Annotated in this window: 40 protein-coding genes and 1 riboswitch (1 of these 41 only partly in view); of the genes, 18 read left to right on the forward strand and 22 right to left on the reverse strand. The window is 71.3% G+C overall.

Annotated features, from left to right (window positions below; genetic code table 11):
• The 4 genes in view from G4D85_RS04520 to G4D85_RS04535 are tightly spaced (at most 17 nt apart) and all read right to left on the reverse strand, a layout consistent with a single transcriptional unit that may run on beyond the window.
• On the reverse strand, window positions 1-452 hold the 5' end (the start) of the coding sequence (locus G4D85_RS04520; RefSeq protein WP_164008192.1) for a hypothetical protein. Its footprint begins 1,081 nt before the window's first position; only the first 452 of its 1,533 coding nucleotides appear in the window; the start codon lies at window positions 450-452; its stop codon lies off the left edge, out of view.
• Between the two features lie 13 nt (window positions 453-465).
• A complete protein-coding gene (locus G4D85_RS04525; RefSeq protein WP_164008194.1) occupies window positions 466-1,866 on the reverse strand; it encodes a DUF1501 domain-containing protein in 1,401 nt (466 codons plus the stop codon).
• A 17-nt stretch (window positions 1,867-1,883) separates the two neighbouring features.
• Window positions 1,884-2,573 (reverse strand): hypothetical protein, encoded by a 690-nt coding sequence (locus tag G4D85_RS04530; protein WP_164008196.1) that lies wholly within the window; start codon window positions 2,571-2,573, stop codon window positions 1,884-1,886.
• Window positions 2,573-4,594: a DUF1585 domain-containing protein gene (locus tag G4D85_RS04535; RefSeq protein ID WP_164008198.1), complete on the reverse strand. Its 2,022-nt coding sequence runs from the start codon at window positions 4,592-4,594 to the stop codon at window positions 2,573-2,575. Before G4D85_RS04535 ends, G4D85_RS04530 begins: the two co-directional genes overlap by 1 nt.
• Before the next feature lie 170 nt (window positions 4,595-4,764).
• Here G4D85_RS04535 and G4D85_RS04540 point away from each other — a divergent pair, with 170 nt between their 5' ends.
• The gene (locus G4D85_RS04540; RefSeq protein WP_164008200.1) at window positions 4,765-5,328 is read left to right on the forward strand and encodes a DUF420 domain-containing protein; all 564 of its coding nucleotides are present in this window, start codon (window positions 4,765-4,767) and stop codon (window positions 5,326-5,328) included.
• Window positions 5,329-5,355: 27 nt separating this feature from the next.
• Here the strand turns inward: G4D85_RS04540 and G4D85_RS04545 are convergent, their stop codons facing one another.
• Genes G4D85_RS04545 through G4D85_RS04560 form a run of 4 tightly spaced genes read right to left on the reverse strand, consistent with a single transcriptional unit; the run spans window position 5,356 to window position 9,896 of the window.
• Window positions 5,356-6,582, reverse strand: a complete 1,227-nt coding sequence (locus tag G4D85_RS04545; RefSeq protein ID WP_164008202.1) for a hybrid sensor histidine kinase/response regulator — start codon at window positions 6,580-6,582, stop codon at window positions 5,356-5,358.
• Window positions 6,579-7,025, reverse strand: coding sequence for a response regulator (locus tag G4D85_RS04550; protein WP_164008204.1), 447 nt, complete (start codon window positions 7,023-7,025; stop codon window positions 6,579-6,581). Before G4D85_RS04550 ends, G4D85_RS04545 begins: the two co-directional genes overlap by 4 nt.
• Window positions 7,022-9,307, reverse strand: coding sequence for an ATP-binding protein (locus G4D85_RS04555; RefSeq protein ID WP_164008206.1), 2,286 nt, complete (start codon window positions 9,305-9,307; stop codon window positions 7,022-7,024). The genes G4D85_RS04550 and G4D85_RS04555 overlap by 4 nt, the downstream gene beginning before the upstream one ends.
• A complete protein-coding gene (locus G4D85_RS04560; RefSeq protein ID WP_240359064.1) occupies window positions 9,288-9,896 on the reverse strand; it encodes a biliverdin-producing heme oxygenase in 609 nt (202 codons plus the stop codon). Before G4D85_RS04560 ends, G4D85_RS04555 begins: the two co-directional genes overlap by 20 nt.
• A gap of 205 nt (window positions 9,897-10,101) precedes the next feature.
• On the opposite strand from G4D85_RS04560, the gene G4D85_RS04565 reads away from it, so the two are divergent.
• Genes G4D85_RS04565 through sitI6 form a run of 3 tightly spaced genes read left to right on the forward strand, consistent with a single transcriptional unit; the run spans window position 10,102 to window position 12,416 of the window.
• Window positions 10,102-10,914: a metallophosphoesterase family protein gene (locus tag G4D85_RS04565; protein ID WP_164008208.1), complete on the forward strand. Its 813-nt coding sequence runs from the start codon at window positions 10,102-10,104 to the stop codon at window positions 10,912-10,914.
• Between the two features lie 37 nt (window positions 10,915-10,951).
• Complete coding sequence (gene sitA6 / locus G4D85_RS04570) at window positions 10,952-11,665, forward strand: SitA6 family polymorphic toxin lipoprotein (protein ID WP_164008210.1); 714 nt, start codon at window positions 10,952-10,954, stop codon at window positions 11,663-11,665.
• Between the two features lie 28 nt (window positions 11,666-11,693).
• The gene (sitI6, locus tag G4D85_RS04575; RefSeq protein WP_205525414.1) at window positions 11,694-12,416 is read left to right on the forward strand and encodes a SitI6 family double-CXXCG motif immunity protein; all 723 of its coding nucleotides are present in this window, start codon (window positions 11,694-11,696) and stop codon (window positions 12,414-12,416) included.
• 47 nt (window positions 12,417-12,463) lie between these two features.
• Here sitI6 and G4D85_RS04580 read toward each other — a convergent pair whose 3' ends face one another.
• Window positions 12,464-15,052 carry a S8 family peptidase gene (locus G4D85_RS04580; protein WP_205525415.1) on the reverse strand — a complete coding sequence of 863 codons (2,589 nt, stop codon included), beginning with the start codon at window positions 15,050-15,052 and terminating at the stop codon, window positions 12,464-12,466.
• A 70-nt stretch (window positions 15,053-15,122) separates the two neighbouring features.
• Window positions 15,123-19,466: a DEAD/DEAH box helicase gene (locus tag G4D85_RS04585; RefSeq protein WP_164008215.1), complete on the reverse strand. Its 4,344-nt coding sequence runs from the start codon at window positions 19,464-19,466 to the stop codon at window positions 15,123-15,125.
• Between the two features lie 220 nt (window positions 19,467-19,686).
• Here G4D85_RS04585 and G4D85_RS04590 point away from each other — a divergent pair, with 220 nt between their 5' ends.
• Window positions 19,687-21,207, forward strand: a complete 1,521-nt coding sequence (locus G4D85_RS04590) for a PAS domain-containing protein (protein WP_205525416.1) — start codon at window positions 19,687-19,689, stop codon at window positions 21,205-21,207.
• A 70-nt stretch (window positions 21,208-21,277) separates the two neighbouring features.
• Here G4D85_RS04590 and G4D85_RS04595 read toward each other — a convergent pair whose 3' ends face one another.
• On the reverse strand, window positions 21,278-21,871 hold the full coding sequence (locus tag G4D85_RS04595; protein ID WP_164008219.1) for a DUF2378 family protein: 594 nt from the start codon (window positions 21,869-21,871) through the stop codon (window positions 21,278-21,280).
• A gap of 66 nt (window positions 21,872-21,937) precedes the next feature.
• Window positions 21,938-23,398 (reverse strand): hybrid sensor histidine kinase/response regulator, encoded by a 1,461-nt coding sequence (locus G4D85_RS04600; RefSeq protein WP_164008221.1) that lies wholly within the window; start codon window positions 23,396-23,398, stop codon window positions 21,938-21,940.
• A gap of 139 nt (window positions 23,399-23,537) precedes the next feature.
• Between G4D85_RS04600 and G4D85_RS04605 the strand changes: the two genes are divergently transcribed.
• The 7 genes from G4D85_RS04605 (at window position 23,538) to G4D85_RS04635 (ending at window position 33,213) form a co-directional block, all read left to right on the forward strand.
• On the forward strand, window positions 23,538-24,500 hold the full coding sequence (locus tag G4D85_RS04605) for a PLP-dependent cysteine synthase family protein (RefSeq protein ID WP_164008223.1): 963 nt from the start codon (window positions 23,538-23,540) through the stop codon (window positions 24,498-24,500).
• Window positions 24,501-24,618: 118 nt separating this feature from the next.
• Complete coding sequence (locus tag G4D85_RS04610; protein ID WP_164008225.1) at window positions 24,619-25,470, forward strand: peptidoglycan recognition protein family protein; 852 nt, start codon at window positions 24,619-24,621, stop codon at window positions 25,468-25,470.
• A gap of 349 nt (window positions 25,471-25,819) precedes the next feature.
• Entirely contained in the window at window positions 25,820-27,154 is a 1,335-nt protein-coding gene (locus G4D85_RS04615) for a metal-dependent hydrolase family protein (protein WP_164008228.1), read from the forward strand.
• A gap of 99 nt (window positions 27,155-27,253) precedes the next feature.
• Window positions 27,254-27,568: a hypothetical protein gene (locus tag G4D85_RS04620; protein ID WP_164008230.1), complete on the forward strand. Its 315-nt coding sequence runs from the start codon at window positions 27,254-27,256 to the stop codon at window positions 27,566-27,568.
• 101 nt (window positions 27,569-27,669) lie between these two features.
• Window positions 27,670-28,905: a TolC family protein gene (locus tag G4D85_RS04625; RefSeq protein ID WP_164008232.1), complete on the forward strand. Its 1,236-nt coding sequence runs from the start codon at window positions 27,670-27,672 to the stop codon at window positions 28,903-28,905.
• A complete protein-coding gene (locus G4D85_RS04630) occupies window positions 28,902-30,095 on the forward strand; it encodes an efflux RND transporter periplasmic adaptor subunit (RefSeq protein WP_164008234.1) in 1,194 nt (397 codons plus the stop codon). The genes G4D85_RS04625 and G4D85_RS04630 overlap by 4 nt, the downstream gene beginning before the upstream one ends.
• Window positions 30,085-33,213, forward strand: coding sequence for an efflux RND transporter permease subunit (locus G4D85_RS04635; RefSeq protein ID WP_164008236.1), 3,129 nt, complete (start codon window positions 30,085-30,087; stop codon window positions 33,211-33,213). Before G4D85_RS04630 ends, G4D85_RS04635 begins: the two co-directional genes overlap by 11 nt.
• A 64-nt stretch (window positions 33,214-33,277) precedes the next feature.
• Here G4D85_RS04635 and G4D85_RS04640 read toward each other — a convergent pair whose 3' ends face one another.
• Complete coding sequence (locus G4D85_RS04640; protein ID WP_240359065.1) at window positions 33,278-34,168, reverse strand: hypothetical protein; 891 nt, start codon at window positions 34,166-34,168, stop codon at window positions 33,278-33,280.
• Window positions 34,169-34,837: 669 nt separating this feature from the next.
• Here G4D85_RS04640 and G4D85_RS04645 point away from each other — a divergent pair.
• The 3 genes from G4D85_RS04645 to G4D85_RS04655 all read left to right on the forward strand — a co-directional run bounded on the left by G4D85_RS04645 (window position 34,838) and on the right by G4D85_RS04655 (window position 38,752).
• Window positions 34,838-36,280 carry a TolC family protein gene (locus tag G4D85_RS04645; protein WP_240359066.1) on the forward strand — a complete coding sequence of 481 codons (1,443 nt, stop codon included), beginning with the start codon at window positions 34,838-34,840 and terminating at the stop codon, window positions 36,278-36,280.
• Between the two features lie 79 nt (window positions 36,281-36,359).
• A complete protein-coding gene (locus G4D85_RS04650; RefSeq protein ID WP_164009129.1) occupies window positions 36,360-37,745 on the forward strand; it encodes a multicopper oxidase family protein in 1,386 nt (461 codons plus the stop codon).
• A gap of 209 nt (window positions 37,746-37,954) precedes the next feature.
• Window positions 37,955-38,752 carry an acetolactate decarboxylase gene (locus G4D85_RS04655; protein ID WP_164008238.1) on the forward strand — a complete coding sequence of 266 codons (798 nt, stop codon included), beginning with the start codon at window positions 37,955-37,957 and terminating at the stop codon, window positions 38,750-38,752.
• A gap of 65 nt (window positions 38,753-38,817) precedes the next feature.
• Here G4D85_RS04655 and G4D85_RS04660 read toward each other — a convergent pair whose 3' ends face one another.
• From G4D85_RS04660 to G4D85_RS04700, 9 genes are all read right to left on the reverse strand, one after another.
• A complete protein-coding gene (locus G4D85_RS04660) occupies window positions 38,818-39,909 on the reverse strand; it encodes an aromatic ring-hydroxylating oxygenase subunit alpha (protein WP_164008240.1) in 1,092 nt (363 codons plus the stop codon).
• A 90-nt stretch (window positions 39,910-39,999) separates the two neighbouring features.
• Entirely contained in the window at window positions 40,000-42,570 is a 2,571-nt protein-coding gene (locus tag G4D85_RS04665) for a heavy metal translocating P-type ATPase (RefSeq protein ID WP_164008242.1), read from the reverse strand.
• A gap of 192 nt (window positions 42,571-42,762) precedes the next feature.
• Window positions 42,763-43,782 (reverse strand): GIY-YIG nuclease family protein, encoded by a 1,020-nt coding sequence (locus G4D85_RS04670; RefSeq protein ID WP_164008245.1) that lies wholly within the window; start codon window positions 43,780-43,782, stop codon window positions 42,763-42,765.
• A gap of 180 nt (window positions 43,783-43,962) precedes the next feature.
• Entirely contained in the window at window positions 43,963-44,535 is a 573-nt protein-coding gene (locus G4D85_RS04675) for an RNA polymerase sigma factor (protein ID WP_164008247.1), read from the reverse strand.
• Window positions 44,532-45,686, reverse strand: a complete 1,155-nt coding sequence (locus G4D85_RS04680; RefSeq protein ID WP_164008249.1) for a cupredoxin domain-containing protein — start codon at window positions 45,684-45,686, stop codon at window positions 44,532-44,534. Before G4D85_RS04680 ends, G4D85_RS04675 begins: the two co-directional genes overlap by 4 nt.
• Before the next feature lie 35 nt (window positions 45,687-45,721).
• On the reverse strand, window positions 45,722-48,898 hold the full coding sequence (locus G4D85_RS04685) for an efflux RND transporter permease subunit (protein ID WP_164008251.1): 3,177 nt from the start codon (window positions 48,896-48,898) through the stop codon (window positions 45,722-45,724).
• Complete coding sequence (locus tag G4D85_RS04690) at window positions 48,895-49,947, reverse strand: efflux RND transporter periplasmic adaptor subunit (RefSeq protein ID WP_205525417.1); 1,053 nt, start codon at window positions 49,945-49,947, stop codon at window positions 48,895-48,897. Before G4D85_RS04690 ends, G4D85_RS04685 begins: the two co-directional genes overlap by 4 nt.
• A gap of 230 nt (window positions 49,948-50,177) precedes the next feature.
• Window positions 50,178-50,732, reverse strand: a complete 555-nt coding sequence (locus tag G4D85_RS04695) for a hypothetical protein (protein ID WP_164008255.1) — start codon at window positions 50,730-50,732, stop codon at window positions 50,178-50,180.
• On the reverse strand, window positions 50,729-51,964 hold the full coding sequence (locus tag G4D85_RS04700) for a TolC family protein (protein ID WP_205525418.1): 1,236 nt from the start codon (window positions 51,962-51,964) through the stop codon (window positions 50,729-50,731). The genes G4D85_RS04695 and G4D85_RS04700 overlap by 4 nt, the downstream gene beginning before the upstream one ends.
• A gap of 249 nt (window positions 51,965-52,213) precedes the next feature.
• Window positions 52,214-52,337: riboswitch (SAM-I-IV-variant riboswitch) on the forward strand.
• Window positions 52,338-52,644: 307 nt separating this feature from the next.
• Here G4D85_RS04700 and thrA point away from each other — a divergent pair.
• From thrA to G4D85_RS04715, 3 genes are read left to right on the forward strand one after another with little or no spacing between them, the layout of a single operon-like run.
• Window positions 52,645-55,146 carry a bifunctional aspartate kinase/homoserine dehydrogenase I gene (gene thrA / locus G4D85_RS04705; protein WP_164008259.1) on the forward strand — a complete coding sequence of 834 codons (2,502 nt, stop codon included), beginning with the start codon at window positions 52,645-52,647 and terminating at the stop codon, window positions 55,144-55,146.
• A 39-nt stretch (window positions 55,147-55,185) separates the two neighbouring features.
• Window positions 55,186-56,313, forward strand: coding sequence for an aminotransferase class I/II-fold pyridoxal phosphate-dependent enzyme (locus tag G4D85_RS04710; protein ID WP_164008261.1), 1,128 nt, complete (start codon window positions 55,186-55,188; stop codon window positions 56,311-56,313).
• Window positions 56,225-57,382, forward strand: a complete 1,158-nt coding sequence (locus G4D85_RS04715; protein ID WP_164008262.1) for a trans-sulfuration enzyme family protein — start codon at window positions 56,225-56,227, stop codon at window positions 57,380-57,382. Before G4D85_RS04710 ends, G4D85_RS04715 begins: the two co-directional genes overlap by 89 nt.
• Window positions 57,383-57,671: the final 289 nt, after the last annotated feature.

The following is a 57,671-nucleotide window of genomic DNA, read 5'->3' on the forward strand; positions in this document are numbered from 1 at the left end:
ACCGCGCCGTCCGCCGACTGCGCGGTGGCGATGACGCCGGCCCCCAGCGCGTCGCGCCACGGCGGGGCGATGAGCCAGCCGGACTCCGCCAGGAAGAGGCCGTTCTGCGCCTCCACCAGCGCGCTGTGCGGCCCCAGGCGGAAGACGGCGCTCACGGTGCCGGAGTCCACCGTGTTGCCCGGGTGGGGCTCCAGCGCGCCGCGCGAGCCGTCCAGCCGCAGCCGGACGAGCCCACCCGAGGCGCTGGCGAAGACGCCGCCTCCGGACTGGTCCGCGAAGCCCGACGCGGACGCCAGCTCCACCTTCGCCGGAACCTCGGCCGGGCGGAACGGCGTGGGCCTCGGCCGTTCCGGCCCGAAGTAGCCCTCGCCGCACGCAGCGGACAGCACGGCGGCGAAGACCAGGAACGACAGGGAGACGACGGAGGAGGACGTCCTCGGATGGGTGCTCATGAAGGTCGACGGCTCAGGCGAGGATGGTGCGAAGGGGCTCCACGCGGGTGATGCTGTAGTCCAGCTTCGCCGAGGCAAGCACCGTGGCGATGACGTGCTCGGGGAAGATGTTCTCACCGTTCGGGTCCGCCGCGCCGGTGCGCAAGTCGAACGTGCCCGGCGACATGCCGATGTCGCCGCTCTTGCCGAAGACGGTGTTGTGCTTGAAGCCCGCGCCCATCAGCAGCGCGGAGCTGCACAGGTGGTGGTCTCTGCCACCGGACGCGTTGATGAGCGGCGTGCGGGAGAACTCGGAGAACACCATGATGGTGGTGTGGTCCATGAAGTTGCCGCCGGCCGGGTGCGGGCTGGTGCGCAGGTCCGTCACCAGGCTGTTCAGCGCGTCGAAGCCGCGGCGCTGGTTGTTGGCGTGGGTGAGCTGGCTGCCGAAGTGCGTGTCCAGGCCGCCCGTGAGGTTGATGGTGACGCACTGGGCGATGCCCTTCTTCAGCGCGGTGGCCACCGTGGCCGCACGGCCCCGCTCGCTGTCCACGTCCGCCTGGCTGACCAGGTTGTAGCGGCTGCGGACGTCGGCCATCTCCGGGAGCGTGGTGTCGAGGAACTGGAAGGACTTCTCCAGCCCCTGGGACTGCACCAGCCGCATCTGGTCCTGGCTGTTGGAGTAGGTGGTGCCCACGCCGCGCGTGCCGTACGCGGCCTGCTCGCAGGTGATGGGCTGGCCGCGGAAGTCGAGCAGCTGCTTCTCGAGCTCGCTGTCCAGCTTGTCCGCGCTGGGGCGCAGCGTCAGCAGCAGGTCGTCCCGGCGGCTGACGCGCAGCGCGTTGGCGAAGCCGGGGTACCTGTCGTTGTACGACTCCACGTTGTAGGAGATGGAGGCGATGGGCACGCGGGGCTTCATCTGCCCCACGATTTCCGTGGCCGTGGAGGAGCCGCGCGCGGCGCTGCCGATGGGAATCTTCCCGGTGAGGAAGTACCGGTAGCCGACCTCGTGGCCCAGCGTGTTCATGTTGATGCCGCGAATCACGGTCATCAAGTCGTAGTGGTCCGCCAGGGCGCCCACCGCCGGCCCGAAGTCGATGTTCGACCGGCCCTTGCCCGCGATGTCCGGGATGACGGGGCGCGCCTGGAAGCGCGAGTCGTTGATGAGGTTGTAGCCGGGCAGAATCTTCGTCTCGGCCGCGCGGTCCGCGGTGAACTCGTCCGGGTCTCTCGGGTCGAAGGCGAGGAGCTGGTCCCAGCCGCCGGAGAAGTAGACGAAGACGAAGCAGCGGTCCGCGGGCGCCAGCTCCGCGGCCTGGGCGAAGGCGCGGAAGGGCACGCCGCCCAGCAGCGTGGAGCCCATGAAGCCGGCGGCGGCCTTGAGGAAGGTGCGGCGCTCGGGACGGTGGTTCTCGTCGTGGCGGTTCTTCTTCATCGCAGTCACTCCGAGGCTCAGTAGGTGATGAAGCGCGAGTCCGTCAGCATGGCGATGCACACCACCGCCAGCGCCTGGTCCCGCCGCTTGGGGTTCATGGCCTCCACCCGCGTCGCTGCCTGGGTGAAGAGCGCCACCCACTTCGTCAGCTCGTCACCGGCCAGCGGAGAGCCCCAGAAGCGCGTGGAGTTGTAGACGAGGAACTCGCGCACCTGCGCGTCGGTCAGCTTGCGCAAATCGTCCCACCGGCCGGGCAGCGTGCGGCTGAGCACGCGCAGCTCGGGGTCGGCCTGCAGCAGCTCGTCCTTCGCCTGGAGCGTGCACACCAGGCGGGCGCCGTCCTCGAGGAACTTGGCGAAGACGAGGTTGGGCTCGGTGTTCTCGCTGACGACGAGCGCGAAGTCGGCGCGGCCGAGGGACGTGGCGCGGGCGTCGATGCCGTCGCGGCCGTCGGGGGTAATCCAGCGGCGGCCCACCGCGTGGAAGATGGCGGCGTCCAGCTGGGACACGGTGAGCCGGCGCGGGGCGCGGCCCACGCTGCCGCCCTGGGCCTCGGGGTCCGGCAGCGGCTCGAAGTCACCGGGCTGGTGGGGGTTGGGGACGGGCTCCAGCTGCCCGTCCAGCGGCGGAGGCGTGGACTGCTCTCCGGACTTGGTGCAGCCGGCGGCCAGCGCGAGCAGGGCGGCGGTCAGGACAAGGCGGCGCATCAGTCAATCCTCCGGTAGGCGTCCGTCGTCACGACGCGCTCGATGAGCGACTTGAGCTTGTGGCCGCTCTTCGCGAAGTCCTGGGACAGCGGCGTCAGGTACATCCGCTGCTCCTCCGCCGACATCGGCCGGCCGAGGAACTCGTTCCAGATGCGCTTGACGGTGCAGCGCTCCAGGTCGCCCGTCTGCAGCATGCGCTCGACGAGCAGCTGGGGACCGGCCTCGATGTTCTGCTCCTCGTCCGCCGTGCGGTAGAGGTACGTCTTGAGCATGCCCAGGCTGCTGGCGCCGTCGCCGTCATAGGCCTGCATGACGTACTGGCTGCACTCGCCGCCGCAGTTGGTGTCGCCGTTGAGGGCGCAGTCGCGGCACTTGGGGTCGAAGCGGGGGAACTGGTCCGCGGGCAGGAACTGCGCGCCGCGCTCGGCGTAGCGGCCCCAGTGGGCGCCGGTGGGCTCAATCGTGGCGTGGCAGTAGTTGCAGCCGCAGCGCACCGCGAGGTTGTTCTCCCGGTTGCAGGAGTCCTCGGGCGGAGGCAGCGAGCCCTCGGACGGCGGGGAGAACGTCTTGCAGAGGAAGGCCTCGTAGAAGTGGTTCACCCGCGCGCGCTGGGTGGGGAAGCGGTAGAGGAAGGCGGGGGTGGTGAGCACGCCCGCGTGCGTGGCGTTGCGCGTGTACTCCGCCCAGGCGCCGTTCTCCTGGTAGGGGATGGCGGGCACCGCCTCCTCCGCCGTGGGAGCGGACACGTTGAAGACGCCCACGCCCTGCTTCTGCCGGTAGTACTCCGACAGGGTGCCGTTCACGAAGGAGCGGCGCGTGGTGAGGATGTTGAAGTAGGGCTCGTCACGCGACACCACCGACTCGGCGATGCGCAGCGGCTCCTCGTTGAAGGCGGCCACGCGCAAGTCGTGCACGTTGCGGACGTTCTGCGGGGCGCCGATGGCGGGCACCTCGCAGCGGCGCATCTTGTCACCGCAGCCGCAGCTGCGGTCGCCGTTGAAGCGCGCCGACTCGCAGGAGGCCATGGTCCACGGATTCGCGCTGTTGTTCTGCGCTTCGATGGCGCACACCTTCACGGTGGCGGGCGTGGTGGCGGTGGCCCAGTAGGGCTGGGGCATCGTCTCGTAGCCCTCGCGCAGGACGCAGCCGCGCCGGGGCATGTAGTTGCCCTTCACGTTGTCGCGCCAGTCCGGGTCCAGCGTGCAGCGCTTCAGCTCCACGAGGGACGGGCGGGAGGCGGGGTTGGGGTGCTCGAAGGCGACGACGCGGGTGCCCTCCAGCTTCTCCACCGTCAGCGCCGCCGTGGCCGTGCGGGCCGGGTCCGGCAGGCACATGAACGAGTCCTGGTTCGCGCCACGCACGTCACAGAAGTAGACGTACTTGCCCCACACGGCGTGGTCTCGGACCTGCGCGCAGGTGGTCACCTGGTTGGCGCCGGCCGTGTACGTGGCCAGCGGCGTGCAGCTATAGAGGTTGGTGTCGTAGTCGAAGGTGACGGGCATGGGCACGCCCCGCTCGTCGCGGCACGTCGTCACCCGCTCCCGCAGGGGCGCCGCGTGGGCGTCCGGCTGGGGCGCGGTGAGGCAGGAGTCCTGCTCGATGCTGCCGTCACACCCGGCGCCGTTGATGCCGCGCAGGGCGGAGGCGCTGTTGCCACCCAGGAAGAGGGCGCTGGTGTCGGCGCCCGAGCCGCTCAGGCGCGAGTTGCCGTTGTCGAAGACGCTGGCCGACAGGTTCGAGCGCAGCAGCGAGCGGTGATACGCCCGGATGCGCGCGCGAAACTCCTCCTTCTCCATCAGGGCGCGGATGTCTTCCGAGCCGATGGAGCCCTTGGCCTGGATGGCCTTGAACTCCTCATAGGTGGGAGGGCGGCCGAGCAGGTCCAGCGACAGCTGACGGAGGTGCCGCTCCAGGGGCACCTTGGCGACTGGCGCACAGACGGCCGCTTCCTGGGCGGAAGCTGGCACGGCCAGAAGCAAGGCGGCGCCGGCCAGGGCGGCAAGGCAACGCACACGGTCCAAGAGGGACCTCCGAGAGGGGGGGTCGGGGGTGACCGAGTCGGAGTATGCAGGGTTTTCTGTTTGAAGATCAAACGTTGCTGAAACAATGGCTCATGCGACATGTATGAACAGGTCGTTTCAGCAAGGCAGTGGCGGTTGCAACGGTGTGCCTGTCGAGAGAGATAGAGGCCATGTCGAACGCCGCCCCCGCTGCCCTGCCCCCCCGAGTGAGTGACCGGGCCTTCTTCATCTTCACGGCCGTGGTGTCCGTGGCCGCGCTGTCGTTCCTCGCGTGGATTCTGCTGGTGCGGCGCGGCGGCGCGGTGAGCGGGGTGGATCTGCGCTTCCTGCCGGCCGTCAATGCGGGGCTCAACGCGACGGCGGCGGCGCTGCTCATCGCCGGGTGGGTGGCGGTGAAGCGCGGGGCGAAGCGGCTGCACCAGTATCTGATGGTGTCCGCCTTCGCGGCGTCCGCGCTCTTCCTGGTCTGCTACCTGTCCTACCACTACGTGCACGGCAACACGCGCTACGCGGGTGAGTGGCGCGCGCTGTACCTGGTCATCCTGGCCAGCCACGTGCTGCTGTCCATGCCGGTGGTGCCCATGGCGCTGGTGGCCTTCTACTTCGCGTGGCGCAAGGAGTTCGCCCGGCACCGCAAGGTGACGCGGTGGCTGGCGCCCATCTGGGTGTACGTGTCGGTGACGGGCGTCGTCGTCTTCTTCATGCTCCGCGGCAGCATGCCGGCGGTGCCGTAGGACGTCCGCAGCGCGCGCGGCGCTGGCTCAGGGCAGCAGCGCGGGAGTGGAGCCGGAGGGGGAGCCCCCGCCCTTCCCGGAGCCAGGGTCCTGCCTCGATGGGAGCTCTCCGCCGTCGGGCGTGCCCCGGGGCAGGCGCACGGTGAAGGTTGAGCCCCGGCCCACCTGGCTCTCCACGTGGATGGTGCCCCCGTGCAGCTCCACCATGCGGCGGGCGCTGGCCAGCCCCACGCCGCTGCCGGACACGTCCCGGGACACGTTGCGCCCGCGATGGAAGCGCTCGAAGACATGGGGCAGGTCCTCGGCGGGGATGCCGATGCCCTCGTCGGACACCTCCAGCCGCACCCCGTCCGGCGGGTCGCCGCGCTCCCGGGCCAGCATGACGGTGACGGTGGTGCCGGGGGCGCTGTACTTCACCGCGTTGCCCAGCAGGTTCTCCAGCACGCGCTCCAGGGCCTGGACGTCCCAGTGGCCGCTGAGGTCCTCACCATCCGTGTGCAGGACGAAGCGGTGGCGGGCGGACGCCTCCAGCGCGTGCACCTTGGAGCCCACCAGGGCGCGCAGGTCGAGGCGCTCGCGCCGCAGCGCCTGCTCCTGGCCGCGCGTGTCCTCGAGGAAGTGGTCGATGAGCTCGCCCATGCGCTGCGCGGCACGGACGATGTGCTCCAGCCGCGACTCCTGCGTGGGCTTGAGGGCCCCTTGAGGGAACTGGCGGCGCAGCACCTCAGCGTTGAGGGCGATGATTTGCAGCGGCCCCTTGAGGTCATGGGTGGCCAGGGCGAACAGCTCGTCGCGCACGGCCAGCGCCTCCTGGGCGGCCCGCTCCGCGCGCTCGGCGCGCACGCGGCGGTCCTCCAGTTCGCGTTTCATGCGCACGGTGTCCACCGCGCTCCGCAGGCTCCGGCGCAGGCGGTCCGGGCTGTAGTTGTCCTTGATGAGGTAGTCCTGGGCGCCCGCCTTCATCGCATCCACCGCGACGCGCTCGCTGCCGCTGCCGGTGAGCATCACCACGGCGGGAGCGCCGCCCGGGTGGCGCGCGTGCAGCTCGCGCAGCAGGCCAACGCCCGTCATCCCCGGCAGGTGGTAGTCCACCAGCACGACGTCCGGCGGCGCGGCGGAGATTCGCGCCAGGGCTTCCTCGGCGGAGGTGACGGTCTCCAGCGCCCAGTCCGACTCCATGTCGCGCTCCAGGGCCCGGCGCACGGCGAGCCGGTCCGAGGGGCTGTCATCCACCAGCAACACGCGCAGGCTCATGCCGTCGAGTCCTCCGCGCCGGGCAGCCGCGCCGCGTGGAGCCAGAACGCCTGGAGGGCACGCGCGGCGACCTCGAGCTGCTCGCCGGGCTCCGGCTTGAAGAGGTAGCTGTTGGCGCCGTCCGCGTAGGCGCCCTCCACGTCCAGCGGCTCCTTCGAGCTGGAGAAGATGATGATGGGGAGGCAGCGCAGCCGCGGGTCCGCCTTGAGGCGCGACAGCACCTCGCGGCCGCCCATGCCCGGCATGTGCAAATCCAACAGCACCAGCGCCGGCCGTGGCGCGCTCGCGTAGGTGCCGCGCTGGTAGAGGTAGTCCAGCGCGCTCTCCCCGTCGCGCACGCGAACCAGGGGCAGGGGCGAGGGGAGCCGCCGGGCGATGCGCTCCAGTGCCACCGCGTCCGCGTCGCTGTCCTCCACGAGCAGCAGGGGTCGTGTCCCTGTCATGCCGGCCCCCGGCCCAGGGTGAAGTAGAAGGTGGAGCCCTGCCCCGGCGCGGAGTCCACCCAGAGGTCACCGCCGTGCAGCCGCACCAGCCTGCGGGCGATGGCGAGCCCCGCGCCGGAGCCCCCGCCATAGGCCTGCGCAGGGTGCAGGCGCCGGAACATCTCGAAGATGCTCTCGTGGAACTGCGGCGGAATGCCGATGCCCGGGTCTCTCACGAAGAAAACGTAGGGCGCGTCCGAGCGGTGCGCCGCCGCCGGACGGGGCTCGCCCGGCCCGAGGAAGCCAAGCTCCACCCAGCGCGGCTCGGCTGGCTGGTACTTGACCGCGTTGGTGAGGAGGTTGGCCCACACCTGGCGGATGCGCACGGCGTCGCAGGCGACGCGGGGCAGGCGGCGGGGCAGGCGCACCTCGGTCCGCCCCTCTTCCAGCCGCGCGGAGAGCGTGCCGAGCACCTCGTCCACCAGCTCCTGCATCTCCGTCTCGCCCCAGGCCAGCTCCAGGCGCCCGAGGCGGCTGTACTCGAAGAGGTCGTCCAGCATCGCCTGGGTGCGGCGGGCGAGCCAGCCAACGGCCTGGAGGTGCTCGCGGCCCTCCGGGTCCAGCGAGTCGGCGTGGTCCTCCAGGAAGAAGGTCGTGTACTGCTGGATGCCGCGCAGCGGCTCCTTGAGGTCATGCCCCACCGTGCCGCTGAAGGACTCCAGCTCCGCGTTGGAGCGGGCCAGCGCGCGCGACAGGCGCGACAGCTCCGCCGCGTGACGCAGCACCATGCCGGCCAGCGCTCCCCGGAAGGACTCGGCGGCTGCCACGTCCTCGCGTGTCCAGGGAGCGCTCGCGCCGCGCACCTCCTCGCGCCACGCGGCGAAGGAGCCGCGCGGGTGCAGCCGCGTCTGTCCCGGCTCCGGTCGCGCCGGCTTGTGGGGGTCGCCCGCCCAGATGACGGTGTGAGACACCTCGGGGCGGAACCAGAGGGCGAAGCGGGGCGCCTCGGGGTCCAGCCGCACCGCCAGCAGGCCCGCCGCCACGTCCGTGCGCGCGGCCAGGGGTGGGTAGAGCGCGCCCAGGCGCTCCGTCTGGAAGGTGGCGCCCCGGCCAGCCTCCGCCGCGAGCCACGCGGCCAGGGCCCGCACCTCGGCCTCTCCGGGCGTCTTCCCGAAGAGGAGCGGCGTGTCGCCCGTGGCCCCCTGCGCGTCCGCGTCGAGGACGTCACCGAGCAGCAGCGCCGCGCCGGTGGCGCCGGTGAGCTCCAGCAGCAGCTCGCCATGCGAGTCCAGCGCGACGGGCAGCGAGGGGCCCTCGCCAAGGCGCGTGACGAGCTGGCCCTGGAGGTCCGCGCGGCGGGCGCGGGAGGCGGCCTCGGCACCGCGCTCCTCGGCGGAGAGCTGGAGGGACAGGAGTCGCGCGAGCACCTCGCAGGCCTGGCGCCTTGCGGCGGACACGTGGCGCGGCGAGAGGTGGTGACAGGCGATGAGGCCCCACAGCGCGCCGTCCTTCAGCAGCGACACGGAGAAGGACGCGCCCACGCCCATGTTGCGCAGGTACTCCAGGTGCACCTCGGACACGCTGCGCAGCGCGGCGCCGGACAGGTCCAGTGGATGGCCGGTGTCCGGCAGCGTGGGCGGCACCAGCGCCACCGGGCGCGCATTCACGTCCGCGATGAGGCGCAGCGGGTTGCGCGTGTAGAGGGCCCGGGCCTGGACTGGGATGTCGGTGGCGGGGAAGTGCAGGCCCAGGAAGCCATCCACGTCCGCGCTCCGGCTCTCGGCCAGCACCTCGCCGTGCCAGTCCGCGTGGAAGCGGTACACCATGACGCGGTCGAAGCCGATGAGCCCGCGCACCCCGTCCGCGGCGGCCTGGAGGAGCGCGGTCGTCCCACGGGCCAGCGCCAGCGGAGACACCAGCTGGTGCACGGCGGACAGTGCGTCCTCCTCTGCCGTCGCGTCTTCGTCCTCGAGGAGCTCCAGCTCCAGCACCGTCAGGCTGTCGAGGGTGTGCAGCAGCGCGGAGCAGGCGCGGCCTCCCGCCGTCACCCACACCGGGCCGATGGCGGGGCCGGCGCGCACGCGCCGCAGGGAGTCCGCGTCCAGCACGCGGGTGACGGACTGGCCTCGCAGCGACTCGGGCGGCAGGCCGAGCAACCCTTCGGCGTTGGCGCTCACCACCACCACGGTGAGGTCCGGCTCACGGAAGGCCAGCAGCACGCCGTGCGGCTGGACACCGCCGAGCAGGTGGATGGGCTCCCTGTCACATTGCGAGAGGTCCAGCTCAGGCGCGGAGGGACGCATGGCCTGTCTCCCGCAGCAACCACGTCCCGAAGGCGTCGAAGGTGTCCTGTGCTCCCTTCACCGTGCGCGCATCGAAGTCGGCGGAGGCCGCCTGGGCCGCCGCGTCGGTGAGGGCCTGGCCGAAGGCGCGCCACCGGGGGCCCACCTCCTCGCCATAGGCACGGAAGAAGGCGAAGTCCCCCACCGATGCGTCGGCGAAGTGGCGCTTCAGGTGACGGAGGATGAGCTGACCTCCGAGGGTGGAGCCCTCCAGCACGTAGAAGCAACCGAGCGCCTCGGGCACTCCGGACAGCGGCGGCAGGTGCGGGCAGCGGGGCAGTTGGGCCAGCGAGGCGGCGTCATGGCCGAGCGCGCGCAGGTCCTCCTCCAGCAGGGGCACCTTCCAGCGCTCGTGCGTACGCAGGGCGGGCACGGCTTCCGTCAGCCGGGCGGAGAGCTCCCCTTCCAGCGGGACATAGAAGCCATACAGGGCTTCCAGGTGGCGTCGGTAGTCGCCAGGCGTGAGGCCCGGCTCCATCAGCCGAACCGCGGCCTCGGTGCGCTCGTGGTGGGGGCGCGTCTCCGTCTTCAATCGCTGCAGCAGGGACAAGGTGTTTGGAAGATGGCCTCAACCCTGCACGGGGGGAACCGATTTGCTTGGTCAACTGTCCACCCGGTTACCTCCGCATCACCCTGACGCACGGTTGGAGGGGCCCACAGGGGCGGAGTGTTCACCGGGCGCGTGGGGGCTTGGGACTCCGCGCGGGCCCTGTGCGCCCGTCAGGAACCCGGGCCGCCATCCGACCCTCGGGGCCATGCGAATCCTGACACTCGACACGGTGCCGGCACAGACCTGGCCCTACCTGTCCGCGGCACCGCGCGGCGGAGCGGAGATACGACACTTTCCATTGCTGCGCGGCACGGTGGACGCGCTGCCGGAGGACCTGGAGGCGCTGCTGGTGCTGTCGGACCTGCAGGGCGTGGCGACGCATGCGCTGCATGACGGCGCCGTGGCGCTGCTGGGCGAGGTGCTGGCGGACACGTTCGCGTCGCTGGGGGAGCTGGGGGAACTGCCCCTGCCGGCGCATACGGGCGTGGTGCTCGCGGGGGACCTGTACTCGGATGCGAGCGCGAATGTACGCGGGGCCTCGGGGGATGTGCGGTCCGTGTGGAAGGCCTTCGCGGCGCACTACCGCTGGGTGGTGGGCGTGGCGGGGAATCACGACACGTTCGGCAGCGCGCGCGAGCAGGAGCGCTTCAAGCAGCAGCCTGGGGTGTACCTGCTGGATGGCGAGGCGGTGGACGTGGATGGGCTGCGAGTGGGGGGCGTGGGCGGCATCATCGGTCGGCCGGACAAGCTGGGGCGGCGCGAGGAGGAGGAGCACCTGGGGTTGATGCGCGAGGTGCTGCGCGACGAGCCTGAGGTGCTCGTGCTGCACGCGGGTCCGGATGTTCCTGGCACGGATGTTCGTGGCAGTGCGGTCATCCGCGAGGTGCTGGAGCAACGGGAGGGCTTGCTGGTCGTGTGCGGGCACGCGCACTGGGAGGAGCCGCTGGCCGTGCTGCATGGGGGGACGCAGGTGTTGAACGTGGACAGCCGGGCCGTGCTGCTCCAGCGGGGCGGGTGAGTCGCTGCATTTCCGTGGAGCGGTATCGTCCGGGGATATGACTGTGCGCTCCCGGGTTTGTCTGTCGCTGTCCTTGCTGCCCGCTGTGCTTCTGCTGGCGTGCGCCGCGTCCTCGACTGGGAGGCACGCGTGGGAGGACGCGGAGCGTTTGGAGCGCTGCGGGCAATCGGACGCGGAGCAGTGTGTCGCCCTTGCCTGTGAAGGTGGCGACTGCGGCCTCTTCGACTGCGAGGACGTGGAGTCGCAAGCCCTGGCTGCCGTGCCGCATGAGGTGGAGCTGGCTCAGGGCTATTACCGGCCGCCCTACCGCCCTCCGGCCTTTCGCAACTGGAGGAACACCGGCGTCCGACCCCACGCACGGCCGCGGATGACGTTCCACCTCCGCTACCGCCAGGGCTTCCTCCCGGCGCTACCGCGTGAGCCGGGCAAGCTCGTGCACCATCACCTGTTCCCGCAGCAGAGAGAGCTGGCACTGTGGTTCGCCCAGAATGGCGTGGACATCCACAAGTTCACCATGCTCATTCCGGAGCACATCCACCGGCAGATTCACAGCGGCACCGGCCGCGGAGGGATGTGGAATCGAGCCTGGCAGGACTACAAAAGGGCCCTGGGAGACAGGCCCGTGCAGCCCGCGGAACTTCACCGCAAAGCAGTTGAGTTCATCTTCCGCTTCGAGTTGACCGGCCCTGTCGTGCCCTACAACACCCGAATAGGACCCTTTCCGCCTGGCCCCCAGCTACATGGGCCCTGATGAGCGGGCTACAGCAGAGAGAGGAATCGTGAAGTTCTACGAAGCCGAAACAGATGCATCGACAGGCTACACGGGCTACCTCGACGCCGTGCATCGCTGGGGGCTACCCGGCGTGCAGCCCTGCCCGACGTGCCGCACGGGTGGAGGCTCGCCATCGCTCGCATATCCCTGCGTGGATCTGTCCAGTCTCCCCGAGCACGAGCTCAAGAAGCTCTCCAACCCCTGGCCCGTTCCACGCGAGGAAATCTCCAGGCTCGCCGAGCTGGTACAGCCGTTTGCACCCCCATGGGCATTGTTGAAGCCAGGAGCGCAGTTCGGCCCGCTGACCGGTTCAGGTTCGGGCCGGTTCGGCATGCTCTTCATGCAGAGCTCCTGGTCGCTCTATCTCCGGCGTGAAGCCCTGGAGCAGCTGCGGGCCGCCGGAGTTCGCGGTCTTCACGGTTGCCTCATCCAGGTGGGCTTTCGTGGCAAGAACGCGCCTGAGCTACTGGAACTACAGCTGGAGCTGCACGGCCGAATTCACCCGTCGTGCCTGCCTGAAGGCCGCAAGCCCCCCTGCCCCACGTGTGGCAATGACCGGCTCAAGGTTCCCAGTCCCATCGTCCTCGACGCCGCGTCGCTCCCAGCCGACGTGGACGTCTTCCGCATGGCGGAGGCCTGGACCGTCATCCTCGTCACCGAGCGCTTCGTGGACGCCGTGGCTGGGCTCGGACTGGACGGAGTGAAGTTCCAGGAGTTGGAGACCCGCTGAGGCAGGCCCCCGGCACCGAATGGCCGGGAGCCCCTCTCACCCACGCCTCAGCGGCAGAAGCCGTCCGCGGCGCAAGTCCTGCCCGTGGCGCAGGTCAGCCCTGTCCCGATGCAGCTCGGCTGGCACGCGCCCACGCCCGTACCGTCGCTGTAGCAGCGGTAGTCGGCGCGGCAGTCACCCTGCCCCGTGCCCACCTGCTGCGTGCACGTCTCGCGACACGCCCGCGTGCCCGTGCCCACCGTGTAGCACTTGGAGCCCGCCGCGCAGGCCGCGCTGGAGCAGTCCTGCGAGCAGTAGCCTCCCGGGTAGTTCGTCAGGCAGTAACCCCCGGGGCACTGCGCATCACCCGTGCACGCACCGCCCACCTCCAGCTCCGGGTCGTCGTCCACGGGCGCCAGCGGCAACAGGTCGTAGCTGATGTTCTCGAGCGTCCGATTGTCCGCCAGCACCAGCGGCTCGAACGAGTCCAGGTTGCGCCAGAAGCCGGTGCGCTCGCTCTCCTCGAAGATGTCCCCGTCCTGGTCGTCGTCGATGGTCGCCAGCGAGTAGTACGTGCGCGGCACCAGGTTGATGGAATACGCGTAGTTGGCCGAAGCACGCGCGAAGGTGATGGCCTCCTCCGCCACCTGCCACTCGCCCCTCGCGTCCTGCCATACGAAGGCGATGATGGCGTCCAGGTCCTGCGTGGACCCCACGCTGAGCTTCACCTCCACCGTCGCCGAGCCCACCGCGCCCGCCGCGTTGGAGCCCGCCAGGTTCAGCGTCATCACGTAGTCCCCGTCCGGCAGCCCCGCCGCGTCCACCGCCACGTTCACCGCGGCCGAGCCGAACGCCGGCACCGACACAGAGGCTCCACCCGGGAACGTCACCCTGCCCGCCTCGGGCCCCGAGGCGCTGGCCGTCACCGTCAGGTCTCCGCCCTGACGGCCGCCCACGTTGCTCAGTGAGACCTGCTGAACCCCACTGCCCCGGAAGAAGAGCGAGGCCGTGGCGACGTTCAGCTGCGGAGGCAGCGTGTCCGGATTGAGGTTGGCCACCCGGGCCAGCGCGGACCGCGCGTTGATGAGGCCCGAGCCACATCCACCCGAGCACTGCGCGGCCGGAATGGCGGTGGCCGTGGCCTTCAGCGTGGTCTCCGCCATCACCGCCGTGAGGCTCGTCCCCGCCCGCTGAGAGGCCGCCGCCATCAGCGCCACCACGCCCGCCACGTGCGGCGCCGCCATGCTCGTCCCCTGCAGGAAGAGGTAGGCCGGCTGGTTGTTCTCGTCACGCGCGGTGGACAACACCCCGTCCGGGTAGGTGTCGCCGTTGAGGTCCTCGCGCATCTCGCCGCCCGAGGCCATGACGTCCACCCTCGCCCCGAAGTTGGAGAAGCTGCTGCGACGGCCCGAGAAGCCCGTGGAGCCCACGCAGATGATGCTGTCCTGGTTGCAGGGCGTGCTGTTGCTGGCGTCCACGTTCTCGTTGCCCGCGGCGATGACGAAGATGGAGCCGCGCCCGATGCCCGCGTTGATGACCTCCTGGTAGATCTGCTGCGGCGGCGCCGAGCCGCCCAGACTCAGGTTCACCACCTTCGCGGGGTTGGCGTTGGGCGGCACGCCCGTCACGGCGCCGCCGGTGGCCCAGTTCATGGCCGCCGCGATGTCGAAGCTGGTGCCTCCCCCCTTGCCCAGCACGCGCACCGGGAGGATGCGCGCATTCCACGCCACGCCTGCCACGCCGCTGGTGTTGTTCGTCTGCGCGGCCACCGTGCCCGCCACGTGCGCGCCGTGCCACGAGGAGCCACCGCTGGGCTCGTCACGGCCCTCGTCCAGCGGGTCGGCGTCACGGCCGTTGAAGTCCCCAGCGATGCTCGGGTCCTGAATCATGTCGTAGCCCGGCACCCGGCGGCCATCCAGGTCCGGGTGCGGGATGATGCCGGTGTCGATGACCGCCACCACGACACCCGTCGCGTCCGACTCGATGTCCCACGCGGCCGGCAGGTTGATGGTGGGGTAGTGCCACTGGACGCTGTAGCCGTTGTCGTTGGGGACCTTCAGCTTGTACATCCGGATATTGCGGTCCGTGTAGCGCACGCCCGGGAGCGCCGCGAGCTGCGCCACCAGCGTGCGCGTCTCCTCCGCCGTCACCGCGTGGCCGTCCAGCGCCTCGAAGCCCACCAGGTGCAGGTGCTCACTGGCGTAGCCCTTGTGCACCGCGCGGTAGCCGGGGAGCTTCGCCGCCGTCAGCACGTGCTCCGGCGACAGGCCCGAGTCCTCGAAGCGCAGGATGACGTCGCCCGGAATCGTGGGGTCCGTCGTCGGGATGCGCGCCAGCGGCGGCGCCCCCAGCGGCGGCGGGACGATGGGCAGCCCCGGGTCCGTCACCACCGGGCCGGGCTTGCGCAGCCGCATGCCCCGCACCTGTTCCTTCAGCTTCGTCAGGTCCGCCTGGCTCAGCGGCGAGTGGACGACGCGGGAGGCGCCGCCCTCGGCGGACTCGTCACTGCTGCGGAACGGCGTCAGCTGCCCCCGGATGACACCCGTGGCTTCCGGGTTGCCCGCGTCGGGACGATTGGGACGGTCATCGTCATCGTCCTCGTCCGGGCAGCCAGTGGCGGTGAGCAGCAGAAGACCCAGCAGCAACAGACGGCGCATACGGACAGACCCCCTCGAGACACAGTCGTGGGGGCACCCTACCATCGCGCCTGCGATTGAGAGCCGAATCTCAGCTCGCCAGCACCTCGCCGCTTCCGCCCTCCGTGTCATCCCCGGCGTTGCCGTCGGCCTCGTCCTCCAGCTCATCGACGCCGCGAGGAACGCCGTCCACATAGGTGACGACGTTGCCCGGCATTGCCGGCACGCGCGGGCCCGGTGTCACCACGCCCGTGAGGTTGAGCGGGTCCACTCCGGAGAGCTGCACCCGCACACCCGACGGGGCCTGGCGACGCACCGCGCGCGCCATGTCCACCGCCTCCGGCAGCGCGAACTGCTCGCCCACGAAGCCCGCCACGAAGCGCCCACCGCGCACCTCGCCTCGTGCCTCCATGCGCCGGTACACGAAGAGCAGCTCGCGCCACGTGGGCGCCAGCGCCTCGCGCATGACCAAATCCCTCCAGACGATGCCGTAGCGCTGGAGGAACAGTCGCGCCAGCGACTCCATCACCTCGTCCGCGGGCTTCGGCTCGGCCGGGGCCAGCAGGCTCCAGCGCCCGGGGCCGCCGCGCTGCAACAGCTTCTGCCGCTTGCGGTGCGCAGGGCTCTGGAGGATGCGCAGGTTCTGCACCGCGTCCGCCGTCACCAGCCCGCGCGCCACCAACTCCCACAGCGCGTCCTCCACCTCGGCGGGCAGCCGCCGCGCACGCGACACCAGGTCCTGGAAGAAGCACGCGCCCCGCCGCTCCAGCACCGTCACCACGTCCTTCGCCGGCACGCTCAAGTCCGGCGGCGTCCACACGTCCCCGTCCGCCAGGACGGCATGGGGCCGCGCCGCGGTGAGCATCCACTCCAGGTCCTCGCGCAGCGTGAAGGTCAGCGGCGCGTTGCGCGTGGGCGAGGCTCGCGAGCGCGGCGGCGGAGCGGGCTCCACCTCCACCGGCGCCCCACGGCGCGGGCCCGGCGGCGGCTTCGCGTCCTTCATCGTCAGCCGGCCCCAGGCCACCTCGCCCGCGTAGCAGGCCCGCTCCAGCATGTCCGGCGTGTACCCGCGCATGCGCACCGGCAGCAGGAAGCGCTCCCATGCGGAAGCCGGCGCCTCGTAGCCCTGCAGCAGCTTCACCGCCTTGAGCAGGCCCGTGGAGCCCCGCAGCGCGTCCACGTCCTCCAGGTGGTGCCACCGGAAGAGGAAGCGCATGAAGTCCTGCGCGCTCAGCGGCTCGATTTCCCGGCGCAGCCGCCCCACCGTCATCCGGTGGATGCGCTGGAGCAGGCGCCTGTCACACCACTCCAGCGGCGGCATCTCTCCGGGGGCGAGCGGCGCCTCCAGCGGACGGAAGCGGCCGCGCAGCACGGAGCCCTGGGACTCCAGCGCGTGCAGCGCCACATTCACCTCGTCCTCGGTCAGCACGGTGAGCCGCGCCAGTTCCGTCACGGTGGTGGGGCCCAGCATCTCCATGCGCCCGCGCACCACCTGGAAGATGGCGGCGTCGCGCTCCACCGGTCTGTCGTACTCCAGCACCGGCAGCGGCGGCTGCGTCACCGCATCCGGGAAGAGCGCCCGCACCGCGTTGCCCCGCTCGGCGGAGACGAGGAAGCGGCCCGCGGGCAGCTCCAGCCACGCCACCCGCCCCTGCTTGAACAGCGGCACCTCCAGCCCTCGCGGCACCTCGTGCGCGTGCACCAGGATGAGCTGCAGGAGCGCGTCGTGCAGCTCGTCCTCGTCGCGCATCGGCGGCGCGGCGTCCTCCACCACCGTGGCAATCGCCGCGGCATCCAGCGCGCCGAAGGCCGCCGCGTCCTCGGCGGGCATGGCGCGGCGCAGGGCCACGTTGCGCACGCGGCGCTCCTCGGCCGGCGCGTCGTCCAGGAAGGTGTACGGCTGGCTGTGAATCATCGCGTGCGCGAAGACGCTCGGCTCCGGCACGTCGCGCGCCTCCAGGCGGATGCGGCCGTCGCGCATGCGCCGCAGCACCTCGCGCAGGCCGTCGACGTCCATGGCCTCGCGCAGGCAGTCGTCCATCGTCTGCTTCACCAGCGGGTGGTCCGGCAGTTCAATATCACCGCCCCCGTGGTTGTCCTGGCAGCCCACCTGCGCGGGGAAGACGGCGGCGAGCAAATCCTCGCTGCGCGCGCGCTGGAGGTTGGGCGCCACGCGCTTGCCCGACATGAACCGGTGCAGCGCCAGCGCCCGCGTGGCCACCCAGCGGAAGCGCGTGCCGAAAATCGGCGCCTGCAACACCGCCTGCACCAGCACCTCCTCCACGTGGTCCGGGTGGAGGAAGTCGAAGATGTCCGCCAGCGGGAAGGAGTGCTGCTCGCCCAGCGACAGGAGGATGCCGTCCTCGGTGGCCGCCGCCTGCAGCTCGAAGTCGAACGAGCGGCAGAAGCGCTTGCGCAGCGCCAGCCCCCACGCGCGGTTGATGCGGCTGCCGAAGGGCGCGTGGATGATGAGCTGCATCCCGCCCGCCTCGTCGAAGAAGCGCTCGGCCACCACCGTGGTGTGGCTGGGCACCGCGTCCAGCATCTTCTTGCCCAGCCGCAGGTAGCCCATCAGCGCGTCTACCGCGGGCGGCGGCATGCGCAGCTCCTTCTCCAGGAAGGCCTGCGCGTCCTCGCGCTTCAACAGCTCCTCGCGCAGCCGGCCCACCTGGGCGGACAGCTCGTCCGTGCGCCCCGGCGCCTCGCCGCGCCAGAAGGGCACGTTGGGCGGCGCGCCGCGTGCGTCCTCCACCACCACCGTGCTGCCCATCACCCGCTGAATCCGCCACGCCGTGCTGCCCAGCAGGAAGATGTCCCCGGGCGACGACTCCACCGCGAAGTCCTCGTCCAGCGTCCCCACCACCTTGCCCTCGGGCTCGGCGGTGACGCTGAAGGTGAAGGTGTCCGGAATGGCGCCGCCGTTGGTGAGCGCGGTGATGCGCACGCCACGCCGGCCCTTGAGGCGCTGATTGACGCGGTCTCTGTGCAGGTGGATGCCCGCCCGGCCCCGCGCGGCGGCGATGCCCTCCGACAGCACCTCCAGCACGCCCTGGTACTCCTCCCACGTCAGGTCGCGGTACGGGTACGCGCGCTGGTAGAGGCTGAAGAGGGCGCGCTCGTCCCACTCCTCGCAGGCGCACGCGGCGACAATCTGCTGCGCCAGCACGTCCAGCGGCTTCTGCGGAATCCGCACCGCGTCCAGGTCACCTTCGTGCACGGCGTTGAGGAGCGCGGCGCACTCCATCAACTCGTCGCGCGTCATCGCGAAGACGATGCCCTTGGAGATGGCGGCCTTGTGGTGGCCCGCGCGGCCCACGCGCTGGAGCAGCACGGCGATGGCGCGCGTGCTGCCGAGCTGCACCACCAGGTCCACGTTGCCCACGTCGATGCCCAGCTCGAGCGACGCGGTGGCCACCATGGCGCGGAGCTGCCCGGCCTTCAGCTTCTCCTCCGCCGCCAGGCGAATCTCGCGCGACATGCTGCCGTGGTGGGCCGCCACCGTGCCCTCGCCCAGCCGCTCACCCAAATCGTGCGCCACGCGCTCCGCCATCTTCCGCGTGTTGACGAAGATGAGCGTGGTGCGGTGCTGCCCCGTCAGCTCCACCAGCCTGTCGTAGACCTGGCCCCACATCTCGTGGGTGGCGAGCGAGGACAGCTCCGCGTCCGGAATCTCCAGCGTCAAGTCCCAGGGGCGCAGGTGGCCCACCTCCACGCGCTTGCACTCACGGTGGGAGGCGCCGGTGAGAAAGCCGGCGATGGCGTCCAGCGGCTTCTGCGTGGCGGACAGGCCGATGAGCTGCGGGCGGACCTCGGTGAGCGCCTTGAGCCGCTCCAGCGACAGCGCGAAGTGGCTGCCCCGCTTGTCGCGCGCCAGGGCGTGGATTTCGTCCACGATGACGGTGCGCACCTTGCGCAGCGTGGCGCGGGCGCGCTCGGCGGTGAGGTAGAGGTAGAAGGACTCCGGCGTGGTGATGAGGATGTGCGGCGGCCGGCGCACCATCTGCGCGCGCTCGGAGGCGGACGTGTCCCCGCTGCGCACCTGCACCCGCAAGTCCTGAGGCGTGTAGCCCTCCGCGCGGGCGCGGGCGAGCAGCTCCTCCAGCGGCTGGAGCAGGTTCTTCTGCACGTCGTTGCCCAGCGCCTTGAGGGGCGACACGTAGAGCACCTGCGTGCAGTCCGGCAGCGTGCCCTCCACCGCGAGGCGGAAGAGGGAGTCCAGCGCCGCGAGGAACGCGGTGAGCGTCTTGCCGCTGCCCGTGGGCGCGGCGATGAGCACGTCCTGGCCGGCCTGGATGAGCGGCCAGCCCTCCACTTGAGGGCGGGTGGGCTCGCCCAGACGCTCGGCGAACCAGCGCCGCACCACGGGGTGGAACGGGGCCAGCGCGGGATGCGCCGCGCACTCGGCGGCGAAGTCGAGGCTGATCTGCGGGGGCATGCGCACTCTCCAGGAACAGCCTGAACACAGGTGCAGCCCGTCGTCAACGCGGCGCCACTGCACCCGGGGGCTACGTGCTACCCGCACGCCTGGAGGGCACAGCTCCCGACATGCATGGGGCAAACCCTGAACACGCGTCACCTCGCGGACGGGCGCGCGGCGGCGGGTGTCACCTACTCTCCATGTGCGGCGACGCGGCGCGGCGGGACGAGAGAGTCGAATGCACCTTGCGTGCTACCTCCTTTCCCAACCCCCAATGGTCTCCTCCAGCCGCTACGCGCTCGAAGCGCTCAATCCCGATGGCTTCCTCGCCCTGCGTCCCGACGGAGGCAGCGCCGAGGCGCCCACGGACTTCCTCTGTGACTACGCCAACCCCGCCGCCGAAGCGCTGCTGGGCCCGGGGCTGAGCGGACCACCGCTGCTCGCGAGCCGGCCCGCGCTGGCCGGAATGCTCGCGCCGTGGACGGCCACCCTCGTCACCGGCGCGCGCACCGAGCACTCCTTCGGCTGGGGCGAGGGCGAGACGGCACGCCAGGTGCGCGCGCGCACGGCGCGCATGGAGGACGGCCGCCTCGCGGTATGGCTGGCGGACATCACCGAGGAGGCGCGCTTCGTCGTGGAGGCGGAGGCCTTCGAGGAGCGGATGAGCGCCTACGTCGAGTGCATGCCGGACGCCTTCCTCGCGCTGGACGCGGGCTTCAGGGTGCGCCACGCCAACCGCGCGGCGGAGAAGCTGCTGGGCTCCAGCCGGGACGAATTGCTGGGCCGCATGCTGTGGGACGCCTACGCGGAGGAGCCCGAGTCCACCCTGCGCCGCCAGCTCCAGCGCGCGCTGAGCGGCGGACGCACCGTGGAGTTCGAGGAGTGCCTTGCCCCCACGCGGGTCCACTGCCGGGTGACGGCGGTGCCCACGTCGGGCGGATTGCTGGTGTACCTGGCCGACATCACCGCGCGCCGGCGCACCGAGGACACCCTGCGGCGCACCAGCGCCCTCTTCAACGCCGTGCTCCAGGGCTGCACGGACGCCATCTACACGAAGGACCTGGCGGGCCGGTACACGCGCATCAACGCGGCCGGCGCGAAGCTGATGGGCAAGCCGGTGGAGGAGGTGCTCGGCCACACGGACGCCGAGCTGTGGCCGGAGGAGGCGCGCACCACGGCCTCGCATGACCGCGAGGTGCTCGCCTTCCGCCACACCTTCACCTACGAGGAGGCGCAGCGCGGCCCCAAGCCTCGCGTGTGGCTGTCCACCAAGGGCGTGCTCAAGGACGACACCGGCGCGGTGTTCGGCCTGTTCGGCATCAGCCGCGACATCACCGACCGCAAGGCCATGGAGGAGGCGCTGCGCCGCAACGAGGCGCGGATGCTCCAGGCGCTGTCCGCCGCGTCGCTGACGCTCTTCGACTTGCGGCTGCCCGAGGGCACGCTGCACTGGGAGCGCAACGCGGCCTCGCTCTTCGGACAGGCGGAGCTGCCGGTGGAGGAGCCGCTGGGCACGTTCCTGTCCCGCCTCCACCCTGAAGACAGGCTGGGCGTGGCGGAGCGGCTGGCCCGCTGCGCCGAGTCCCCCGGCGAGGTGGTGCTGGACTACCGCGTGGTGCTGGCGGACGGACAGGTGCGGCGGCAGGCACTGCGGGCCCGCTCACGCGCGGAGGACGGCCGCATCGGCCGCGTGCTCGGCGTGCTGGCGGACATCACCCACCGGCAGCCTGGTGCCAGCGGCGTCATCCAGGCGGCCTGAGTCACGCGAGCGCGCCCGGGTGGCGCGGCACGTTCCTGGCTGGCCCTGGTTCCGGCGGAGTGAGTGAAGCTCAGGCGTGCGGGCTGACCACGGCGACGGGGCCGCGGGCCACGCCCTTTGCCCAGGTGAGACGGAAGGTGGCGGCGGTGCCGTCGAAGGCAATCGGCTCCACCTGCACCTGCCCCGCGCCCGCGCACTTCAGCGTCTCCGCGAGGAAGCCGGCGGCGAAGTACGGGTTGTCCGCCGTCACGTCCTTCATCCACAGCGTGGCCGAGTCCTGCGTGGACTCCTCCACGCGCACCTCGTTGAAGTTGTTGCCGGCCCGGACGTTGTAGGGCACCCGCTCCAGCGTGCGCCGGGGGCCCAGGTGGGTGACGAGCGACATGCTGGAGCGGCCCGCCGACGTCTGCCGGAAGCCCTGCAGGTAGCGCGCGCCCAGCTCGAAGCACGCCTCGTGCGGGAGCAGGCCGGGGTAGATGTCCTGCGCGGCCACCCTCAGGAAGGAGCGCCACTGGTCCACCGTGTAGTGCGGGCGGAGCGGCTCGGACAAATCCAGGCCCACCGCCTTCAGGCGCTGCCGGCCTTCACGGGTGAGGTGCGGCCCCAGCGCGCGCACGAAGAGGGCTTCCACGGACTGAGCGAAGATGAGCTTCTCGGACGCCATGACCAGAACGTGGCAACAACCCTGTCCAAGGGCGAGGCTCGACGCACCGCATCCGTCAGGTGGTCATCATCGGGGCAGACGCACCGTGAAGGTGGTGCCACCCGGCGCACTGGAGGCAACCTCCACGTCCCCGCCGTGGCCACGGACAATCTGGGAGGCAATGTAGAGCCCCAGCCCCAGGCCCGCCGCCGAGCCCCCTTCGGACCGGGGCTTGCGGCCCCGGCGCCACGCGCTGAAGACGTGCGGCAGCTCCTCGGCGGGAATGGGCGCTCCCAGGTTGTGGACGCGCAGCACCGCGCCCTCCGGGCCTCCCTCCGCATGGACTGTCACGGGGCTCTCCGCCGGGCTGTACTTCAGCGCGTTGGCCAGCAGGTTGCCCAGGGCCTGCTCCAGCCGGTCCCCATCCCAGTCGCCCCGGCCGTCCCCCAGCACCTCCAGCTGCACCTGGCGCCCGGGGTGGCTGGCGCGCAGCTCGTCCACGGTGCGGCGCGCCACGTCGAACAAGTCACACGGCGCGCGCAGCACGGGGATGCCGCCGCCCAGCCGCGCGCGGGCGAAGTCCAGCAGCTGACGAATCATCCGGTCCATCCGGTCCGCGCTGGTGAGGATGCGGTGGGTGAGCTGCGACTGGCGCTCGTCCAGCCCGCCCCGGCGCTGGAGCTGCTGCGCGGACATGGACAGGGCGTTGAGCGGGTTGCGCAGGTCGTGCCCGAGCATGCCGATGAACTGCTCGCGGAACTCCTCCGCGCTGCGCTCCTCGGTGACGTCGCGCGCGGAGGACATCACCGCCGCCACCTGACCGTCGGGGCCCACCGCGGGTGACACCACGAAGGCGTAGTGCCGGGGCCCCCGGTCCGAGGACACGGTGATGGAGCCCCGCTGCACCTGCCCCGTGCGCAGCGCGTCCTCCAGCAGGCGGATGTAGGACGCCAGCGAGGGGTCCTTCGCGAGCATCTCCGCGGGCGTCAGCCCCGGGCCGTGCGCGGAGTGGCTGCCCCGCGCCGCGTACAGGGCCTGATTGGCGAACACCACGCGCCCGGCGCCGTCATAGAGGACGATGGGGTCCGCGGCGCTGGAGATGGCCAGCTCCAGCAGCCGGCGCTGGTGCTCCACCTCCTGCGAGAGCGCCCGCACCTCGCGCTCGGCCTTGCGCAGCCGCAGCAGGGCGTGCACCTGGGCGACCAGCTCCTCCGGGTCCACCGGCGCCACGAGGTAGCCGTCCGCGCCATGCTCCAGGCCCTGCGCCCGGTCGCCCGGCCCCACGGCCTGCGCCGACAGGTGCAACACGAGCACATTGTGGGTGCGTGGCGCCGCCTTCAGCCTTCGGCACACCTCCAGCCCGCTGATGTCCGGCAGGCGCACGTCGAGGATGACCAGGTCCGTGTGCTCGTCCGCGAGCGCCAGCGCCTCATGGCCGGTGCTGGCCTCCACCACGTGGAAGCCGGCCAGCCCCAGCACGCGCGAAGTCACGTACCGGCTGGCGGCGTCGTCGTTGACGTTGAGGATGACCGCGGGCTTGGAAGTCATTCGCGCGCCCTATCTAACGCAAGTCCTCGCCCGACACGGAATGTCTGCTTCCCCGGCAGGCGAGCCGCCGTCGGCACGGGGCCTGCAAATAGTTCCGAGACGCTCCCACGAAGCGCGGTTTCGGAGTAGTGAGAGCCGCATGCGTCCTCCCTGTCGCCCCCTTCCCGCGGATGGTCGCTTCCTCCAGGCCGTGGGCCCCACCCCGCTCGTTCCCGTCCGCCTGGACGCGGAAGGTCCCACCATCTGGTGCAAGCTGGAGTTCCTCAACCCCAGCGGCTCCACGAAGGACCGCATCGCGCGGTACATGCTGGAGAAGGCGTGGCGGCTGGGGGAGCTGTGCCCGGGCGGCGAGGTCATCGAGGCGTCCAGCGGCTCGACGAGCATCGCCCTGGCGCTGGCCTGCGCGCAGATGGGCCTGCGCTTCACCGCGGTGATGCCGGAGGGCGTCACCGGAGAGCGCCTCATCACCATCCGCGCCTACGGCGGTGACGTGGTGCTGGTGCCACGCGAGTCGGGCGTGCGCGGCGCGATTGCGCGGGCCGAGGAGCTGGCGCTCGAGCGCAAGGCCTTCGCCCCGCGCCAGTTCGAGAACCCGGACAACGCCGAGGCGCACCGGGTGTGGACGGGGCAGGAAATCCTGTCGCAGGTGCCGGGCGGGCTGGTGCACGGCGTGGTGAGCGGCGTGGGCACGGGCGGCACGGTGGTGGGCCTGTACCAGGCCTTCGCGGAGGCGGGCTGCGCGGTGACGGCCTTCGTGGCGAGGCCCATCGCCGGGCTGGGCTGCGACATCGAGTGCTGCAGCTTCAGCCCCCGCGTGCCGGGCGTGGTGGACGGCATCTCCAAGCTGTACCGCGACGCGGACATGCCGGGGCGCGTGGAGCTGGACGTGTCGGACGAGCTGGCCATGGGCACCGCGCGCGCGCTCATCCGCCGTGGCTTCCCGGTGGGCCCCTCCTCCGGCCTCAACTACGCGGCCGCCGTGGAGGCGGCGAAGCGGCTGGGCCCGGGCGCGCAGGTGGTGACGGTGTTCCCGGACCGCATGGAGCGCTACTTCTCCACCGAGCTCATCCAGCAGACGCCCCTCACGCGCGGTGCGGCCTGACTCACGGGTGGTGAGGGCTCCGGGGGCCGAAAGGCCCCGAGCCCGCCTGGGCGAGCAACTTCCTGGGACTGGGAGCGATAATCCCCGGAAGGTCTTCCCACTTTCCGAGAGCGCCCCCATGAGCGTCCGCCTCCCCCCTGTCTCCACCGCGAAGACTTCCCGCACCGCGCCGGCCGCGCAGGCCAGCAAGGCCGCTGCCGCCACTGTCACCGCGCCTCCCGCCGGCCTTCGCAAGGGGGCCGAGGGCCCCAAGGTGAAGCAGCTCCAGGACGCGCTGGTGAAGCTGGGCTACATGACGAAGGCGCAGGCGGCCACCGGCCCCGGCATCTTCGGACTGAAGACCGAGGCGGCCGTGAAGAAGTTCCAGGCCGACAAGAAGCTGCCCACCACCGGCTACTACGGTGAGCTGACCCACGCGGCGATGAAGAAGGCGCTCGCCAACGTGGACGGGCCGGTGAAGCCGCCGCCCACCCAGCCGGGCAAGTTCCCCAAGCCGCCCGTCATCAGCGCGCCCTCGCCCAACCAGAACGAGCGCGGTGGGAAGGACATCGACACCATCGTCATGCACCACACCGCCTCCAACAACGGCGCGGCGGACCTGGCGTGGATGCGCAACCCGAAGAGCGAAGTGTCCGCGCACTACATGATCGACCGCGACGGGAAGATCTACCAGCTCGTCGGCGACGAGAAGCGCGCGTGGCACGCGGGCAAGGGCGAGCTGCATGGCGTGCCCAGCGACATCAACAGCCGCTCCATTGGCATCGAGCTCGTCAACGACGGCAGCGGCAAGACGGCCTTCCCCGACGCCCAGTACAAGGCGCTCATCCAGCTCACCGGCCACCTGAAGCAGAAGTACAACGTGCCGATGAAGAACATCGTCGGCCACGCCGATGTCGCGGTGCCCAAGGGCCGCAAGAACGACCCGGCGCCCAACTTCGACTGGAACCGGCTGCGCAACGGCGTCTCCTGAGCCGCGCTTCGCCGCACTGAGCGGAATCGAATCAACTTGGCCGGGCCGGGGACCTCCCCGTGCCCGGCCTTGCTGTCTTCAGCTCCCTGGAAGGGTCGGCGGCTCGCGCGCCCGAGGGGTGCCCCCGAGGGCAGGCCGGTGTCGAAAGCCGGGATGCTGCGCCCTTCGGAGTGACGTGAACCCGACCCGGGGCCCCACCGGACGATGCGCCCGCTCCCGTGCCAGCGCCATGTGCTTGGCCAGGATGGCGGCAGCGCTCATCCGAGCGCCACCTGAGAAGGAGTTGGCCCGTGGGCTTCATGAGAGTGCATCAGCTCGGTCTGGCCGGAGCCCGGCGGGCGGCGGCGCGATGAGCCCTTCCGCACCGGGTTCCGCGGGAGCGCCCCAGGCCCGGCCGTCAGGGCCCGCCATCCTGCTCCAGAACGCCCGCATCTTCGACAGCAGGAGCGGGACGCTCTCGGCGCCAGCTCACGTCCTCGTGCGAGGGAACACCGTCGAGAGAGTCTCGACCGCGCCCATTCCCGTGGAGCGCGGAACCCAGACCACGGTCCTCGACTGCGGAGGCCACGTGTTGCTGCCGGGGCTCATCGATGCACACTGGCATGCGATGTTCGCCACGGTTCCGATGGCCGTCGCGATGACCGCGGACATCGGCTACATGAACCTGGTGGCCGGGTGGAATGCCGAGCGGACCCTGCTGCGCGGCTTCACGAGCGTGCGTGACGTAGGCGGCCCGGTGTTCGGCCTCAAGCGGGCCATCGACGAGGGCGTCGTCGCGGGGCCGCGCATCTACCCGTCGGGTGCGTTCATCTCCCAGACGGGGGGACACGGTGACTTCCGCATGATGTCCGAGCTGCCCCGGGACGCCTCCGGGCACCTGAGCTACACGGAGCAGCTGGGGGCCGCCGCCATCGCTGACACGCCGGACGAGGTGCGCCTGCGCGCCCGCGAGCAGCTGATGCGCGGTGCCAGCCAGCTCAAGCTGATGGCGGGCGGTGGCGTCTCCTCGCACCACGACCCGCTCGACGTCACCCAGTACACCGAGCCGGAGCTCCGTGCCGCCGTGGAGGCCGCCGAGAACTGGGGCACCTACGTCACCGTCCACGCCTACACGCCGAAGGCCATCCAGCAGGCCATCGCGGCCGGCGTGAAGTGCATCGACCACGGGCATCTGGCCGACGAGCCCACGGCGAAGCTGATGAAGGAGCGGGGTATCTGGTGGAGCCTCCAGCCGTTCCTCGACGACGACGACGCCATCCCGCAGACGACCGAGGCCCAGCGGGTGATGCAACGGCAGGTCACCTCCGGAACGGACAACGCGTACCAGCTGGCGAAGAAACATGGCGTCCGGCTGGCCTGGGGCACCGATGTGCTCTTCGACCCGAAGCTGGCCGAGCGTCACGGCGCGCTGCTGGCGAAGATGACCCGCTGGTTCACACCCGCGCAGGTGCTGACGATGGCCACGGCGGACAACGCCGCGCTGCTGGCGCTCTCGGGGCCGCGCAACCCCTACCCCGGCAAGCTCGGCGTGGTCGAGGAGGGCGCGCTCGCCGACCTCCTGGTGCTGGGTGGAGACCCGCTGAAGGACCTCAAGCTGTTCGAGGACCCGGAGCGGAACCTGCTGGTCATCATGAAGGACGGCAAGCTCTTCAAGAACCGCCTCTCCTCCGCCCAGGAGAGGTAGCGCGTGGCCTGGGGCCGGGCCTGGTGCGCCTCCGCGAGTCGCACCCCTCGTGAAGCCTCACCGCGCGTTCCGTCCGGAAGCGTGGTAGGAACGGCCCCGGTGCTACGAATCTGGCTCTGCCTCAGCCTGCTGCTGTTCGCCCCGAGCGTGGGGGGCCTGCTGCCCACCCTGGCGGGCGTGGCGGGTGAGGTGTGCACGCAGTCCTGCGAGGATGACGACGCGCAGGGACAGTGCGCGCCCGACTGCGTCGACTGCACCTGCTGCGCCCATGTGCGCTCCGTGGCCGCGCCCATTCCCATGCCCTCGCTCGCGCCGCGAGTGGACCGGCCGTCGCGCTTCGCGCACGAAGAGGCCGCGCCGTCCTCCGCCGACGTGGGCGACATCCTGCACGTCCCCATAGCCGTCCTCGCGTAGGCCGCGTCCGCAGCCTTCCGTTCGCATGCGTCCGCCAGGACGGGTGTGCCTTCGCGGCATGCCCGTGCCTGACGCTCGCCGACTTCCGCGAGGTCTTCCCCGTGTCCCATCGTCTCGCGACGGCCGCCCTCGGGCTTGCCGTCGTCCTGCTGCTGCCACGCTCCGGCGTGGCGCAGCCCTCCTCCGAGCTGTCCCTTGAAGAAGCCCTCGCCCTGGCCCGCCAGCGCGCCCCCGCGCTGCTGGAGGCCCGGGGCCGCGTTGCCGAGGCCCAGGGCCCCGTGGCCGGCGCCGCGCCCCTGCTGGCCGACAACCCCACCGTTCAGGTGGAAGCCGGGCCACGCACCCTCGCGGATGGAGCGCGGGGGCTGGAGCTGGCCGTGGGGCTCGTGCAGCCCTTCGAGCTGGGCGGCAAGCAGGGCGCCCGCCGCGAGTCCGCGCGCGCCGGACTGGCCCGGGAGACGGCGAACCAGCGCGACACCGAGCGCCGCGTGCTGGGCGAGGTGGCCTCCACCTTCCTGCGCGCCCTGCACGCGCGCGAGCGGCTGAGGCTGGCGCGTGAGGCCGAAGCGGCCGCCACGCGCACGGCGCAGTCCACGCAGCGGCGCTTCGAGGCGGGGGACGTGCCCGTGGTGGACGTCAACGTGGCGCGCGTGGCGCTGGCGAGAGCCCGTGCGGACGTGGCGGGCACGGAGGGAGACGCGGCGTCCCTCCTTTATATGTTGCGCGCGCTGCTGGGAGTCGGGCTCGCGCAGCCCCTCGGCGTGCGGGGTGAGCTGCGCGCCCTGGCCGTGCAGCCGGTGACTCCGCCGGAGCGTCCGGCGGAAGAGCGTCCGGACCTCGTCGCGCTGGAAGCAGAGCTGGCGCAGGCCGAGGCCGAGCTGCGCCTGGGCCGGCGCGGCGCCTGGCCCGACGTGCAGGTGGGCGTGCGCTACCAGAACGAGGTGGACGAGTCTTCCGTCCTCGGCACCCTCGGCGTGCCGCTGCCCCTCTTCTCGCGAGGCCAGGAGGCGAGCGTGACGGGCGAGGCCCGCGTGCGCCGCCTGCGCGGTGTCTTGGAGGCGGCCCGCTCCGCGCGCGACGTCCAGGTGGAGGCGGCGCGCGTACGGCACCAGAAGCGACAGGAGGCGCTGGAGTTGCTGGAGCGCGAGGCGCTGCCCCTGCTCGCCGACAACGAGTCCCTCGCCGCCAAATCCTACGAGGCCGGGGAGATGGGGCTCGCCGAGTTCCTCCTCGTCCGCCGCGACACGCTCGAAGCCCGCACCGCCCATGTCGACAGTCTCCTCGAGGCCGCGCTCGCCCGTGTGCAGCTCGCCGTCGAGACAGGAGCCCTTCCATGAAGCCCGCCCCCATCCTGCTGGCCACGCTGCTCCTGTTGACTGCCTGCAAGTCGGAGGCTCCGAAGCACGAGGAGGACCACGCGCACGAGGAAGGCAAAGGGGCCGAGCCCCACGGCGAGGGTCATGACGAGACGAGCGTGCACATCGCCGCGGAGATGATGCGTGACTTGCGCGTCACCACCGCCCGCGTCGGCGAGCGCCCTGGCGGCGAGAGCGTCACCGCCCTGGGCGAGCTGACGTTCAGCGAGAATGCCTACGCGGAGGTGGCCTCGCCCATCGCCGCGCGCGTGGGCACCATCTTCGTCACCACCGGCCAGGAGGTGAAGCAGGGCGACAAGCTCGCGGAGCTGCGCAGCCCCGAGCTGGGCAAGGCCCGCGCGTCGCTCCAGGCGGCCCAGGCCCGCGCCACCGCCGCGAGGCAGGCCGCCGAGCGCAAGCGCACCCTCGCCGAGGAGCGCATCGTCGCGCAGAAGGACGTTCAGGCCGCTGAGGCCGAAGCCGCAGCCGCCGACGCGGAGGTCGCCTCGGCCCGGGCGGAGCTGGTGTCCCTGGGCGCGAGCGAGGACGAGCTGCGCGGCGGGCAGGGCGCGCCGGGCTTCGTGCTGCGCTCGCCGCTCTCCGGCACCGTCATCGAGCGCGACGCACGGATGGGGCAGATGGCGGACCCCTCCCAGCCGCTCTTCCGCATCGGGGACCTGTCCTCGCTGTGGCTCATCGTCCATGCCTTCGAGCGCGACGCTGTGCGCATCCAGCGCGGCGCCCAGGCGCGCGTCACCTTCGCGGCCTTCCCGGGGCAGGAAATCGCGGCCAAGGTGGGCCACGTGGGGCAGCGGGTGGACGCGGCCTCGCGCACCATCCCCGTGCGGCTGGAGCTGGACAACCGCGACGGGCTGCTGCGCCCGGGAATGTCCGCGTCGGCCTTCGTGCCGCTGGGCGACGCGGGCGCGCCCATCACCACCGTCCCGGCGGCGGCGCTCCAGCGGCTGGAGGGCGGCTGGGTGGCCTTCCTGCCCACGGCCACGCGCGGCGTGTTCGAGCGGCGGGAGGTGGGGCGCGGCCGCACGCTCGGCGGCGAGGTGGAGGTGCTCTCCGGGCTGAAGGCCGGGGAGCTGGTGGTGGTGGAGGGCGCGTTCCTCCTCAAGGCGGAAGCGGAGAAGTCGAGCGGTGGAGGGGAAGCCCATGCGCACTGAGGGCCAGGCCTCTCTCGTGGAGCGCATCTTGCGCGCGTCCTTCGCCCGGCCCGGCCTCACGGTGGTGCTGGCGCTGGCGCTCTCCGCCTTCGGCGCGGTGGCGCTCCAGGGCCTGCGCCGCGACGTGTTCCCGGACCTGTCCGCGCCCATCTTCAACGTCATCGTCCAGAACGCGGCCATGGGCGCCGAGGAGCTGGAGACGGCCGTGGCCATCCCCATGGAGGTGGCGCTGGCGGGCCTGCCGGACGTGCGCCGCATCCGCTCCACGTCGCAGCTGGGCGTGACGCAGGTGACGGTGGAGTTCGAGCCGGACGCCGACTACTTCCGCAGCCGGCAGTACGTCGCGGAGCGCGTGGCCCAGGCGCAGGCGGAGCTGCCGCCGGGCACGGACGCGCCGCTCGTCTCCAGCCTCACGGGCCGGCTCAACGAGGTCTTCGAGTTCACCCTGGAGGCGGAGCCCGGCGCGGCGGACCTCATGACGCTGCGCGATTTGGCCGAGTTCGAGGTGAAGAACCGGCTGCTCGCCGTCCCCGGCGTCGCGGGCGTGGAGCGGCTGGGCGGCTACCTGCGCCAGTTCCAGGTGCAGCTGGACCCGGACCAGATGGTGGCCCGCGGCGTCAGCCTGGACGACGTGGAGCACGCGCTGGAGGGTGCCAACCTCAACGCCTCCGGCGGCTTCGTGGTGCAGGGCCCCATCGAGTGGACGGTGCGCGCCGTGGGCCGCGCGCAGACGGTGGAGGACCTGAGCGGCACGGTGGTGTCCCTGCGCCAGGGCACGCCCGTGCTGCTGGGCGACGTGGCGGACGTCCGCGAGGCGCCCGCCGTGCGACGCGGCATCGCCCACCGACTCAAGGGCGAGGTGGTGAGCTGCCGGGTCATCAAGCAGTTCGGCGGGGACACGGAGCGGGTGGCCGCGGGCGTGCGCGATGCCATCACAGACTTGCGCAAGACGCTGCCTCCGGGCGTGCAGCTGCGCATCGTGTATGACCAGTCGGAGCTGGTGGACTCCGCGCTCGGAGGCGTCAGCCGGGCGATTCTGCTCGGCGCGCTCCTGGTGGTGCTCGTCCTCTTCGGACTGCTGGGAGACTGGCGCGCGGCGCTCATCGTCACGCTCACCCTGCCCCTGTCCCTCGCGCTGGCGGGCATCCTGCTGAAGGCGGCGGGCATCGGCATCAACACCATGACGCTGGGCGGGCTCGCCATCGCCGTGGGCCTGCTGGTGGACGCGGCCATCATCGTCACGGAGAACATCGTCCATGACTTGCGCGAGGGCGCGGGACGGCGGCCCCGGCGCGAGGAGGCGCTCGCGGCCTCGCTGGAGGTGGGCCGGCCCATCGCCTTCGCCACCCTCATCGTCGTGTCCGTCTTCATTCCGCTGTTCGCGATGACGGGCATCGAAGGGCGCATGTACCAGCCGCTCGCGGCGGCCGTGGTGGCGTGCCTCGCCGCGTCGCTGGCGCTGGCCCTCACGCTGGTGCCGGTGGCCTCCGGCCTCTTCCTCCGCGCGCCGAAGCCGGGCCAGCCGGAGGACGTGTGGCTGGTGCGGAAGGTGAAGGCCGTCTACGCGCCGCTGCTGGAGCGCTGCATGCGCCGGGCGGGGTTGGTGCGGCTGGTGGCGCTCGCCGTCACCGTGCCCGCGCTGGGACTGTCCTTCGCCGTGGGCAGCGACTTCATGCCCCGGCTGGACGAGGGCGCGCTGCTGCTCCAGACGGTGCTGCCCCCGGAGGCGTCGCTGGAGGAGGTGGACCGGCTCAACCACCTGATGGAGGACGTGCTGCTGGAGTTCCCCGAGGTGGAGGACGTCGTGCGCCGCACCGGCCGCGCCGAGCGCACCGAGGACCCGATGCCGCACACCATCTCCGACGTGCTCGTGGTGCTGAAGAAGGAGCGGGGGCGCTCGCTGGAGCAGCTGGAGTCGGACATGCGCGAGGCGGTGGAGAAGGTGCCCGGCCTGACCACCCTCTTCACCACGCCGCTGGGCATGCGCATCGACGAGGGCCTGGGAGGGAGCCCCGCGGACATCTCCGTGCGCATCTTCGGTCCGGAACTGGAGGTGCTCGCCGGACTGGCCGAGCGGGCCCGCACCGTCATGGCAAAGGTGGACGGCGTGGAGGACCTGCGCGCGGAGCAGCTCAGCGGGCTGCCGCAGCTTCGCATCACCGTGAATCGCGCCGCGGTGGCCCGCGTGGGGCTCACGCCCGGAGACGTCATCCGCGCGGTGCGCGTGGGGCTGGTGGGCCAGGAGTCGTCACAGGTGTGGAAGGGCCAGCGGCGCTATGACCTGGTGCTGCGGCTGGCGGACCACCGGCGGGGAGATGCCACCGCCATCCGGAACCTCCTGGTGGACGGACATGACGGGACGCGAATCCCCCTGAATCAGCTCGCGCAAATTGAGGAGACGTTCGGCGCGGGCAGCATCCGGCGCGAGGCGGGCAGCCGACGCATCGCCGTGGAGGCCGGCGTCTCGGGGAGGGACCTGGGCAGCACCGCGACCGAGGTGCGTGAGCGGCTGGCGGCGGAGCTGAAGCTGCCCACGGGATACTTCCTCGACGTGGGTGGCAAGGTGGAGAGTCAGGAGCGCGCCGCGAAGTCCCTGGTGGTCGCCATCGCGGTGGCGCTGCTGGCGGTGTTCATCCTGCTGTACCTCGCGCTGGGCTCGCTCTCGGAGGCGCTGGTCATCGTCGCGACGCTGCCGGATGCCTTCGTGGGCGGCATCCTCGCGCTGCTCATCGCCGGAGAGACGTGGAACGTGTCCAGCCTCGTGGGGCTCATCGGCCTGTTCGGCATCGCCGTGCAGAACGGGCTGGTGCTGGTGGCGCAGACCAAGCTCCTCATGGAGCGGGGCCGGCCCTTCGCCGAGGCCCTGCAGGAGGCGAGCATCAGCCGCGTGCGGCCCAAGCTGATGACGGCGAGCACCGCCATCCTGGGGCTGCTGCCCCTGCTGGTGCTGCCGCTGCACGGCACGGAGGTGGAGCGGCCTCTCGCGGTGGTGATGGTGGGCGGGCTCGTCACGTCCACGCTGTTCACCCTGCTGGTGCTGCCCACGTTCTATGCCTTCGTACACGGGCTGCGGGAGCGGCTCGGACAGCGGCTGGCGGCGCGGAAGGCGGAGTCCTGAGCACGGGGCGCGGGCGTGGAAGGAACGTTCATTCCACGCCCGTGCCGTGAGGCCGGGGCTTCGGTTACCTCGCGTTGGCGACGACGTCCTCGCGGACCTTGCTGACGATGCCCTGCCAGTTGCCGTTGGCACCGTGGCCGAAGGCCTCACCGTCATCGCGGAACTTCACCGAGTGGTAGCTCCACTTGGCGAAGCCACCCTCGGTCGTGCCAGAACCCAGCGTCAGGTCGTTGCAGAACCAGTCGGACGGGTTGCAGTAGGCCCCGCCCGCGCTGCCCGCGATACCGCCCGTGGAGTGGTAGGACACCGCGTCGTCGTCCTGACCGGGGAGGAGGCCCGAGTAGAACGTCCCCTTCGAGCCAGCGAACATGTAGAACCAGATGCCGCGCGTGGTGTTGTGGTTGTACATCGCGCGCGCCGTGGTGGTGACCAGGTCACCGACGATGGCGTCGCTCGTGGCCCACTCCCCCTTGTCCGCCAGCTCGCTGCCGCCACCCGCGCCGGACGCCACGTCCACCCACTTGATGTTCCAGCCCACCTGCGTGGTGCCATCCGTGTTGCCACACACGCCGCTGGAGTTGGGGACCGCGTTCTTCTTGTAGCGCGCGGAGCCGCCGTGCAGCGACAGCGCGTAGCCAATCTGCAGGTCACCCGCGCTGTGCACGGCGATGTAGCACCAGTTCGTTCCGGTGCAGAAGCAGTCGAGCGCATCGCGGACGCGGGAGTTCTGCCCGCCAATCCGCTGCCGCCCGTCCCAGTTGACGGCCTTCTTGTTCACACCGGCCGCCGTGGAGCTGGGACCCCAGTTGGAGAAGTCGGCGTAGTTGCCGGCCTGCGTCCCGCCGGAGTTCTTCCCGTGGATCCACAGCGTGTAGTTGGTGGCCAGCGCGGGTGACGCGGCAAGCAGGAGGACAGCGACCGAGGCAACACATGCCGTGCGGACGGAGAGCAACATGACGACTCCAGGGGATTGCGAGGGGACACCCCGACGGGGGCGGGGTGCCGGGAACGCTACCAGCACGCGAGCGTCGGGGTCCTCAGCGCGGAGTCCTTTTCAGCTCTCACGGGCATGGGTCAAACCGACCCACCCGGGTGTGCTCTCAGGGAGGAGTCACCAGGTGGTGAGCCCCGGAGGCGCCACGTGTCACATGTATCGATGAGCGCATCCGGGCCACACGTGCCGGCTTCCGTCCCTTGAAACCTGTTGGCCAGGACCCTGTTGGCAGCACGCCTCGTGAGCAGGTGAACACCCGGCCCCCGCGCGGCGCATCACAGTGTGATGACCGGAGTTACACGTCCGTCGTTGGCGGCAGCCTCCGTCACATCGTCGATTCGTGGGGTTGCATCGGGGGACCGCATGGTCCGGGACTTGCTCAACGGGGGCTGTCCCGCGCCGCCTCACGAGGTCCGTCATGCGCCGAATCGGTTGTGTCCTCGCAAGCCTGCTCATGCTCACCGCCTGCGCTTCCGAGCCTCGGAGATTGCCCTCCGCGGTGGACCCGTCGAACCCGGATGCGCCCGAGGCCCCAGTCGCCGAGCTTCCAAGCTCGCTCGTCGCTCCCCATGCGTCCGACGCAGGACAGCCTCCATCCACTCCCTCCGGCCATGAGCATGGAGCGCATCCGTGAGCGCACGCGGACTCCTCTGCCTGGGACTGCTCGCGAGCGGCTGTGCGTCCATCCAGAAGGAGCGCGGCCATGCCGAAGTGGCGGCACTCGTCGAGGAACGGCTCGGCCGGAAGACGCGCTGGAACCAGGGGACGCCCGAGGATGCCGAGGTCGCCCGGCATCTCGATACGCTCCTCATGGAGGACCTCACCTCGGACCGAGCGGTGGAGGTGGCGTTGCTCAACAACCCCTCTCTTCAGTCCACGTACGAGGACCTGGGCGTGTCCCAGGCTGACATGGTGCAAGCGGGGCTGATCAGCAATCCGTCCCTCAGCGGAAGCATCGGCTTCCCCATCGCCGGAGTCGGCGTCTCAGAGCACGAGTTCTCCCTGGTGCAGGAGTTCATGGATATCTTCACCCTGCCCCTGCGCAAGCGCGTGGCCACTGAGCAGTTCATGGCCGACACCCTGCGCGTGGCGCACGAGGCCCTCGCCACCGCGGCCGAGGTGCGCAAGACGTACAGCGAGGTGCAGGCGCGCCAGCAGCTCGTGGAGCTGCGCCGCATGGTGCTGACGGCGGCGGAGGCGGCGGCCGACCTCGCGACCCGGCAACGCGAAGCGGGCAACATCACCGAGCTGGACCTGGCCAGCGAGCGCGCCAGCGCCGAGGAAGCCCGGCTCGACCTGGCACAGGAGGAGCTGTCGCTGGTGGAGGACCGGGAGCACCTCAACCGCTTGCTGGGACTCTGGGGACCACGCACTCAGTGGAAGGTCTCCGAGCAGCTTCCGGCACTGCCTTCCCAGGAGGCCTCGCTGGAGCGGCTGGAGTCACTCGCCATCCGGCAGCGCCTGGACATCGACGCGGCGCGGAAGCAGGCCTCGCTCTTGTGGAACGCGCTGGAGCTGGCGCGGAGCACGCGCTACTTCGGGCGCGTCGAGGTGGGGGTCCACACGCACCGGGACGCGGACGGGCCTCGCCTCTTCGGGCCCACCCTGACGCTGGAGCTGCCCATCTTCGACCAGCGCCAGGCCCTCATCGCCAAACTGGAGGCCCAGCACCGCCAGGGCGAGCGGCGGCTCATGGAGCTGTCCATCAATGCCCGCTCGGAGGTCCGCGCTGCGCGCGCCCGGCTGCTGTCCCTGCGCATGATGGCCGAGCGCTACCAACGGGTGGTGCTGCCCCTGCGCGAGAAGGTCGTCGAGCAGGCCCAGCTCCAGTACAACGGCATGCAGCTTGGCCTCTACGCACTGCTCGCCGCGAAGCGGGAGCAGGTGGAGGCCTACCGCTCCTACATCGAAGCCGTGCGCGACTACTGGATGGCGCGCGCCGAGCTGGAGCGACTCGTGGGGGGACGCCTTCCCGGACAGACGACGCAGCCCTCACCACCCGAGACACAGCCCGACCACGGCCAGCCCCGTGACGGCGGCACGGAGACTCCCCATGAGCATGGACCCCAGTGATACCGGGCAGGCAGCCGACGACAGCACCGAGCCCCAGGAGCGCACGGAGGGCATTGCAGGCCCCCTGACGCGGCGGAGCATGCTGGCCACGGCGGGCGCCACGCTCGCGGGCGGTGCGCTGCTGCTCAGGGGCGCCACGGCCCAGGCGCAGTCGGACGTCCCGGGCGCTCGCAAGCCTCGCGAGGGCTCCGCGGCGGACACCGGCCGGCGGTATGCGCGACAGGACTGGCAGGCTCCGGGAGTGCCGGGCCGGGACTACCGGCCCGTCGTCGTGCCCAACGGCACGAAGCTGCCCTGGAAGGCGGTGGACGGCGTGAAGGTCTTCCATCTCGTGGCGGAGGAGGTGGAGCACGAGTTCGCTCCCGGCCTGAAGGCCTTCTGCTGGGGCTACAACGGGCAGGTGCACGGGCCCACCATCGAGGTGGTGGAGGGAGACCGGGTCCGCTTCTACGTCACCAACCGGCTGCCCGCGGCCACCACCGTGCACTGGCACGGCATCCTGCTGCCCAACGGCATGGACGGCGTGGGCGGCCTCAACCAGAAGGCCATCGCCCCGGGCGAGACGTTCCGCTACGAGTTCACCGTGCGCCAGTCGGGCATGGGCATGTACCACTCGCACCATGACGAGATGACGCAGATGGCGCTGGGCATGGCGGGGCTGTTCGTCATCCACCCGCGCCGGCCCGTGGGTCCTCGCATCGACCGGGACTTCGCCATCCTGCTGCACGAGTGGCGCATCGACGTCGGCACCCGGCGGCCGAACCCGAACGAGATGACGGACTTCAACGTGCTCACGATGAACGCGAAGGCCTTCCCGGGCACGGAGCCGCTCGTGGTGCGAAAGGGCGAGCGCGTGCGCATCCGCCTGGGCAACCTGTCCGCGACGGACCACCACCCCATCCACCTGCACGGCTACCAGTTCCGCATCACCGAGACGGACGGTGGCCGCCTCGCCGAGTCCGCGCAGTGGCCGGAGACGACGGTGCTGGTGCCCGTGGGCAGCACGCGCACCATCGAGTTCGTCGCGGACGAGCCCGGCGACTGGGCCATGCACTGCCACATGACGCACCACCTGATGAACCAGATGGGCCACGAGTTCCCCAACATGATTGGCGTGAAGCCGGGCGGGCTGGACGCGAAGGTGCGCACGCTGCTGCCGGGCTACATGACCATGGGCCAGACAGGCATGGGCGAGATGGTGGACATGGGCATGGCCGTCCCGGCCAACTCGATTCCCATGATGGGCGGCAAGGGCAAGCACGACACCATCACCATGGGTGGCATGTTCACCGTGCTCAAGGTGCGCGAGCGGTTGGACGGCTACGGGGACCCGGGCTGGTACGAGAATCCGCCCGGCACGCTCGCGGTGGCGGCGAGCACGGACGAGCTGCGCCGGGACGGCATCGACGTGAGTACGACACCGGCGGCCGAGCCCGGCTCACCGGATGGCACCCGGCGGGGGTGATGGCGCCAGGGCCGTCACTCACGAACAGGGATGGGAAGCGAGAGCGCTGAAACCGGGGGGCGCTCCGTGTCACCTGTGTCGACGGGTTCGCCCGTGCGACACATGCCGACATCCGGACCGTGACGCCCCGACGTCTCGCTGTGAGTTGCGGTGGAGCGCGAGGTATACGCGCCACTCCGGGCCACCGGCCCGCACAAGGAGAGACGGTGATGAGATACGGGCTCCTGCCCTCGTTGGTGACGGCGGTCTTCCTGCTGGCCTGCCGTACCGGAGGCCCAACCACCGCACCGGCCTCTCCCCCCGCGAGTCCCACGGTCCACCGCGCATCCGTGAATCCGCCGGTCGAGGTTCACGGCGCCCTGCGCGAGATGATGCATGAAGGACGCACAGGGGCCGTGGTGGAAGTCGCTCGCGCCACGGGCTCGCCAGACTCGCTCGCCGTGGGCGCGCTGGCGGGGCTCGCGGGAGAAGTCACGGTGCTCGACGGCGAGGCGTGGCTTTCCTACGCGGAGGCCGACGGGACGGCGCGCACGGTGCGCACCCGTGCTCCTTCCGACAGCGCCGCGCTGCTCGTGGTGGGACGCCTGCCGGAGGCGCAGTGGGTGACGCTCGAGGAGGATCTTCCCCTCGCCGCGCTGGCCGACCACATCGCCGCGCTCGCCCGGGAGCGAGGCGTGGACACCTCGCGCCCCTTCCCCTTCTCCGTGGAAGGGCCGCTCCAGAACCTGGCGTGGCATGTGGTGGATGGACGCAAGCTGCACGGCGGCCCGTCATCGCACCAGGCTCACGCCGCCGCCGGAGTGCAGGGCCAGCGCGCCAGCACCACCGGCGTGCTGGTGGGCTTCTACTCCTCCCAGCACCACGGCATCTTCACGCACCACGACAGCGACACCCACGTGCACGTCGTGCTCGCGGAGGAGAACGCCTCGGGACACGTCGATGGCGTCACCGTGGGACGGGGCGCAAGGCTGAGGCTGCCGGCGCCCTCGGCTCCCGCCCCTCGATGAGTGCGGCCCTCCCGAAAGGAGGCCGCCCTTGCGAGTGAGCGGCCCGTCCCCAGGGTGAAGCGGCTTCAGGTGCGCATCTTCAGCCGCGTCTCGTGGACGGCGTCTCCGACTGCGCCGGGCTTCTCCTTCTCCGCGGCGCGCAGCAGGCGGAGGATGCCGGGCCCGAGCACGTCAATCTCGGTGGACGCGTACGTCTCCGTTCCGAAGCGGCGGATGGTCTCCGTCTGGAGCTTCAGGATGCGCACGTCCTGGCTGAAGATGTGGAGCGCCACGGGCATGGCCAGCGGCAGCACGGCGCGCGTCAGCCAGCGCGGCAGCGGCAGGCGGAACGTCACCACCGCGTACACCAGGGTGTCCCACTCGGACACCGGCGTCATCGCCGAGGTGACCATGATGTGGCTGCCCTCGCCGATGCGGTACTCCACCTGGGCGATGGAGGGCATGAGGAAGCGGTCGAAGTGCTGCACCACGCCGCCGCCAGGCGCCAGCAGCTTGCCCACGATGCCGCTGGGGCGCGGCTCGCCGATGTACTCGGCCTCTACCTTGTCGGCGCTCCTGCGCACCACCACTTCGATTTCGTTGCGCTTCTCCTCGGTGCGGAACAGGCCGCCGTGGAGGTACGCGGTGTGCGGCACATCCAGCGTGTTCTCCAGCGTGGAGTGCAGCGAGCCGGGAGCGCGGAGGATGCGGCGCACGGTGGTGTACTCGCGCGCCTCCAGCAGCGGGAAGCGGTAGGGCTCCGTCGTCGGCTCGACGCCGGGCGTGGAGTAGACCCAGACGAAGCCGTCCTGCTCGCGGGTGGCGTGGGCGCTGGCGCAGCGGGCGCGCGCGCCGGGCTCGCCGAGGAAGCCGGGAATGGCGCGGCACTGCCCCGCTCCGTCGAAGCGCCAGCCGTGGTAGCCGCACTGGAGCTGGCCTTCCTTCACGCGGCCCAGGGACAGCGGCACGTTGCGGTGCGGGCAGCGGTCCACCAGGGCCGCGGGCTTGCCACCCTCGCCCCGGAAGAGCACCAGGGGCGTGCCCTGGAGCGTCCGCGCCAGCGGCTTGCTGCCCAGCTCGCGCGAGGCGCAGAGAATGAACCAGGCATTCGGCAGGTGGACGACGGAGACGTGACCTGTGGGCGCACCGGGGGTGCGCGCCTCCTCGCGGGAGCTCATGGAGGGCAGTCTAGCCGATGCGCGGAATGAGGTCCCCAAGGGAGGCAGAGAGCAGGCGGCCCCCCGAGCCCAGGCACACGTCCCCGCCGGCTACAGCTCCAGCTTTCGCAGTCGGAGCGCGTTGACGATGACCGACACCGACGAGAGGCTCATCGCCGCGCTGGCGAAGATGGGGCTGAGCAGCAGGCCGAAGAAGGGGTACAGGACGCCCGCCGCCAGCGGCACACCCAGCAGGTTGTAGATGAAGGCGAAGAAGAGGTTCTGCCGGATGTTGCTCAGCGTCCCCTGGCTCAGCCGCCGCGCCCGGGCGATAGCCCGCAGGTCGCCCTTCACCAGCGTGACGCCCGCGCTCTCCATCGCGATGTCCGTGCCCGTGCCCATGGCGATGCCCACGTCCGCCTGCGCCAGCGCCGGCGCATCGTTGACGCCGTCGCCCGCCATGGCCACCACGCGCCCCTCCCGCTGGAGCTTCCGCACCGCGTCGCCCTTCGCGTCCGGCAGCACCCCGGCGATGACCTCGGTGATTCCGAGCCGCCGCGCCACCGCCTCCGCCGTGGTGCGGCTGTCGCCGGTGAGCATCACCACGCGCAGTCCCTCGTGACGCAGCAACTCCAGCGCCTCCGGCGTGGACGCCTTCACCGGGTCCTCCACGCCGAGCAGTCCCACGAGCCGCCCGTCCGCCGCCACCAGCACCACTGTCTGTCCCTCCGCGCGCAGAGCCTCGGCGAGCGCACCCAGCTCCCGCTCCGCCGTCGGCCCGTGGGTTCCTGGCGCCACCGGGGCTCCCTCCGCCCCTAGGGTACCGGCCCGTGGAGCCAGGACGCCCGCGTCCACGCCCCGCGCCGTCATCAGCGCCACGTTGCCCAGCGCCACCTCGGCCCCGTCCACGCGGCCGGTGACGCCCTGGCCGGTGTGCGAGCGGAAGTCCTCCACCGTGGTCAGCGACACGCCCCGCTCCTTCGCACCGCCGACGATGGCCGCGGCCAGAGGGTGCTCGCTGCCGCGCTCCAGGCTCGCCGCCAACCTCAGGAGACGTGCCTCATCGAAGCCCAGCGCCGGCACCACCGACACGAGGCGCGGCTTGCCCTCGGTGAGCGTGCCCGTCTTGTCCACCACCAGCGTGTCCACCGCCTCCAGTCGCTCCAGCGCCGCCGCGTCGCGGATGAGCACGCCTGCCTGCGCGCCCCGCCCCGTGCCCACCATGACGGACATGGGTGTGGCCAGGCCCAGTGCGCACGGGCAGGCGATGATGAGCACCGCCACCGCGTTGACCAGCGCGTGCGCCAGCCTCGGCTCCGGGCCCCACACGCCCCACACCACCGCCGTCACCACCGCCACCGCGATGACCACCGGCACGAAGACGGCCGCCACCTTGTCCACCAGTCGCTGAATCGGCGCGCGGGTGCGCTGCGCCTCGCCCACCCGCTGGACGATGCGAGACAGCAGCGTGTCCTTCCCCACCCGCTCCGCGCGCATCACCAGCGAGCCGGTGCCATTCACCGTGCCGCCCGTCACCTTGTCGTCCGGCACCTTCTCCACCGGCAGGGACTCGCCCGTCACCATGGACTCGTCCACCGCGCTGGCCCCCTCCAGCACCACGCCGTCCACCGGCACCTTCTCGCCGGGCCGCACGCGCAGCCTGTCACCAACATGGACGAGCGTGAGCGGCACATCCTCCTCGTGCCCGTCCTCGCGAAGCCGCCGCGCCACGGCCGGCGCGAGACTCAGCAGCGCGCGCAGGGCGCCAGATGTCGCATGCCGGGCGCGCAGCTCCAGCACCTGCCCCAGCGCCACCAGCGTGACGATGACGGCGGCGGCCTCGAAGTACAGCGGCGCCGAGCCCCCGTGCCCGGTGCGCAGACCGTGCGGCAGCGCCGAGGGGAACAGCGTGGCGAAGACGCTGAAGAGGTACGCCGCGCCGGTGCCCAGCGCGATGAGGGTGAACATGTTGAGGTGCCGGTTGCGCACCGATGCCCAGCCCCGCTGGAAGAAGGGCCAGCCGCCCCAGAGCACCACCGGAGTGGCCAGCACGAGCTGCGCCCACGCCATCACGGACGCGGGCACCGCGTGCTGCACGGGCTGGCCCGGAATCATGTCCGACATGGCGAGCACGAGCAGCGGCGCGGTGAGCCCCAGCCCCACGCGGAAGCGCAGCCGCATGGACTGCAGCTCTGGGTCCGGCGCTTCCTCGGGCAGCACCGTGCGCGGCTCCAGCGCCATGCCACAGATGGGGCAGCTCCCCGGCCCGTCCCGCACCACCTCCGGGTGCATGGGGCACACGTACTCGACGCGGGCCTCCAGCACGGGTGGGGACTCGGGCTCCAGCGCCATGCCGCACTTGGGGCACGCGCCCGGGTGGTCCTGGCGGACCTCCGGGTCCATGGGGCACACGTACATCGTCCCTGGCGCCGGGGGCGGCTCGGGCTCGGTGGGTAAGGGCGAGAGGAAGCGCGCCGGGTCGGCGCGAAAGCGCTCGCGGCACTTCGGGTTGCAGAAGAAGTAGCGGCGGCCCTCGTGCTCCAGGCTGCCGCCCTTGGGAGCGTGCGGGTCCACCTTCATCCCGCAGACCGGGTCGATGGCGTGCGCCTCCTCGCTCGTGGGGGGAGGCGGCGTGTGCCCTGAGTGTGCGTGCCGATGAGGGTGCGAATGGGGGTGGGACATGGGGTTCCAAGCTCCTTTCGCCAGGGCGAACGAAGCACCCCGCCGGCTCTTACAGCGGGCTCCTTCCAGGAGAGGTAACCGTCATCCCCCACGAAGGAAGGGCCCTGCCCGCCTGCGGGGCTCACCCAGGCGGCCCGAACGCGAGCCGCCCCGCTTGCCCCCTGGGCAGGCACGAAGCATCCCGAGTCGGCCTCACGCGGGCGGGAGCTCGTTGTAGCCCGCATCGCCGTAGGGCTTGAGCCGCTCCAACCAGAGAGCCTCCAGCACGAGCAGCTCCTCCTTCGGGTCCGCGCCGGGCTCCTCGGAGGGAGGCAGGACGTCGAGCACGTCGAAGGAGAAGCTGTCGGCGCCGTAGCGCTTCCAGTCCTCCAGCAGCGCGGGGATGCGCGGCATGCCGGTGGTCAGCTCGAAGCGGATGCGGTTGAGCGCGCCGGGGAGATTGAGGCTGGACCCGACCAGGACCTTGCCATTGGCGTGGTTGCGGACCGCGAACACGCCCATGGTCGGAGGCTTCTCCTTGTAGGCGCGCTTCAGCTCGGCACGACTCGACTTGCCGCCACTCGGCTGCGACGGGGTTTCCACGGGAGCTTCATCAGAGGACATGGGAGCCTTCCTGGGTGAGGGAGAGGGAGTGCGCTTCATCGCGCGAGGAGGTGGGGCCAGACGGGCGAGCCGCACCGCGAGCCGGTCATGGGCAGCCCGGTCGAGCGGCGCCACCCAGTCGGGACCTGCCAGCGCCCAGTCAGCGTCGGCGAGGTCCACACCCAGCGTCGTGAGGAGGCTGGCCTCGCAGACGAAGAACTGCCGGCGGAAGGGAAAGAGGTAGCCCCCGTCCGCCCGAAGTGAAGCGAGCGCCTCCTCGTAGGAGGAGAACCAGCGGTTGAGGAAGAGGCCCCCGACGCGGGACAGCAGGGCCTCGAAGTCCACACCGGGCGTGGCGTCCTCCTCGCGTGCGTCCTTGAGCTCTGCCCACGACGCGAACCCCTGCTCGCGGGCGATGACCGCCAGCGCGTGCTTGCGCTGCACCGAGTCCCTCCGAGCGAGCAGCTCGCCGGGTGACAGGGCCGCGAAGACGGGCAGCGCGCGCAGCCGCTCAGCCGCCCGGCTGGCGCGCGACGTGTCTGACGAGCACAGCTCCTTGAGCAGGAGCGATGCGCGGACCTTGCATTCCTGGAGGGAGAGTGGCGCGGCGGTGCGCGAGACGGTTCCCATGGCAAGTCCCTGGCATACGGCCCTTACCCGAGAAATGGGCCGTGGAAGGAACTCAGCGAGAACTGTCGAACTGCCGGGAGAAACGAGGGTGACGTCGTCTTTTTCGGGCCAGGCGCCCCTCGGCACCTGCCGGAGAGTTAACGAGGGGCCGGGGTCGCCGGCAAGGCCTTTCTCATCCGCTCACGCGCGGGACTTCTTGCACGAGCAGTCCAGGCAGCCGTGCGTGGCGCACGTCCCACAGCTCCGCTCGAGCTGCTTCTTCAGCGCCTGCCGGGCGCGGTGCAACCGCACGCCCGCGTTGTTGGCGGTGATGCCCTCCTCCTTCGCCACGTCGGTCACGCCGCGCTCCTCCAGGTCCACCTTGCGCACCAGGTCCGCGTACTCGGGCTTGAGGGTGGGCAGCAGCTCGCCGACGCAGGCGCAGACAGTCGCCTTCAGCTCCGGGTCGTCGGTGGCCTCCGTGGCCTCGCGGGCCTCGCGCTCCAGCGCGCGTCCTTCCGCGGCCTGCTTGCGGTAGTGGTCCACCAGCGCGTTGCGCAGCAGCCGGTAGAACCACGTCACCGCGCCCTCGCCGTCTCGCAGCGCCCCGCCCTTCTCCAGCGTCTTCACGAAGGCCGACTGGAGGATTTCCTCGGCCACCGCCCGGCTGCCCACGCGCCGCTCCAGGAACGACAGGAACTGGCGATGGTTGCCCACCAGCGCGCCCACCACGTCCTCTCCCGCCGCCTCCATGTCCTGCTGCGCCCCGCTCATCGCACCACCAGCGTGCCCTTCATCATCTGCATGCCGCAGGAGAAGGGGAACGTCCCTGCCTTGTCCGGAACGAAGTCCACCACCGTCTCCGACAAGCCGGGCAGCGGTCGCTTCACGCCGAAGTCGGGGATGAGCAGCTCGTCCCCACACCCGCCCGAGTCCTTGCGCACGAAGCGCAGCCGCGCCGGCACGCCCTGCTTCAGCGTCACCTCGCTCGGCTGGTAGCCGCCCTGCACGGTGATGGTCACCTCCTGCGCCGCCCCCGCCTTCACCTCCGCTCCGGCGGGTGGAGGAGCCTTCGCCGCATCCACGGGCGTCAGCATGAAGCCGATGAAGTACTCCGGCTCATCCGGCATGGGCAGGCGCACCGTCACCTCGCGCTCACCGTCAGCGGGAGGCAGCTTCCCGGTGAGGAACTCCCCCGTCGTCCCCGGGAGCAGCGGCGCGGAAGCACCGACTGCCTCCAGCGTGCCCTTCTTCCCCGTCAGTGGCAGCGGTTGGCGGAAGGCATCCGTCACCCAGACGCGCACCTCGCCGGACTTCAGCGACAGCACCTCCAGGTGCGTGTCCCCGCTCATCGCGACGATGCCGCCGTGCAGGGGCGTGTGGTCGTGCGCCTGCATCTGCGTGGGAGAAGCGCCCTCCGGCCCGTGCCCGTGCGCCTCCAGGTGCGCGGAGAAGCGCGCCACCTCCGGCTTCCCGTCCCGCACCACCGTCACCACCATCGTCAGATGGTCGTCCGAGTGCTCCGGCCCCTGGCCCGCCAGATGGTCGCCCGAGGGCGTCAGCTTCACTTCCGGGTAGCCGCCCTTCGCCACCTTCACCGTGCCGCTGGCGCCATCCACTGGACGCACCTGGAGGTCCTCGTCCAGCAGGTAGACGCGATACGTGCCTCCCCGTGCCGCCACCAACTCCATGTGTCCGCGCGGTGTGGCTTCCACCAGGCCGCCATGCGGCGAGATGTGGGCATGAGGCGCTGCCTCGGCGTGAGCATGGGGCGCCCCGCCACCGTGCGAGTGCGGCGCTGCCTCGTCGTGCGGCTTTGACGGAGTGGCGGCCCTCGGAGCCTGTGCCTCAGCGGGTGCATCCTTCTTGCTGCACGCGGCCACCAGCCCAAGGGCCATCACCGCCGCGATGATTCGCTTCCCCATCGAACATCCTCCAAAGTTCCTCACGGTGCCCGCCTTCACAGCGAGCCCGCGAGCCGCTCCGCCGGAGGTGCTGCCTCCGGGAGAGCGGTGTCCTCTTCGGCGCGCGCCGCCGCCTTGCGCGCCAGGTAGCGCTCCAGGGCTGGACGCCCGAAGCGGAAGAACACGGCCGGCGTGACGAGCAGGTCCAACAGGGTGGAGCTGATGAGCCCCCCGAGGATGACCGTCGCCACCGGGTGCAGAATCTCCTTACCGGGCGCCCCCGACGCGAGCGCCAGCGGCACCAGCGCCAGCCCCGCCGTCAGCGCCGTCATCAGCACCGGAACCAGCCGCTCCAGCGAACCACGGAGCACCAGGTCCTTGCTGAACACCTCGCCCTCCACCTCCACCAGGTGCAGGTAGTGGGAGATGAGCATGATGGTGTTGCGGCTGGCGATGCCACACAGGGTGATGAAGCCCACCAGCGTGGCCACCGACAGCGACTGCCCGGTGAGCACCACCGCTGTCACGCTGCCCACCAGCGCCAGGGGGATGTTGAGCATCACCTGGAGCACCAGCCGCACCGAGCGGAAGTGCGCGTACAGCACCAGGAACATGCCCGCCAGCGACAGCAGGGACAGCAGGGCGATGAGCCGCGTGGCGGACTGCTGGCTCTCGAACTGGCCCTCATAGGTGATGAAGGCACCGGGCGGCAGCGACACCTGCGAGGCCACGCGCTCGCGGACCTGCTCCACCGCGCCGCCGAGGTCCCTCCCCGCCACGTTCGCCATCACCACGATGCGCCGCTGCAGGTGGTCATGGTGGATGACGTTGGGCCCCTGTGACTCCACCACTTCCGCCACGGCTGCCACCGGGACCCGTGCTCCCGAGGGCGTGTCCACCAGCGCCCGCCGGAACGCCTCCGCGTCCACGCGTGAGCGCTCGTCGTACCGCACCAGCACGTCGAAGGTGCGCTGGCCCTCCAGCACCTGCCCCACCACGATGCCGTTGAACGCCTTCTCCAGTTGCTCCGCCATGGCGCCGGGCTGCACGCCCAGCCGCGCCGCCTCCTCGCGCTTGAGCCGCACCTGGAGCTGCGGAATCAGCGTCTGCTGCTCCACCTGCAGGTCCACGATGCCCGGCACGCCCGCCATGACGGACCGTATCTCTTCCGCCTTGCCGCGCAGCACGTCCAGGTCCTGCCCGAACAGCTTCACCGCCACCTGCGCGCGGATGCCCGACAGCAGGTGGTCCAGCCGGTGGGAGATGGGCTGCCCCACGGACACGGACATGCCCGGAAGCTGCGTGAGCCGCTCGCGAATGTCTCCGAGCACCACCTCCCGCGCGCGCCCGTCCTCTTCCTTGAAGTCCACGTCCAGCTCCGAGTAGTGGACGCCCTCCGCGTGCTCGTCCTGCTCGGCGCGGCCGGTGCGCCGGCCCACCGTCTTCACCTCGGGCACGCCCGCGATGAGGCGCTCGGCCAGCAGCCCGAAGCGGTTGGACTCCTCCAGCGACGTGCCCGGTGGCGCCACCAGAGTCACCGTGGCGGTGCCCTCGTTGAAGGGGGGAAGGAAGGAGCGACCCAGGAAGGGCACCACCGCCGCCGCCCCGAGCACCAGCACCGCCGCGCCCGTCATCACCGGACGGGGATGCGCCAGCGCGACCTCAAGCACCCGCTGCGCCCGCGCCTTCAGCCAGCGCACCAGCGCGCTGTCCCCATGCTCCAGGAAGCGCCCCTTCGGCAGCAGGTACGCGCACAACGCCGGAGTCACCGTGAGCGACACCAGCAGCGACGCGAGGATGGACACGATGTACGCCACGCCCAGCGGGGCGAAGAGCCGTCCCTCGATTCCGCCCAGTGCGAACAGCGGGACGAACACCAGCACCACGATGAGCGTGGCGAAGACGATGGAGCCGCGCACCTCCGACGACGCCTTGAAGATGACGCGCAGCGTGGACTCCGGCTGGGGCTTCGCCCGGTTCTCCTTGAGCCGCCGGTACACGTTCTCCACGTCGACAATCGCGTCGTCCACCAGCTCGCCGATGGCCACGGCCAGGCCGCCCAGCGTCAGCGTGTTGATGGACAGGTCGAACGCCTTCATCACCAGCGCGGTGATGACCAGGGAGAGGGGAATCGCGGTGAGGGTAATCGCCGTGGTGCGCAGGTTGACGAGGAAGAGGAAGAGCACCACCACCACCAGCAGCGCACCGTCGCGCAGGGCCTCGCTCACGTTGCCGATGGCCGAGCGGATGAAGTCCGCCTGCCGGAAGAGCGTCTCCACCCGCACGTCCTCGGGCAGCGTGGCCCGCAGCTCCTTCAGCGCGGCATCCACCTTGCCGGTGAGCTCCAGCGTGCTGGCCCCGGGCTGCTTCTGCACCGCGAGGATGACCGCGGAACGACCGTTCATTCCGCCGTCGCCCCGCTTCACCGCCGGCCCCACCACCACCTCGGCCACCTGCGACAGGCGCACGGGCACGCCGTCCCGCACCGCCACCACCGTGCCGGCCAGGTCTTCCACGGACGCGCTGCGCGCGAGGTTGCGGACCAGGTACTCGCGGCCGCCCTTGTCCACGAAGCCGCCGGTGGTGTTGCCCTGCGACAGGCCCGCAGCGCGCTCCACGTCCTCGAAGGTGAGTCCGAAGGCGAGCAGCTTCTCCGGGTCCACCTTCACCTGGAACTGCTTCACCCCGCCGCCCAGCACCGTCACCTGGGCGATGCCCGGAATCGTCAGCAGGCGCTGGCGGAGCGTCCAGTCCGCGAGCGAGCGCAGCTCCAGCTGCGACGTGCGCTCGCCCTCGCTCTGCACGCCGAGCAGCAGGATTTCGCCCATGATGGAGGACACCGGCGCCAGGTGCGGCGTCACGTCGCGAGGCAGCCGCTCGCGCGCCACCTGGAGCCGCTCCGACACGAGCTGCCGGTCCAGGTAGATGTCCGTGCCCCAGTCGAACTCCACGTAGACGATGGACAGACCCACGCCCGACGACGAGCGCACGCGTTGCACACCCGGCGCCCCGTTCATCGCCGTCTCAATCGGCGTGGTGACGAGCGTCTCCACCTCCTCCGGGGACAGGCCACCCGCCTCCGTCATCACCGTCACGGTGGGACGGTTGAGGTCGGGGAACACGTCCACCGGCAGGCTCGTGACGGCCCAGCCGCCGTAGAGCAGCAGCGCCACCGCCGCCAGCACGACGAACAGCCGGTGCCTCAGCGCGAGGAGGATGACGCGGTCAATCACCTGCCGCCTCCCCTCGCCATGCGCAGCGCCGCCACGCCGCCCACCACCACGCGCTCGCCCGTCTTCAGGCCCTGGCGCACCTCACGCCACTCGCCGTCCCGTCCACCGAGCCCCACCGGCCGCAGCTCGAACGCCTCGGGCGCGGTATGGACGAAGACGAAGGCGCGGCCCTCCTCCTCCACCACCGCCGCCGCGGGCACCGCCAGCGCGTCGCGTCGGCCACCCTCGCCGATGGCCACGTCCACGAACATGCCGGGCCGCAGCCGGCCGTCCCGGTTGTCCGCCTCGAACAGGACGCGCACGCTGCGCGAGGACTCATCCACAAGTTGGCCCACGTGGTACAGCCGCGCCGCGAAGTGCTGGCCCGCGTACGCGGGCGTTCCCACCAGCGCGCCGGATGCGCCCTCCACCCGCGCCACGTCGCCCTCGTACACGCGCGCTTCCACCCAGACGACAGAGGCGTCCAGCACCGCGAACAGGGGCCGCGCCGGATCCACCTGCTCACCCACCGTGGCCCGGGCCTCCACCAGCACGCCGTCGATGGGCGCCACCAGCGGGAAGCGCGCCGTGCCCTGGCCCTGGCGCGCGCCGGACAGCACGTCGCGCGCGGCCTTCGCGCGGCCCAATTCCTGCTCCGCCGTGCTCGCGGAGAGCCGTGACTGCTGCACTTCCTTCTCGGCCACCACGCCCTGCAGTGACTCCAAGCGCGTGAGGTCTCGCCGGGCCTGCTCCAGCGCCGCCTGCGCGCGGGACACCTCCGCCTCCGCCTGGATGTAGCCCGTCGACAGGCCCGTGGCCTCCGAGGTGGAGAGGCTCTGCTGCACCAGCGCCAGCACCTCGCCGCGCTTCACGCGCTGCCCCACCAGCGGCACCGACGCGCCCGACGCCAGCACGCGGCCCGGCACCGGCGCGGACACCTGCGCGTAGCGGTCCGTGCGCGGCACCACCTTGCCCGGAGCCACCAGTCGCGACTCCAGCGGCCGCACCGCCGCGCGCTGCGTGCGCACCTCCAGGAGGAACTGCGTCTCCTTGGGCACGGTGAAGGCCACGCCGGGGACAACGGGCTGCTGCTGCGTGGCCGGAGCCTGGGCGTGGCCCTCGTGAGCGTGGGCCCGAGGGCTCGCGAGCAGAACGAGACATATAAAGGATGCGGGCCACAAAAGTGGGCTGAACACCGACCCCGGCAACCTCGCACCCACACGGCGCCAGGAGCCCGCTGAGCCAGCACCAGCGCGGCGCGCGGAAGAACCCGGAGCCCTCGACCCGCTCATCGACTCGCTCACAGCATCCCCCGCTTGCGACGCGACACCCACCAGGCACCCGCCGCCACCATCAGCGCCACGCCGCCCGCGATACCCCAGCCGAGCTCCGCGCCGTGGTGAGCGTCATCGTCGTGCGCCTCTTCATGCTCCGCCTCCACGTGCACCGTCCCCAGCGCCAGCACGTCCACGGCGTCGCCCCGGGTCACCGTCGCGACGGCGGCCAGCTCCACCTCAGGCGCCAGCTCCGCCTCGACCACGTAGATGCCGGGCGACTCCATCCTCGGCACCAGCGACTGCACGGCGGCTCCCGTCAGCGTCAGCTCCACCTGGGCGCCGCTCACGGGTGCGTTCGTCGCGCTCTCCGCCACCAGCACGCGCACCGGCGTCTTCGGGCCCTCGGCGTGCTCCGGGTGCTTGAGCACCACCTCGAACACGTCTCCCGTCGCCGCCAGGACGTGCACCGCTGCGCCCGGGGTGGACACCTCGGGTGCCTTCCCGTGCGGCGCGCCCTCGTGTGCTCCCGCCACCAGAGGCAGCGCTACCAGCGGCAGCATCCACAGCATCCGTCTCATTGCGGCACCCCTCCCGTGGGCAGCCGACCTTCCGCACGCAGCAGCGCGGTGCGCGCGCGGGCCAGCTCCGCCGCCGCGTCCACGGTCTCCGCTCTCGCGGCGAAGGCCCTGTCCCGCGCGAGCAGCAGGGCGTCCAGGCCCAGCTCTCCCGCCTCGTAGGCGCGGCGAACCAGCTCCAGGTTGCGCTCGACCGAAGGCCGGGCCGTGTTCAGCGCCGTGTGCGCCGCTCGCGCGGCTTCGAACGCGCTTCGGGCCACGGCGGACTCCGCCTCCACCTCGCGCTCCCGTGCCACCCGCTCCGCCTCCCGCGCCGAGCGCCGCGCTCGAGCCTCCGCCAGCTCTCGCTGGTTGCGCTCCCACAAGGGCAGCGGCACCGACAACCGCGCCACCAGCAGGTGCTCGGTGTGCAGGTCGGAGATGGCGCCGTGCGACTCGGGGCGCCGCTCACGCTCGTAGCCCACGCCCAGCGTCGGGTCCGGGAAGCGCTCGCGCCGCAGCAGCTCCACCTCCGCCTTCGCCGCGACCTCCTCCGCCCGCGCCGCCTGAAGCTCGGGACGCTCGTTCAGGAGAGGTGACGACGGAGCCTCTACCAGCACAGACACGCTCAGCGGAGCCGCCGCCGGACGACCCAGTCTGCGGTTCAGCGCCGCGCGTGCCGCATCCGACTCCGCCCGCGCCAACGCCGCCCGGGCTTCCGCACGCGCTCGCTCCAGCGTCGCGCCGTTACGGTCCAGCTCCGACACGTCTCCCGCCGCGAAGCGACGCTCCGTCGCCGCCTCCAGCTCCCGGGACAGGCTCAGCGCCTCCTCGGCGAGCCGCGCCCGCGCCTCGCGCCGCTCCAGCTCCACCGCCGCGCCCACCGCCCCCGCCGCCGCCTCCAGCACCGCCGCGCGCCTCCGTGCCCGAGCCGCGTCCAGCGAGGCGTCTGCCCGTTCCACGCGCAGGCCGCGCTGCCCCGCCACCTCCACCGTCTGACTCAGCATCATCTCCACGCGCAGCTCACCCTGGTCTCCGGTGAGCACGTCGCTGGCGGCCTCCACCTCCAGCTGCGGATTGTCCCGAAGCCACCGCCCGTCCGCCGAGCGCACGCCCTCCGCCGAGACCTCCTCCGCCCGCGCCGCCGCCACCTCGGGGCTGCGCTCCACCGCGTCGGACACCACGCGCTCCAACGTCCAGACCTCCGCGGGAGCGGCGGCCAGCATGAGCGACAGGGCGGCGGACACGGCGAGCATGTCCTCTTCCCAACGCAAGTCGCGTACCCACCTGCGGCCCAGTGATTCCGCATACCTGCGAGGCGCGAACGGCCCCCAGGTGTGACCGTCGCCGTCACACTGTGACGTGCCGGGAAGGACCCTGAACGTCTCCCCACCAGGGGAGCAGGCGCGTTGAGGTGGAGGAAGGACCACGAAACAGGCCCAACGGCTCGGATGCGTAGGGACACGCAAGGGATTGACAGACGTTCAAGACACGTCTATCCACTGTCTCAACATCAAGAGCGGCCTTCGCCTCGCGGCGGTGGCCCGACAACCTGGAGTCGGACCTCCAAGGTGTCCAAACGATGCGGCTCGCGGAGAAGAACCTCCCCGGGCAATCCAAGAGTCCGGAGCAGAGGCCACCCCTCAGCTTCGGTGAGAGAGGACCCCCGTGGTTCCATCCACCTGCGCCGCATCCCTGAACGCCCTCGCTGACCGCGTCACGTCGTGCCCCGTACGGGCCGCGTGCATGCGTCACGCTCGAATGCGCCGGCCCGGCGGCCACCGCTAGTCCGCGTCCGCCAGGGCCTCACCTCCCTCCTCCCCTTTCATGCCGTGGGCGCTCGTGCGCCGCGACGGGCCTTCGTGTGCCCGGAGCGCGGGCTCGTGTCTGCCTTTGACTGTCTTCAGGGCCGAATGCGCCCCTCCGAGGTTCGCAGATGAGCAGCGCTCCCTTCCAGGTGATGAAGTTTGGCGGTTCCTCCGTGGGCTCTCCCCGGCGGCTCCGGCAGGTCGTCGAGCTGATTGGAAAGCACGCGAAGCAGGGCCCTCTGGCCGTCGTGGTCTCCGCGATGGGTGACACCACCGACTGGCTGATTGAAGCGGCGGACCTCGCCACGAAGGGCGAGCTGGAGGGCGCGCTCACGGGAGTGGCGCGCATCGCCCACCTCGCCAAGACGAACGCCGCCGCGCTGCACCCGGAGCAGTCCACTGCGCTCGCGGCGCGGGTGGACACGCTGCTCGCGCCGCTGCACCAGCTCCTCCAGGGCATCTCCCTCACCCGCGAGTGCTCGGCGCCGTCGAGAGACAGGGTGCTCTCCTTCGGTGAGCTGGTCTCCGCCACGCTCCTCGCGGAGCTGCTGACGGCGGCGGGCACCGAGGCCACCTTCCGCGACGCACGGCAACTGCTGGTGACGGATGACCGGTTCGGCGCGGCGCGGGTGGACGTGCCTCGGACGCGCGAGCGACTCCAGGGGGCGGTGGGGGCGTGGCGGGGCTCGGTGCCCGTCCTCCCCGGCTTCATCGCCGCGACGCCGGACGGGCGCACCACGACGCTGGGCCGCAATGGCTCCGACTACACGGCGGCGCTGGTGGCCCAGGGCATTGGCGCGACGGAAGTCACGGTGTGGACGGACGTGCTGGGCCTGCACACGGCCGACCCGGACCTGGTGAGCGACGCGTACCCCGTCGCGCACCTCACGCATGGAGAGGGACTGGAGCTGGCGGCGGTCGGCGTCCGCATGCTGCACCCGAGGACGATGATTCCGCTCATCGAGGCGGGCATCTCCCTGCGCATCCGCAACACGATGCAGCCGGAGCACCCGGGCACGCTCATCGACGCCATCGGCTCTCGCGACGGCCAGCGCCCCACGTGTATCGCCACGCGTGAGGACCTCGCCCTGCTGGGCATCGAGGTGCGCAAGCTGTCCGACCAGTTCCAGCTCGGCGAGCGCGTGCTGGCGGCGCTGCGCGAGGCGCAGGTGACGGTGTGGCTGTCGGCGCAGTCGGCGAATGGCCAGTCCCTCGCCGTCGTCGTCCCGCGCCCGGACGTGGCCCGCGCGCAGTCGGCGCTGGAGGGCGAGCTGTCCCAGGAGCTGGCGCGCAACGAGGTGGAGCCCCTCGCCATCCGCCAGCCGGTGACACTGTTAACGCTGGTGGCCGAGGCGATGGGCCATGGCGTCAACGTGGCCGGGCGCTTCTTCAGCACGCTGGGAGCGGTGGGCGTCAACGTGCGAGCCAGCGCCCAGGGCGCCAGCTCGCGCTCCATCTCCTGCGTCGTCGACGCGGCCGAGACGGCCATCGCGGTGCGCACCACGCACGCGGCCTTCAATCTGGCCCACCAGCAGGTGAGCCTGTTCCTCCTGGGCCGGGGCACCGTGGGCGGGCAGCTCCTGGCGCAGCTCCGCGCGCAGCAGACGCTGCTCAAGGACCGGCACGGGATTGCCCTGCGCGTCGTCGGCCTCGCGGACAGCCGCCGGGCCCTGTTCGACCCGGCGGGCCTGCCGCTCGAAGGGCTGGAGGAGCGGCTCGCACGCGTGGAGCCCACGGACACGGAGGCACGCACGCTGGCGCCACTGCTGGACGAACTGCGGCGGCTGCCGGTGCCCATCCTCGTGGACTGCACGGCCGCGAGCGGCATCGAGTCCCTCTACACGGCCGCGTTCCAGCGTGGCATCCACGTGGTGGGGGCCAACAAGAAGCCGCTGGCGCTGCCCTGGAATGACCGCGAGGCGCTCCTGGCCGAGGCCCGGCGCCACCACGTGGCGTACCACTACGAGACGACGGTGGCGTCCAGCCTGCCGGTCATCGACACGCTCGCGAACCTCGTCCGCACGGGCGACACGGTGCGCCTCATCACCGCGTCGCTGTCCGGCAGCCTGGGCTTCATCTGCAACGAGCTGACGGCCGGCGTGCCCTTGTCGGTGGCGGTCCGCACGGCGCGCGAGCGGGGCTTCACGGAGCCAGACCCGCGCGAGGACCTGAGCGGCACGGACGTCGCGCGCAAGGCGCTCATCCTCGCCCGGGAGCTTGGCCTGTCGCTCTCCCTGTCCGACGTGGCGCTGGAGCCGTTCGTCCCCGCCGAGCCCCAGGCCGGCACCTCCGTGGACGCGTTCCTCCAGGGGCTGAAGTCACTGGACACGGCCTACGGAGACCGCGTCACACGCTGCCGCCACGCCGGCACGGTGCTGCGCTACCTGGCGCGCATCGACCCGTCGAAGGTCGGCACCAGCTCACCCGTCATCCGCGTGGGGCCCGTCGCCGTGGAGGCGGGCCAGCCCGCGGCGGACCTGCGTGGCTCCGAGTCCTTCGTGTCCTTCACCACCACGCGCCACAGCGACTTCCCGCTCACCGTCCGGGGCGCGGGCGCCGGAGGCGCGGTGACGGCCTCGGGCGTGCTGGCCGACATCCTCCGCATCTCCCAGACGCTGCGCGGCCGCTGACCCCTTCCCATGTCTCCACCGAAAGCAGGAGCCCCTTCCATGAAACTCGCCACCGCGCTCGTCCATGCGGGCGTGCGCCGGGACCCCACTACGGGCGCGGTCGCCGTCCCCATCTACCAGTCCGCCACCTACCAGCACCCCGCGCTCGGCCAGTCCACCGGCTATGACTACTCGCGCACGAAGAACCCCACCCGCTCCGCGCTGGAGGACGCACTGGCGCAATTGGAGGGAGGCAGTCGGGGCCTCGCCTTCAGCTCCGGCATGGCGGCGCTGCACTGTGCGCTCCAGCTCTTCGGGCCGGAGGACCACCTCATCCTCACGGAGGACCTCTACGGCGGCACGTACCGGCTGGTGGATCGCATCCTCCACGTCCCCTACACCTTCGTGGACACCACGCGCCCGGAGGCGGTGCGGGCCGCGCTTCGTCCCAACACCCGCGCCATCCTGGTGGAGTCCCCCACCAACCCGCTGATGAAGACGGCGGACCTCCCGGCCATTGCACGCATCGCGCACGAGGCCGGGGCGCTGCTCATCGTCGACAACACCTTCCTCACGCCGTGGCTGCAGCGGCCTCTGGAGCTGGGCGCGGACCTCGTCGTGCACAGCGCGACGAAGTACCTCGCCGGGCACAACGACGTGGTGGCGGGCGCGCTGGTGGTGAAGGACACGGCGCTGGCGGAGCGCCTCACGTACCTCCAGAACGGCATCGGCGCGATTCTGGGTCCGCAGGATTCGTACTTCGTGATTCGCGGCCTGAAGACGCTGGCCCTGCGCATGGAGAAGCACCAGGCCAACGCGCGCGAGGTGTCGGAGTGGCTGAGCACACACCCGCTTGTGGACCAGGTCTTCTATCCGGGCGTGGGCGGCATGCTGTCCTTCACCGTCACCGACGCGGCCCTGGTGCCCGGGGTGCTCGCCTCCGTCCAACTGTGCCTCTTCGCCGAGTCGCTCGGCGGCGTCGAGACGCTCATCACCTATCCGACGACCCAGACCCACGCCGACATCCCCGTCGCGCGCCGGGAGCAACTGGGTATCTCCGACCGACTGCTACGCCTCTCCGTGGGAATCGAGGACTGTCATGACATCGTTGCCGACCTTGCCCAGGCGTTCGAAGGAGCCCGCCGTGCGTACCCGCTTCGCGACGCGCTTGCTGCACACGGGTCATGAGACCGACCCCGCCACCGGCGCGGCGGCGGTGCCCATCTACCAGGTGTCCATGTTCGACCAGCCGGGGCTCGACCAGCCCGGCGAGTTCGACTACGCGCGCTCGGGGAATCCCACGCGCAAGGCGCTCGAGGGCGTGCTCGCCGAATTGGACGAGGCGCACGCCGCCTTCGCCTTCGGCTCCGGCATGGCCGCCATCTCTACGGTGCTGATGCTCTTCAGCGCGGGCGACCACCTGGTCGTCACGGACGACTGTTACGGCGGCACCTACCGGGTGCTGACGCGCGTGTTCAGTCGGTTCGGCCTCAAGGCCACCTTCGTGGACACGAGCGACCCGGACGCCGTGCGCGCCGCCATCCGCCCCAACACCAGGGCGCTGCTGGTGGAGAGCGTCAGCAACCCGTTCCTCCGGCGTACCGACATCACCGCGATGGCCATCATCGCTCGGACGTGTGGGGCGCTGCTCATCGTCGACAACACGTTCCTGTCGCCATACGTGTCGCGGCCGCTCACCGAGGGCGCGGACATCGTGGTGCACAGCGCGACGAAGTATCTCGGGGGGCACAGCGACGTGGTCGCAGGGACGGTGGCGGTGAAGACGCCCGCGCTCGCGCAGGAGGTGTACTTCCTCCAGAACGCGGTGGGCGCGGTGCTCGGGCCGCAGGACTGCTTCCTCCTCCAGCGCGGCATCAAGACGCTGGGGGTCCGCCTGGAGCGGCAGGTGCGCACGGCGGCGGCGCTCGCCCGCTGGCTCAAGGACAGGCCCGAGGTGCGCGAGGTCTTCTACCCGGGCGCCGGCGCGGTGGTGTCGTTCCGGCTGGACAGGGACGAGTGGGCGGCACCGTTCGTGGAGGCGCTGCAACTGCCCCTGCTCGGCGTGTCGCTGGGAGCGGTGGAGAGCATCGTCACGGTGCCTGCTCGCCACTCCCATGCGTCCGTGCCGGCAGCCGAGCGGCAGCGGCGCGGCATCACCGACGGGCTCATCCGCTTCTCGGTGGGGCTGGAGGACCTGGAGGACCTTCAGGAGGACCTGTCGCTCGCGCTGGGACAGGCGGTGCGCGTGGCGGCGTGAGCAGCAGGTCGTGTTGACACGCACCCTGCAATTCATTACCTGAAGGGCCGATGCTCATTTCCGTCGCCACGTTCGGGTCCTGTCGCGGAGGCATGTGTTGCCATGCCCCCACGGGTCCGTCCTGTCGCGCGCGCTGAGCCTCCCTCACGCACCTCGCGTCGTCCGGCCCGTTACCCGCCTCCCGGGAACGGGCCGTTCCTTTTCCCGCTCCCGCCATGGCCGGAGGCGGGTCCCCTCATCCAGTCGTGGCGGCATGCCACCCAGGAGTCTCGGATGTATCGCAGCACCC

This window comes from Pyxidicoccus trucidator, from assembly GCF_010894435.1.
Lineage (GTDB): Bacteria > Myxococcota > Myxococcia > Myxococcales > Myxococcaceae > Myxococcus > Myxococcus trucidator.

What these genes read in the sequence shown, in the direction of transcription:
- G4D85_RS04525 (WP_164008194.1), bottom strand. Translation starts at nt 1,866, where the DNA reads ATGAAGAAGAACCGCCACGACGAGAACCACCGTCCCGAGCGCCGCACC.
- G4D85_RS04530 (WP_164008196.1), bottom strand. Translation starts at nt 2,573, where the DNA reads ATGCGCCGCCTTGTCCTGACCGCCGCCCTGCTCGCGCTGGCCGCCGGC.
- G4D85_RS04540 (WP_164008200.1), top strand. Translation starts at nt 4,765, where the DNA reads ATGTCGAACGCCGCCCCCGCTGCCCTGCCCCCCCGAGTGAGTGACCGG.
- G4D85_RS04545 (WP_164008202.1), bottom strand. Translation starts at nt 6,582, where the DNA reads ATGAGCCTGCGCGTGTTGCTGGTGGATGACAGCCCCTCGGACCGGCTC.
- G4D85_RS04550 (WP_164008204.1), bottom strand. Translation starts at nt 7,025, where the DNA reads ATGACAGGGACACGACCCCTGCTGCTCGTGGAGGACAGCGACGCGGAC.
- G4D85_RS04555 (WP_164008206.1), bottom strand. Translation starts at nt 9,307, where the DNA reads ATGCGTCCCTCCGCGCCTGAGCTGGACCTCTCGCAATGTGACAGGGAG.
- G4D85_RS04565 (WP_164008208.1), top strand. Translation starts at nt 10,102, where the DNA reads ATGCGAATCCTGACACTCGACACGGTGCCGGCACAGACCTGGCCCTAC.
- sitA6 (WP_164008210.1), top strand. Translation starts at nt 10,952, where the DNA reads ATGACTGTGCGCTCCCGGGTTTGTCTGTCGCTGTCCTTGCTGCCCGCT.
- G4D85_RS04580 (WP_205525415.1), bottom strand. Translation starts at nt 15,052, where the DNA reads ATGCGCCGTCTGTTGCTGCTGGGTCTTCTGCTGCTCACCGCCACTGGC.
- G4D85_RS04585 (WP_164008215.1), bottom strand. Translation starts at nt 19,466, where the DNA reads ATGCCCCCGCAGATCAGCCTCGACTTCGCCGCCGAGTGCGCGGCGCAT.
- G4D85_RS04590 (WP_205525416.1), top strand. Translation starts at nt 19,687, where the DNA reads ATGCACCTTGCGTGCTACCTCCTTTCCCAACCCCCAATGGTCTCCTCC.
- G4D85_RS04595 (WP_164008219.1), bottom strand. Translation starts at nt 21,871, where the DNA reads ATGGCGTCCGAGAAGCTCATCTTCGCTCAGTCCGTGGAAGCCCTCTTC.
- G4D85_RS04600 (WP_164008221.1), bottom strand. Translation starts at nt 23,398, where the DNA reads ATGACTTCCAAGCCCGCGGTCATCCTCAACGTCAACGACGACGCCGCC.
- G4D85_RS04605 (WP_164008223.1), top strand. Translation starts at nt 23,538, where the DNA reads ATGCGTCCTCCCTGTCGCCCCCTTCCCGCGGATGGTCGCTTCCTCCAG.
- G4D85_RS04610 (WP_164008225.1), top strand. Translation starts at nt 24,619, where the DNA reads ATGAGCGTCCGCCTCCCCCCTGTCTCCACCGCGAAGACTTCCCGCACC.
- G4D85_RS04615 (WP_164008228.1), top strand. Translation starts at nt 25,820, where the DNA reads ATGAGCCCTTCCGCACCGGGTTCCGCGGGAGCGCCCCAGGCCCGGCCG.
- G4D85_RS04630 (WP_164008234.1), top strand. Translation starts at nt 28,902, where the DNA reads ATGAAGCCCGCCCCCATCCTGCTGGCCACGCTGCTCCTGTTGACTGCC.
- G4D85_RS04635 (WP_164008236.1), top strand. Translation starts at nt 30,085, where the DNA reads ATGCGCACTGAGGGCCAGGCCTCTCTCGTGGAGCGCATCTTGCGCGCG.
- G4D85_RS04640 (WP_240359065.1), bottom strand. Translation starts at nt 34,168, where the DNA reads ATGTTGCTCTCCGTCCGCACGGCATGTGTTGCCTCGGTCGCTGTCCTC.
- G4D85_RS04650 (WP_164009129.1), top strand. Translation starts at nt 36,360, where the DNA reads ATGCTGGCCACGGCGGGCGCCACGCTCGCGGGCGGTGCGCTGCTGCTC.
- G4D85_RS04655 (WP_164008238.1), top strand. Translation starts at nt 37,955, where the DNA reads ATGAGATACGGGCTCCTGCCCTCGTTGGTGACGGCGGTCTTCCTGCTG.
- G4D85_RS04660 (WP_164008240.1), bottom strand. Translation starts at nt 39,909, where the DNA reads ATGAGCTCCCGCGAGGAGGCGCGCACCCCCGGTGCGCCCACAGGTCAC.
- G4D85_RS04665 (WP_164008242.1), bottom strand. Translation starts at nt 42,570, where the DNA reads ATGTCCCACCCCCATTCGCACCCTCATCGGCACGCACACTCAGGGCAC.
- G4D85_RS04670 (WP_164008245.1), bottom strand. Translation starts at nt 43,782, where the DNA reads ATGGGAACCGTCTCGCGCACCGCCGCGCCACTCTCCCTCCAGGAATGC.
- G4D85_RS04675 (WP_164008247.1), bottom strand. Translation starts at nt 44,535, where the DNA reads ATGAGCGGGGCGCAGCAGGACATGGAGGCGGCGGGAGAGGACGTGGTG.
- G4D85_RS04680 (WP_164008249.1), bottom strand. Translation starts at nt 45,686, where the DNA reads ATGGGGAAGCGAATCATCGCGGCGGTGATGGCCCTTGGGCTGGTGGCC.
- G4D85_RS04695 (WP_164008255.1), bottom strand. Translation starts at nt 50,732, where the DNA reads ATGAGACGGATGCTGTGGATGCTGCCGCTGGTAGCGCTGCCTCTGGTG.
- G4D85_RS04700 (WP_205525418.1), bottom strand. Translation starts at nt 51,964, where the DNA reads ATGCTCGCCGTGTCCGCCGCCCTGTCGCTCATGCTGGCCGCCGCTCCC.
- thrA (WP_164008259.1), top strand. Translation starts at nt 52,645, where the DNA reads ATGAGCAGCGCTCCCTTCCAGGTGATGAAGTTTGGCGGTTCCTCCGTG.
- G4D85_RS04710 (WP_164008261.1), top strand. Translation starts at nt 55,186, where the DNA reads ATGAAACTCGCCACCGCGCTCGTCCATGCGGGCGTGCGCCGGGACCCC.
- G4D85_RS04715 (WP_164008262.1), top strand. Translation starts at nt 56,225, where the DNA reads ATGACATCGTTGCCGACCTTGCCCAGGCGTTCGAAGGAGCCCGCCGTG.